Source organism: Streptomyces sp. NPDC048506, from assembly GCF_040651315.1.
Classification (GTDB): Bacteria; Actinomycetota; Actinomycetes; order Streptomycetales; family Streptomycetaceae; genus Streptomyces.
Genome location: NZ_JBEZIX010000035.1, coordinates 57,397 through 107,395, shown reverse-complemented (window position 1 = coordinate 107,395; position 49,999 = coordinate 57,397). Strand labels below are relative to the sequence as shown.

General features: G+C 67.1%; 43 protein-coding genes and 1 tRNA gene (1 of these 44 cut by a window edge). 23 read left to right on the top strand and 21 right to left on the bottom strand.

Going from position 1 to position 49,999, the window contains the following annotated elements; all coding sequences use genetic code 11:
• The first annotated feature begins 386 nt into the window (after nucleotides 1-386).
• The gene (locus AB0C96_RS27020; protein WP_362920673.1) at nucleotides 387-887 is read left to right on the top strand and encodes a MarR family transcriptional regulator; all 501 of its coding nucleotides are present in this window, start codon (nucleotides 387-389) and stop codon (nucleotides 885-887) included.
• Nucleotides 888-1,075: 188 nt separating this feature from the next.
• On the opposite strand, the gene AB0C96_RS27015 is transcribed toward AB0C96_RS27020, so the two are convergent.
• Nucleotides 1,076-2,599: an MFS transporter gene (locus AB0C96_RS27015; RefSeq protein ID WP_362920671.1), complete on the bottom strand. Its 1,524-nt coding sequence runs from the start codon at nucleotides 2,597-2,599 to the stop codon at nucleotides 1,076-1,078.
• 275 nt (nucleotides 2,600-2,874) lie between these two features.
• Nucleotides 2,875-3,564, bottom strand: a complete 690-nt coding sequence (locus AB0C96_RS27010) for a TetR/AcrR family transcriptional regulator (RefSeq protein WP_362920669.1) — start codon at nucleotides 3,562-3,564, stop codon at nucleotides 2,875-2,877.
• 226 nt (nucleotides 3,565-3,790) lie between these two features.
• Here AB0C96_RS27010 and AB0C96_RS27005 point away from each other — a divergent pair, with 226 nt between their 5' ends.
• Complete coding sequence (locus AB0C96_RS27005) at nucleotides 3,791-5,035, top strand: M6 family metalloprotease domain-containing protein (RefSeq protein WP_362920667.1); 1,245 nt, start codon at nucleotides 3,791-3,793, stop codon at nucleotides 5,033-5,035.
• 31 nt (nucleotides 5,036-5,066) lie between these two features.
• Here the strand turns inward: AB0C96_RS27005 and AB0C96_RS27000 are convergent, their stop codons facing one another.
• Nucleotides 5,067-5,708 carry a TetR family transcriptional regulator gene (locus tag AB0C96_RS27000; protein WP_362920665.1) on the bottom strand — a complete coding sequence of 214 codons (642 nt, stop codon included), beginning with the start codon at nucleotides 5,706-5,708 and terminating at the stop codon, nucleotides 5,067-5,069.
• 121 nt (nucleotides 5,709-5,829) lie between these two features.
• Here AB0C96_RS27000 and AB0C96_RS26995 point away from each other — a divergent pair, with 121 nt between their 5' ends.
• The 3 genes from AB0C96_RS26995 (at nucleotide 5,830) to AB0C96_RS26985 (ending at nucleotide 6,463) form a co-directional block, all read left to right on the top strand.
• Nucleotides 5,830-5,994, top strand: a complete 165-nt coding sequence (locus AB0C96_RS26995) for a hypothetical protein (RefSeq protein WP_362920663.1) — start codon at nucleotides 5,830-5,832, stop codon at nucleotides 5,992-5,994.
• A complete protein-coding gene (locus tag AB0C96_RS26990; protein WP_362920661.1) occupies nucleotides 5,991-6,293 on the top strand; it encodes a hypothetical protein in 303 nt (100 codons plus the stop codon). The genes AB0C96_RS26995 and AB0C96_RS26990 overlap by 4 nt, the downstream gene beginning before the upstream one ends.
• Nucleotides 6,294-6,387: 94 nt before the next feature.
• Nucleotides 6,388-6,463, top strand: a tRNA-Arg gene (locus AB0C96_RS26985).
• 244 nt (nucleotides 6,464-6,707) lie between these two features.
• Here the strand turns inward: AB0C96_RS26985 and AB0C96_RS26980 are convergent.
• The 3 genes from AB0C96_RS26980 to AB0C96_RS26970 all read right to left on the bottom strand — a co-directional run bounded on the left by AB0C96_RS26980 (nucleotide 6,708) and on the right by AB0C96_RS26970 (nucleotide 9,703).
• Nucleotides 6,708-7,343 (bottom strand): hypothetical protein, encoded by a 636-nt coding sequence (locus AB0C96_RS26980; RefSeq protein WP_362920659.1) that lies wholly within the window; start codon nucleotides 7,341-7,343, stop codon nucleotides 6,708-6,710.
• 161 nt (nucleotides 7,344-7,504) lie between these two features.
• Nucleotides 7,505-8,788, bottom strand: a complete 1,284-nt coding sequence (locus AB0C96_RS26975) for a DNA sulfur modification protein DndB (protein WP_362920657.1) — start codon at nucleotides 8,786-8,788, stop codon at nucleotides 7,505-7,507.
• A gap of 333 nt (nucleotides 8,789-9,121) precedes the next feature.
• Entirely contained in the window at nucleotides 9,122-9,703 is a 582-nt protein-coding gene (locus tag AB0C96_RS26970) for a hypothetical protein (protein ID WP_362920655.1), read from the bottom strand.
• A 261-nt stretch (nucleotides 9,704-9,964) separates the two neighbouring features.
• Between AB0C96_RS26970 and AB0C96_RS26965 the strand changes: the two genes are divergently transcribed.
• The 11 genes from AB0C96_RS26965 to AB0C96_RS26915 all read left to right on the top strand — a co-directional run bounded on the left by AB0C96_RS26965 (nucleotide 9,965) and on the right by AB0C96_RS26915 (nucleotide 27,872).
• Entirely contained in the window at nucleotides 9,965-12,172 is a 2,208-nt protein-coding gene (locus tag AB0C96_RS26965; protein WP_362920653.1) for an N-6 DNA methylase, read from the top strand.
• Nucleotides 12,173-12,262: 90 nt separating this feature from the next.
• Complete coding sequence (locus AB0C96_RS26960) at nucleotides 12,263-14,272, top strand: class I SAM-dependent DNA methyltransferase (protein ID WP_362920651.1); 2,010 nt, start codon at nucleotides 12,263-12,265, stop codon at nucleotides 14,270-14,272.
• A complete protein-coding gene (locus tag AB0C96_RS26955) occupies nucleotides 14,269-15,573 on the top strand; it encodes a restriction endonuclease subunit S (RefSeq protein WP_362920649.1) in 1,305 nt (434 codons plus the stop codon). Before AB0C96_RS26960 ends, AB0C96_RS26955 begins: the two co-directional genes overlap by 4 nt.
• 2 nt (nucleotides 15,574-15,575) lie before the next feature.
• Nucleotides 15,576-18,776 carry a type I restriction endonuclease gene (locus tag AB0C96_RS26950; RefSeq protein ID WP_362920647.1) on the top strand — a complete coding sequence of 1,067 codons (3,201 nt, stop codon included), beginning with the start codon at nucleotides 15,576-15,578 and terminating at the stop codon, nucleotides 18,774-18,776.
• A gap of 51 nt (nucleotides 18,777-18,827) precedes the next feature.
• On the top strand, nucleotides 18,828-19,184 hold the full coding sequence (locus tag AB0C96_RS26945; protein ID WP_362920645.1) for a hypothetical protein: 357 nt from the start codon (nucleotides 18,828-18,830) through the stop codon (nucleotides 19,182-19,184).
• Nucleotides 19,181-19,432 carry a hypothetical protein gene (locus AB0C96_RS26940; protein ID WP_361290088.1) on the top strand — a complete coding sequence of 84 codons (252 nt, stop codon included), beginning with the start codon at nucleotides 19,181-19,183 and terminating at the stop codon, nucleotides 19,430-19,432. The genes AB0C96_RS26945 and AB0C96_RS26940 overlap by 4 nt, the downstream gene beginning before the upstream one ends.
• Before the next feature lie 360 nt (nucleotides 19,433-19,792).
• The gene (locus tag AB0C96_RS26935; protein WP_362920643.1) at nucleotides 19,793-21,379 is read left to right on the top strand and encodes a serine/threonine-protein kinase; all 1,587 of its coding nucleotides are present in this window, start codon (nucleotides 19,793-19,795) and stop codon (nucleotides 21,377-21,379) included.
• 521 nt (nucleotides 21,380-21,900) lie between these two features.
• Entirely contained in the window at nucleotides 21,901-23,313 is a 1,413-nt protein-coding gene (locus AB0C96_RS26930) for a CBS domain-containing protein (protein WP_362920689.1), read from the top strand.
• A 116-nt stretch (nucleotides 23,314-23,429) separates the two neighbouring features.
• Complete coding sequence (locus tag AB0C96_RS26925) at nucleotides 23,430-25,121, top strand: hypothetical protein (protein WP_362920687.1); 1,692 nt, start codon at nucleotides 23,430-23,432, stop codon at nucleotides 25,119-25,121.
• Nucleotides 25,122-25,335: 214 nt separating this feature from the next.
• Nucleotides 25,336-25,809, top strand: a complete 474-nt coding sequence (locus AB0C96_RS26920) for a hypothetical protein (protein WP_362920641.1) — start codon at nucleotides 25,336-25,338, stop codon at nucleotides 25,807-25,809.
• Entirely contained in the window at nucleotides 25,806-27,872 is a 2,067-nt protein-coding gene (locus tag AB0C96_RS26915) for an Hsp70 family protein (protein ID WP_362920639.1), read from the top strand. Before AB0C96_RS26920 ends, AB0C96_RS26915 begins: the two co-directional genes overlap by 4 nt.
• 952 nt (nucleotides 27,873-28,824) lie before the next feature.
• Here the strand turns inward: AB0C96_RS26915 and AB0C96_RS26910 are convergent.
• From AB0C96_RS26910 to AB0C96_RS26875, 8 genes are all read right to left on the bottom strand, one after another.
• Complete coding sequence (locus AB0C96_RS26910; protein WP_362920636.1) at nucleotides 28,825-29,256, bottom strand: hypothetical protein; 432 nt, start codon at nucleotides 29,254-29,256, stop codon at nucleotides 28,825-28,827.
• On the bottom strand, nucleotides 29,240-29,437 hold the full coding sequence (locus tag AB0C96_RS26905) for a helix-turn-helix transcriptional regulator (RefSeq protein ID WP_362920634.1): 198 nt from the start codon (nucleotides 29,435-29,437) through the stop codon (nucleotides 29,240-29,242). The genes AB0C96_RS26910 and AB0C96_RS26905 overlap by 17 nt, the downstream gene beginning before the upstream one ends.
• Before the next feature lie 722 nt (nucleotides 29,438-30,159).
• Nucleotides 30,160-31,662 carry a serine hydrolase domain-containing protein gene (locus tag AB0C96_RS26900; protein WP_362920632.1) on the bottom strand — a complete coding sequence of 501 codons (1,503 nt, stop codon included), beginning with the start codon at nucleotides 31,660-31,662 and terminating at the stop codon, nucleotides 30,160-30,162.
• A 37-nt stretch (nucleotides 31,663-31,699) separates the two neighbouring features.
• Nucleotides 31,700-32,716, bottom strand: coding sequence for an HTTM domain-containing protein (locus AB0C96_RS26895; RefSeq protein ID WP_362920630.1), 1,017 nt, complete (start codon nucleotides 32,714-32,716; stop codon nucleotides 31,700-31,702).
• Nucleotides 32,713-33,447: a DUF5819 family protein gene (locus AB0C96_RS26890; RefSeq protein WP_362920628.1), complete on the bottom strand. Its 735-nt coding sequence runs from the start codon at nucleotides 33,445-33,447 to the stop codon at nucleotides 32,713-32,715. Before AB0C96_RS26890 ends, AB0C96_RS26895 begins: the two co-directional genes overlap by 4 nt.
• Before the next feature lie 87 nt (nucleotides 33,448-33,534).
• Nucleotides 33,535-33,894: a hypothetical protein gene (locus tag AB0C96_RS26885; RefSeq protein WP_362920626.1), complete on the bottom strand. Its 360-nt coding sequence runs from the start codon at nucleotides 33,892-33,894 to the stop codon at nucleotides 33,535-33,537.
• Nucleotides 33,895-34,080: 186 nt separating this feature from the next.
• On the bottom strand, nucleotides 34,081-34,542 hold the full coding sequence (locus tag AB0C96_RS26880) for an Lrp/AsnC ligand binding domain-containing protein (protein WP_362920624.1): 462 nt from the start codon (nucleotides 34,540-34,542) through the stop codon (nucleotides 34,081-34,083).
• Nucleotides 34,543-34,552: 10 nt separating this feature from the next.
• Nucleotides 34,553-35,983 carry an amino acid permease gene (locus AB0C96_RS26875; protein ID WP_362920685.1) on the bottom strand — a complete coding sequence of 477 codons (1,431 nt, stop codon included), beginning with the start codon at nucleotides 35,981-35,983 and terminating at the stop codon, nucleotides 34,553-34,555.
• Nucleotides 35,984-36,705: 722 nt separating this feature from the next.
• Here AB0C96_RS26875 and AB0C96_RS26870 point away from each other — a divergent pair.
• Complete coding sequence (locus tag AB0C96_RS26870) at nucleotides 36,706-37,026, top strand: hypothetical protein (RefSeq protein ID WP_362920622.1); 321 nt, start codon at nucleotides 36,706-36,708, stop codon at nucleotides 37,024-37,026.
• A gap of 375 nt (nucleotides 37,027-37,401) precedes the next feature.
• On the opposite strand, the gene AB0C96_RS26865 is transcribed toward AB0C96_RS26870, so the two are convergent.
• Nucleotides 37,402-37,866, bottom strand: a complete 465-nt coding sequence (locus tag AB0C96_RS26865; protein ID WP_362920620.1) for a hypothetical protein — start codon at nucleotides 37,864-37,866, stop codon at nucleotides 37,402-37,404.
• Between the two features lie 129 nt (nucleotides 37,867-37,995).
• Here AB0C96_RS26865 and AB0C96_RS26860 point away from each other — a divergent pair, with 129 nt between their 5' ends.
• Complete coding sequence (locus tag AB0C96_RS26860; RefSeq protein WP_362920619.1) at nucleotides 37,996-38,217, top strand: hypothetical protein; 222 nt, start codon at nucleotides 37,996-37,998, stop codon at nucleotides 38,215-38,217.
• Nucleotides 38,218-38,706: 489 nt separating this feature from the next.
• Here AB0C96_RS26860 and AB0C96_RS26855 read toward each other — a convergent pair whose 3' ends face one another.
• Together AB0C96_RS26855 and AB0C96_RS26850 are read right to left on the bottom strand one after the other, a co-directional pair.
• Nucleotides 38,707-39,393 carry a response regulator transcription factor gene (locus AB0C96_RS26855; RefSeq protein ID WP_362920616.1) on the bottom strand — a complete coding sequence of 229 codons (687 nt, stop codon included), beginning with the start codon at nucleotides 39,391-39,393 and terminating at the stop codon, nucleotides 38,707-38,709.
• Between the two features lie 5 nt (nucleotides 39,394-39,398).
• Nucleotides 39,399-40,010: a histidine kinase gene (locus tag AB0C96_RS26850; RefSeq protein ID WP_362920614.1), complete on the bottom strand. Its 612-nt coding sequence runs from the start codon at nucleotides 40,008-40,010 to the stop codon at nucleotides 39,399-39,401.
• 110 nt (nucleotides 40,011-40,120) lie between these two features.
• On the opposite strand from AB0C96_RS26850, the gene AB0C96_RS26845 reads away from it, so the two are divergent.
• Nucleotides 40,121-40,720: a hypothetical protein gene (locus AB0C96_RS26845; protein WP_362920612.1), complete on the top strand. Its 600-nt coding sequence runs from the start codon at nucleotides 40,121-40,123 to the stop codon at nucleotides 40,718-40,720.
• A gap of 35 nt (nucleotides 40,721-40,755) precedes the next feature.
• Here AB0C96_RS26845 and AB0C96_RS26840 read toward each other — a convergent pair whose 3' ends face one another.
• The gene (locus AB0C96_RS26840; RefSeq protein WP_362920683.1) at nucleotides 40,756-41,013 is read right to left on the bottom strand and encodes a tyrosine-type recombinase/integrase; all 258 of its coding nucleotides are present in this window, start codon (nucleotides 41,011-41,013) and stop codon (nucleotides 40,756-40,758) included.
• 93 nt (nucleotides 41,014-41,106) lie between these two features.
• A complete protein-coding gene (locus AB0C96_RS26835) occupies nucleotides 41,107-41,922 on the bottom strand; it encodes a serine protease (RefSeq protein ID WP_362920610.1) in 816 nt (271 codons plus the stop codon).
• Nucleotides 41,923-42,251: 329 nt separating this feature from the next.
• On the opposite strand from AB0C96_RS26835, the gene AB0C96_RS26830 reads away from it, so the two are divergent.
• Genes AB0C96_RS26830 through AB0C96_RS26820 form a run of 3 tightly spaced genes read left to right on the top strand, consistent with a single transcriptional unit; the run spans nucleotide 42,252 to nucleotide 45,972 of the window.
• Nucleotides 42,252-43,604, top strand: coding sequence for an erythromycin esterase family protein (locus AB0C96_RS26830; RefSeq protein ID WP_362920609.1), 1,353 nt, complete (start codon nucleotides 42,252-42,254; stop codon nucleotides 43,602-43,604).
• Nucleotides 43,601-44,320: a hypothetical protein gene (locus AB0C96_RS26825; RefSeq protein WP_362920607.1), complete on the top strand. Its 720-nt coding sequence runs from the start codon at nucleotides 43,601-43,603 to the stop codon at nucleotides 44,318-44,320. Before AB0C96_RS26830 ends, AB0C96_RS26825 begins: the two co-directional genes overlap by 4 nt.
• The gene (locus tag AB0C96_RS26820; protein WP_362920605.1) at nucleotides 44,317-45,972 is read left to right on the top strand and encodes a YDG/SRA domain-containing protein; all 1,656 of its coding nucleotides are present in this window, start codon (nucleotides 44,317-44,319) and stop codon (nucleotides 45,970-45,972) included. The genes AB0C96_RS26825 and AB0C96_RS26820 overlap by 4 nt, the downstream gene beginning before the upstream one ends.
• A 299-nt stretch (nucleotides 45,973-46,271) precedes the next feature.
• Here the strand turns inward: AB0C96_RS26820 and AB0C96_RS26815 are convergent, their stop codons facing one another.
• Nucleotides 46,272-47,576, bottom strand: coding sequence for an MFS transporter (locus tag AB0C96_RS26815; RefSeq protein WP_362920604.1), 1,305 nt, complete (start codon nucleotides 47,574-47,576; stop codon nucleotides 46,272-46,274).
• On the bottom strand, nucleotides 47,576-48,832 hold the full coding sequence (locus AB0C96_RS26810) for an aminotransferase class V-fold PLP-dependent enzyme (RefSeq protein WP_362920602.1): 1,257 nt from the start codon (nucleotides 48,830-48,832) through the stop codon (nucleotides 47,576-47,578). Before AB0C96_RS26810 ends, AB0C96_RS26815 begins: the two co-directional genes overlap by 1 nt.
• Between AB0C96_RS26810 and AB0C96_RS26805 the strand changes: the two genes are divergently transcribed.
• Nucleotides 48,831-49,999, top strand: partial view of a PLP-dependent aminotransferase family protein gene (locus AB0C96_RS26805; RefSeq protein WP_362920601.1) — the 5' portion only. The gene runs 244 nt beyond the window's last position; only the first 1,169 of its 1,413 coding nucleotides appear in the window; it begins with the start codon at nucleotides 48,831-48,833; its stop codon lies beyond the right edge, outside the window. The genes AB0C96_RS26810 and AB0C96_RS26805 overlap by 2 nt on opposite strands.

The window sequence follows — 49,999 nt, the reverse complement described above, 5'->3', positions numbered from 1 at the left end:
CACGGGAGGGGACGGGCCGGAGGGGCAGGGGTGTGGGACGTAAAGCGAAGCAGTCCCACACCCCTGCCCCGCAGGACCGTCACCGCACCCAACAAACCACGCCCGCCGCAGGCGCAACGGCGAGCAACACCCACGGCGGGAAAGCCGACAACGTGGGGAGGGCCCGCCGCAGGCGCAACGGCGACAAGCCACCACGGCGAGACAGCCAACAACGTGGGGCGAACGCCGGCCGCCAGGCCACCGCGTCACACTTGAGGTGAGTGGGTGCGACCGGAAGATCCAGCCACCGCATGAGCATGTGCTTGAATATTCAAGCGTTAGGAATCCAGCCCAATCCTGCGTTGTTAAAACTTAAATAACTCTCCGAGCGGTGAGAGAGTGATGGTATGAGCAACGAAGCCGCAGCAGCCGAGCCGCGCTGGCTCACCGACGAGGAGCAGTACGCCTGGCAGTGCTACCTCCACGCCACCACGCTCCTGGAGGATCACCTCGACCGTCAGCTGCAGCGCGACGCCGGGATGCCGCACGTCTACTACGGGCTGCTCGTCCAGTTGTCCCGTGCGCCGCGGCGTCGGTTGCGGATGACCGAGCTGGCCCAGAACGCCAAGATCACCCGTTCCCGGCTCTCGCACGCGATCGCCCGCCTGGAGAAGAACGGCTGGGTGCGCCGCGAGAACTGCCCCTCCGACAAGCGGGGCCAGAACGCCCACCTCACGGACGAGGGCATGCGGGTACTGGAGAAGGCCGCCCCCGGACACGTCGCCGCGGTCCGCGCCGCGATCTTCGACCGCCTCTCCACGCAGCAGGTCGGCCAACTCGCCGAGATCTGCCGCGTGATGACCGAAGGACTGCAACCGCAAGGCGCCGACCTCCCCTGGCTCCGCTGATCGTTCGGCGGAGCCGGAAGGGGCCGGCGCCCGTGTGGGTGAGCGGGGCCGAAGGGCCCGAACACGCAGGAGTGAGGTAGGAAAGCGGTAAGAATCCGGGACGGGTCGTCCCGGGGGGTGTCAGCCCCCGCGGAGCCGGTACGCCGCCACCGACGGCACCGCCCGGGCGCCCACCGCGCCGCCTCCGGTCAGTGCGCCATGACCGGGACGCGCACCTCGTCCTCCCGGGCCTCGCCCGCGCCGTCCTCCGAGGAGGCGACCGGCGAACCGCCGCCCGGGCGCCCGGTGTTGATGAGGGTGAAGGCGATCGCACCGGCCAGCAGCAGGATGCCGACCGCCCACCAGATGGCGGTGGTGTAGCCGTGCACCATCGACTGGAGCTTGAGCAGGTCCGCCGAGCGGGCGCCGGCCGCGTGCGAGGTGGCGTACGCGGTGGTGGCGCTGGCCGCGATGGTGTTCAGCAGCGCGGTACCGATCGCGCCGCCCACCTGCTGCGAGGTGTTGACCATCGCGGAGGCGACACCGGCGTCCCGCGGCTGGACCCCGTGCGTGGCCAGCGACATGGCCGGCATGAACGCCGTACCCATGCCGAGGCCCATCAGCAGGAAGCCGGGCAGGATCAGCGCCGGGTAGGACGTGTCCAGGTCGATCTGGGTCAGCACCAGCATGCCGAGCGCGGCGACCGTGAAGCCGGGCGCCATCAGCAGCCGCGGCCGGACCCGGGTCATCAGCCGGGCGCCGATCTGCGTCGAGCCGGTGATCATGCCGACGATCATCGGGAGGAACGCCAGACCGGTCACGACCGGCGTGTAGCCCTTCACGATCTGGAGGTAGTACGTCAGGAAGAGGAAGAGGCCGAACATGCCGATCACGGCCAGGCCCAGTGAGGCGTAGACGCCGGCGCGGTTGCGCTCGGCGACCACCCTCAGCGGCAGCAGCGGGGCCCGCACCTTCGACTCGACCAGCACGAACGACAGCAGCAGCACGATGGCCGCGGCGAACAGGCCGAGCGTCGGGCCGGCCAGCCAGCCGTCGGACTCGGCGCGGGTGAACCCGTAGACCAGCGAGACCAGGCCGAGCGTGGCCAGGACGACGCCGGGAACGTCCAGCCGGGAGGTGTTGCGGCTCCCCGAGGGCTCGCGGATGACCAGGAGGGCACCGGTCGCGGCGACCACGGCGAACGGGATGTTGACGAAGAAGGTCCAGCGCCAGTTCATGTACTCGGTCAGCAGACCGCCGAGGATGAGGCCCACGGCACCGCCACCACCGGCGATCGCACCGAAGATGCCGAACGCCTTGGCGCGCTCCTTGGCCTCGGTGAACGTCACCGCCAGCAGGGACAGCGCGGACGGCGCCAGCAGCGCACCGAAGACGCCCTGTAGCGCACGGGCGCCCAGCAGCACTCCCTCGTTGGCCGCCGCCCCACCGAGCGCGGAGGCGACCGCGAACCCGATCAGGCCGATGACGAAGGTCCGCTTGCGCCCCCACATGTCGGCGACGCGACCGCCGAAGAGCAGCAGACCGCCGAAGGCCAGTGCGTAGGCGGTGATCACCCACTGCCGGTTGGCGTCGGTGATGCCGAGGTCCGCCTGGGCGGAGGGCAGCGCGATGTTCACGATGGTCGCGTCGAGGACGACCATCAGCTGGGCGAGAGCGATGAATATCAGCGCTTTCCAGCGCCGGGGGTCGACGTGCGGAGCGGTTTCAGGCATGGGGGGATCCACCTACGTGATGCGAAGGGAGCGAAGAAGCGAAGAACGGGACGGATGGGCGAGTCAGCGAGCCAGCGAGCCAGCGGATGAGCGGGTCAGCGGGTCAGCGGGTCAGCGGGTGACGCAAGGAGAGTGAGGAACTGGACGGGCAGGACGAGTCGGGTGTTACGGGTGGGGGCGGACCGGACGTGCGGCACCGTTGCCGCACGCTGCCGGGACCGGACCCGGTGACCGGACCCGGTGACCGGTCACGGTGACCGGTCACCGACGACGGATCACGAGCGGCGCCTGAGGTCTTCCAAGGTCACCGCGGAACCGGGCAGTTGGGAGCGGGCGGGCGCCTGCAAGCCGTCCAGGAACAGCTGTAGATGCCGGTGCACGAACTTGTCGAAGTCCAGACAGCCTCCCCCGGACTCCGTCCGGGGGGACCCCCATCCCGGCAACGGCCGGGTGAGCTGGGTGATCGCGACCATCAGGTCACCGACGGCGATGTCGGTGCGCAGCTGACCGCTGTCGTGCGCGGCGCCCATCACGGCCTCGATGGCCGCCTCCAAGCGCTCGCGCGCCGCGTACAGATCGGGATGGTCACGGTCGATGCAGTCGGAGAGCAGGGAGCAGAGCGCCCCGATCCGCTCCTCCACCGCGTCGTGGACGAAGCGCCTCAGCGCTCGGAAGGCATCGGACTCCTCCGCAAGGGCACTCTCCGCGCGGTCCGCGGTACGGGACATGACGGAGAGCGTGACGTGGTGGATCAACTCCTGGCGATCCGCGAAGTGACGATAGAGCGTCGCATTGCCGACCCCCGCACGCCGAGCGATTTCATCGAGCGGGACCTCGGCCCCGAACTCGACCATCGTCTCGCGGGCAGCCGCGATGATCCGCTCCCGGTTGCGCAGGGCATCGGCCCTCAAACGGTGCGGCTTCCCCTGCGTCGCGGTCTTCGCACGGGCGGCGACGGCGGTCATACGACTCCCTCCTCACGATGGTCGATGCGGACACCTCTGGTGACCTGGTCCCGGCCCGCGAACCGGGGAGACGCTCCCCGGTTCAGCCGGACGTCTGGTTAAACGGGGAACCCCTCCCCGGATATTTCCCGGCCCGCCTGTGACCTGAGGCACACCCCGGGCGCGGTGACTCCAGTTGTCGTAACCCCGCGCGCGAGCGGCCGTCCGGCGGCCCAAGGTGAGCGGTATGAAGCACAAGGTATCCGCGGTGCTGGCTGCCGGCGCGGCCACCGCGACCGCCGCCATAGCGCTGGGCTCGCCGCCCAACGCGGCGGCCATACCTCCGGGGCCCGGGGTTCCCCCGAGTGGCCCCTGTGCCCTGCACGGCATCACCGACGACGTCGCCGAATCCGCCGACACCCCGACCGGCTTCGCCCGCTCCTCCGGCGTCGTACGGGCGCTGACGCTCTTCATCGACTTCCCGGACGCCCGCGCCACGATGTCGCCCAGCGCCCGCTTCGCCGAGTTCTTCCCCGCCGTGACGGACTTCTTCCGCACCAGCTCGTACGGCAGGCTGAGCTATCTGCCGATGCCGCTGTTCCGGTGGATCCGCATGTCACGGCCGCTCGCGGCGTACGGCATCCAGCGCGGCACCGACTTCGACGCGGCCTCGGGCAGCGGCTACCACGCGCTCGCCGAGGAGGTCGTCCGCGTCGTCGACCCGATCGTCAACTTCCGTGACTACGACGTCATCAACATCATCGCCGCCCCCAACGCGGGCCCGCCCGCCACCCGCACGGTCCTGTCGGTCACGTTCAGCGGCGGTGACATGGGGATGCGGACCGCCGACGGGGTGCCGTTCCGGAACACCTCGTTCATCTGGAGCCGGCAGGCCGGGCTGAGCGCCTTCCGCGTCCTCAACCACGAGAACGCGCACAGCTTCGGCCTGCCCGACCTCTACTACGCCGACGAGCGCCGCGCCCCGCCCCCCGTGGGCCACTGGGACCCGATGGACGAGGACTGGGGCCCGAGCAACGACTTCGTCGGCTGGCACAAGTGGAAGCTCGGCTGGTTCTCCGCCGACCAGGTGCACTGCGCTCCGCGCCACGGGACGCCCGGCGAACACACCCTGACCCCGATCTCCACGCCCGGCGGCACCAAGATCGTCGTCATGCCGACCTCGCCGCACACCGCCCTGGTGGTCGAGGCCCGCGCCCGGGGCCTGCTCGACCCCGCCGTCTGCCGGCCCGGCGTCCTGGTCTACCGCGTCGCCACCGACGTCCCCTCCGGCCGCGGCCCGCTCCGCATCGTGGACGCCACCCCGCACAGCGGCGGCTGCTACCCGAACGACGAATACGTCGACTCGGAGCTGACCGACGCCGCCTTCCGCCCCGGCCAGTCCTACACCGACCCCAGCGGCGCCTCGGTCACCGTCCTCACCGAGAACCAGGACGGCACCTACCGCGTACGGGTCACACCGGCCCGCGCCTGACGCACCGGCCGGGGAGCCGCCGCCGGGACGCTCACCCCTGCCCCTCCGCCCGCCAGTGCCGCCGCCCGATGCTGATCAGCCGCAGCTGCCGGCGCGCCGTCCGCACCACCTGTTCCGCCGCACCCGGCGCCCCGTCCTCCTCGGCGTCGAGCAGCGCCGCCGCCGTGGTCACCAGCCGGTCCACGTACAACTCGGCCAGCATCCGCACATCGTCGTCGCGCCACCCCTCCGACACCGGCTGGGACTTGAGCGCCGCCGCGACCTCCTCCGCGAACCGGTCCAGCTCACCGGCGATGGCCTGCCGCACGGCCCGTACGCCGCCGTGCCGCTCGCGCGCCACGAAGCGGATGTGCAGGGGGTGTTGCCGGACGTGCCGCTCGACGACCGCGACCGTACCGTCGATCCGCTCCTCGGCCCCGTCCTGCTCGGCGAGGATCGCGCGCACCATCACATGCAGGCTCCCCAGCGCCTCCTCGACGAGCGCGACGCCCAGCTCACCCATGTCCCGGAAGTGCCGGTAGAACGCGGTCGGGGCGATGCCCACCACCCGCGTCACCTCCCGCAGCCCCAGGCTGCTCAGGCTCTGCTCCCCCAACAGGCCGAGCGCGCCATCGAGCAGCGCCTGACGGGTCTTCTGTTTCTGGGCCTGACGGACTCCGAGAGTGTGACTCATGTCATCCAGTAAACAACCGTTCTCCGAACTTCTCCACTCATGGGGAGTCGTATGCTGGAGGCACTGAGTGAACAACTGTCCTCTGAAACTTCGGGCCTCCTCCGAACCGGAAAGGCGGATCATGCTCATCCTCGTCGCAGCCCTCCTCCTGATGGGGATCGCGCTGGGCACCGCGGCACACCTCCCCCTCCCCGTCACCCTCATCGCGGCGGCCGTCATCGCCGGCTGGCTGCTCGTCTTCTTCCTCCGCGAACGCCGCCACCAGGTCGAGGTGACCTCCCGATGACCGCACTCAGCGAAGCCACGCCGACCGCCACCGCAGCCACCGCAGCCACCTCCACCACTGCGCGCTCCCACGCCGACGGCATGGCCGTGGCCTCCTTCGTCCTCGGCCTGCTGGGCACCCTGGTCCTCAACCTCGTCCTCGGCCCCTGCGCCCTGATCCTCGGCGGACTGGCCCTGGCCCGCGGCACCACCCGCCGCGGCCGCGCACTCCTGGGCCTCGCCCTCGGCGCCGTCGACCTGCTCCTGCTCGCCTTCCTGGTGACCACGGACGGCACCGTCAGCTGGCACATCACCGGCTGACCCCACCACCCGCCACCCATCTCCCCCGGCACACCCCCCACACGATCAAAGCCCGAGGAACACATCCGCTACGCTGTCAGGGGCCCAGGCCCTTGCCTCCGTAGCTCAGGGGATAGAGCACCGCTCTCCTAAAGCGGGTGTCGCAGGTTCGAATCCTGCCGGGGGCACCATGCCTGACCAGGCACGATGCATGAGAAAGGCCCCTCGGAGTCGTCTCCGAGGGGCCTTTTGATCTTGTATGGGAACGAACATGGGAACGCGCCGTCAGGCAGCATCCTGCGTAAGCCGTGGGTGACTTCTCACGTTTCGTCCTCATCTAGCACGGCCGCCGCTGGCATGCCCCTGTCCACATCGGGGCTCTCAAGCCCGACAAACGACTTAGCGATCTCTGGCGGCGTTGATGCTCGCTGCGCGTCAGGTAACCCGGGAGCGCCGGTAGTCGGCGAGGCCGCCAGCGGCCCACAACGGGACCAGCCGCGGGAGTTCGGTGCGCGGGACAGCCCCGGGCACACACCGCAGGCCGAGCTTGGCGAGGGAGTCGGCGGCCTCATTAAGCGGGTGACCGGCGTGAGCCTTCTCATGGACGAACATCAGGTGCGGGGTGTACTCGGCGAGCAACTGCAGCTTGACCAGGCTGGGTCGGCGGCCCTGGGAGCGCAGGTGGGTGTCGTAGCCCTCGGGCATGTCCGTCCCGCCCTGCTGCCAGCTGTGCAGGTGCCTCAGCGCCTGCAGGTTGTCCACGCGGACCTCGATGGGCCGACCGGGGTGCGCGTGGAGGACCGCCTTGAGGCCCAAGTACACGGCGCGCAGTTCGGTGACGACCACGCGGGATCGGGGGCGCACGAGGTACTTCGGGTAGAGGTGGGCGCGCAGACCGGTGTGGCCAGTGGTGGCGAGATAGCCGGAGGCCACCCGGTCCGGGCCTACCGAGGCGTCCGTGGCCAGGACGATCGGCCCGGCGACGGCCTTGACCTTGTCGTTCACGCACACCTGGCGGCAAGTGGAGGTGGCGGGGCGGGGTGCGTGGGCGAGGGGAGAACGACGACCCATGACAGTTGTTGCCTCCTTGTCTTCGCAACAGAGCAGCTAGAGAGAGGGCGGGCGCGCGTGACGCCCGCCCAGCTTGGCCGTGTGGGTCGGGGTGCCATCAATGTGTTGCGATGGCCCTTGGAATCCGCCGGATGTGGAAGCTCTCCGGCGTTGTTGGTGGGTCAGATGCTGGCCGGGGCCTTCTTGTACCAGTCAGTGATCACCTTGGTGAGGTGCACGACGTTCTGCTGACGCATGATCGGGGCGGAAGCGTTCGGCTCGAAGTCCTCGTTCGCGGCCGTAGTACGCCAGATGCTGTCCTCGGTGACCGGGGCGGTCATGTGCCGGTCGAGTCGCTTGAAGAACTCCTGGATGTCACCGTCCTCGGCTCCGTCCTCCCGCAGGTTGCGGTAGACGCCGCCCAGGACACGGAGCATGCCCACCGAGCCCAGGAGCGAGGACTCGCGCAGCCTCATGGCCTTGGTGGGGGGCGCCGGCGGCTCGTTCTTCTTCTTTTCGGAGAGCGAGGGGTCGTAGTTGTCCACGTCCTCCTCGGTGATCTCCGCGAGCGCGGTGAAAGCGATGGAGATGACGTCCAGGAAGCCGCGGACGCTCTCGATGACCTCGTTGTCGGTCAGCGACTCGACCTTCTTGCTGACGCGGCCACCGGGGCCGGCGATGACGGCCCGCGTGATGTCGGCGACGTGCTTGGCGCCCATCAGGTTGCGGTTGGTCAGGGTCATCCGGTCCCGCTCGATGTCGATCTTGCCCAGGAAGAGGGGGTGGGTGACGATGTCGCTGAGCGTGCGGTTGGCGATGCGCGAGGTGTCGAAGCGGGCCCGGACGGCGCCGGAGATGCCCTTGGCGTTGTCCGCGACGTCGACGAACATCTGCTGCCCCTTGACGCCGTCGGGCTCCACGTAGATGTCGATGCCGACGAACTCGTCCTTGAGCCGCTGCATTCGGCCGATCAGGCCCTCGCGGTCCTGCTCCAGCTTCGCCTTCTTGGCCTCGTTGGCGCGGTGGATCTCCCGGTCGATGCGGGAGACCTCGTCCGTGATTCGCTTCTTCTCCAGGTGAACGCCGAGGATGCGGTGCTGGCCGTCGATCGTGATCAGACGTCCGATGCCGCCGATGGACCACGGGACGGTGAGGTAGCCGACCGAGCCGTCTTCGCTGATCGGCTCGAAGCGGCAGCCACCGGTGTCCCGGATGAGGAGGGCCGGAGCAACCCAACCGGGATTGTCGGCGAGGTACTGGCCGAAGCCCTTGGCGTGGGCGATGTCCACCTTGCGGTTGTCCGGGTCCGGCTTGGCCGGGTCGGGGATGGTGAGGATGACCGAGAGGTCGGCGAGCGGGATGCGCGTCGTGTAGACGGTCCGGCCGCCCTGGCTGGTGCGGATCGCCAGGTAAGTGGACTCCTCACGCACCAGGGAGAGGCGGGACGAGTCGACGGTGATGGTCATGGATGACTTCCTTTCCGAGCAGGTAGACCCTGGGGGCAGCAAGGGAGAGGGCAGGCAGCGCGTGAGCCCACCGGGTGGGGCGTGTGGGGCAGGCGTCGGCAGCGGTCGGCGGGTGGACCTGGCTGTGGACGGTGAGGAACCGCTCCGGGTCGGCGCGCGCGTCGGGTGCGGCGCGACCGGAGGCGAGGCGGTTATGCCCAGCCGGAACGACCCTCCGTATGGCCTTCTGTCGTCATGGCCGCGTTCGGCGGGCCGCAGGCGGCGGTGCCGAGACGGGAGGAACTGCCGGGTTCTACAGTCAGGTTCGGTACGGCGCGGGCTCCGGCTACGACATCAGTAGTTGCCGTTGCTCAGGATGTCGCCGTCAGCGTTGTAGACGGTCACAAGGCCGTTCTTGCTGGCCTTTCCACGGCTGGACTGGAAGTCCGCGAAGGCCGAGGCGAGCAGCTTGGCGTTGCCGGCGTCCGCGCTGACCAGGTCCCCGGTGTAGTCCGTGTAGATGTCGGCCGTGTCCAGGATGTCGTTCTTCTTGTCGGCGCCCTGGACCTTGGTGACGTGCGCCGCGGCCTCCCGCGTCTTCGCGGACTCGTGCTTCTTCACGTACGCCTTGAAGGCGTCGACGGTGGACTGCTGGGGCGTGACGTCCTTGGAGGAGCCGGCGCCCTTGGAGGACCCACTGCTCTTCGAGGAGCCGGTAGACGCGGCGGAGGTCTCGGCGCCCGCCGAGGAGTCGTCCGAGCCGGCCCCCGCCACGGACGCGATACCACCGATCACGATCACGGCCAGCACGGCGAGGCAACCCAGCTTGGCCTTGGACCGCTTCTTCGGCGGCACGGGAGGCTGCGGATAGCCCGGCTGCTGCGGGAACCCGGTCTGCTGCGCGTAGCCCGGCTGCTGCGGGGGCTGGGTGGTCATCTGGGTTCCTCCTGTTGCGATGCGCGATGGCCGTGGGTGGAGCGATCCGATGCGCGGCGCGGACTTAACAGAGCACCGGGCCGCCGCTTCCACTCGGAAGCAAGACTAGATAAGCATGAAACTGAAAGCACCGTCAAACAGGTTCACAGACTTGACGGCCGCTATAATGTGTTAACCGTCCACTGTCCGACTGGCCCGAGAGGTGCGGAACCCCACGCCATGCCCCAGCAGCCACCAGCCCAACCGGCGCCGTCAGCACACGTGACAGCCGCCGAGATCTCGCGCATCGCAGGGGTCACTCGCGCCACTGTCAGCAACTGGCGCCGCCGCCACGACGACTTCCCCGCCCCCAGCGCAGGCACGGAGACCAGCCCCCTCTACGACCTGCCGGCCGTCCAGGCATGGCTGCGTGGACGCGGGCACACCTCCACCGCCTCGCCGACCGAGGAGCTGCGTACGGCGCTACGGCTACTGGGCCCCGGCTCCGAGGTGGCCGCGCGACTGTTCCCGCTGGTGGCTGCCGCGTCCCGCCGCACGCCGCAGGAGCTGGCCGAACTCGCCACCCTGTCCGACGACCAGCTGGTCGCCCGAGCGGAGAAGTCCGCGAGCGAGCTCCCGGTTGCCATGCCCGAGGCCGAGCCGTTCCACTACGGTCCGGACGGCGTGGGCGTGCTCCGCGCACTGCTGGGCTGCGTCCGTGAGGCGGGGGCACAGGCCGCCGTCGACGTCCTCGCCGAACGCGAACTGGACGAAGGCGCCGCCAGCGGCGTCTACCAGACCCCGGAGGGCCTGGCCCTGCTCATGGCACGGCTCCTGCCCGCTGGCGCGTCCCGCGTCCTCGACCCCGCCTGCGGCAGCGGCACGCTCCTCGCTGCCGCCGCCCGGCAGGGCGCGCGGGGGCTGTACGGGCAGGACTCGATTGCCGTCCAGGGCCGGCGCACCGCGATCCGGCTGCTGCTCACCGCACCCGAGGCCGAGACGACGATCCGCGTCGGCGACAGCCTGCGCGCCGACGCCTTCCCCGACGTCACCGTGGACGCCGTCCTGTGCAACCCTCCGTTCGCCGACCGCGACTGGGGTCACGACGAGCTGGCCTACGACCCGAGGTGGGCGTACGGGGTCCCGCCGCGTTTCGAATCCGAACTGGCCTGGGTGCAGCACGCCCTCGCACACCTAGAGCCCGGCGGCCACGCGGTCATGCTGCTGCCGCCCGCGCTCGCCTTCCGCTCCTCCGGCCGCCGCATCCGCGCGGAACTCATCCGCAGCGGGGCCCTGCGCGCCGTCGTCTCACTTCCCGCACGTGCCGCGTATCCGCTCCACATCGGCTTGCAGGTCTGGGTGTTCCAACGCCCCGAGCCGGGCGCCACTGACCGTACGACGGTGCTGTTCGTCGACGGGGAGGGCGAGCAGCGGGACGGCGCCGCGGGCACGCCGTCCGCCACCGATACGGCCACGCCCGGCGCCGGCACCCGCGGCGGCGCACGCCCCCGCCGATCCGGCTCTTCCTCTTCCGCCGCATCCTCTGCCTCCGCCTCCTCCTTCGACTGGGCGGGGCTGACCGACCGGGTCCTCGGCCAGTGGGCCGCGTTCACCACCGCCCCCGACACCTACGCCGACGAGCCCGGCGTCGCCCGCGCGGTGCCGCTCGTCGACCTCCTCGACGACGTCGTCGACGTCACCCCGGCCCGCCACGTGCGGGCGACCGCGGCCGACATCGACCCCGCCGCCCTGTCCCGCCGCGTCCACGACCTGCACGAGCAACTGGCCGAGCAGGTCGCCGCTCTGGCGGCCGCCTCCGCTTCCGGCGGGTGGCAGCCGTCCGGGGCCTCGGCCCGCGAGTGGCGTACGGCGACCGTCTCCGACCTGGCGCGCGGTGGGGCCCTGACCGTGCTGCGGGCGGCCCCGTCCGGCACACGGGGCTCCAAGGGCTCCGCCGCCCCCACCATGGACCGGCCGGTCCTCACCGCCTCGGACATCTCCGCCGGTAGGCCCCCGTCCACCAGGGCCGTCGACCTCCACGCGGACGCCGCGCAAGCCGTCGCCGCCGGAGACGTCCTCGTACGCTCCATCGCGAGCGGCGGCGACGCGGCCGCGATGACCCGAGTCGCAGACGAACAGGACGCCAGAGCCCTGCTCGGTCCGCACATCCACCTCCTGCGCCCCGACCCGGCCCGCCTCGACCCGTGGTTCCTGGCCGGGTTCCTCGGCGCCGAGGACAACATCGCCTCCGCGTCCACCGGCAGCACCCACGTGCACGTCACACCGGGCCGCCTGCGCGTACCGCTGCTGCCCCTGGAGGAACAGCGGCGGTACGGGGAGGCCTTCCGCCGCGTCTACGAACTGCGCGCGGCCGTCCGCCGCACCGCCGCCCTCGCCGCCGACACCGCGGCCACCCTGACCACTGGCCTCACCGCCGGCGTACTCCTGCCACCGGACAGCCCGGACACCCCGGACACCCATTCCGCCTGAAACGCCCAACACGTCCGACCGCACACGACCACACTGGATCCCTGCCGTCCCACGCCCGGACGGTGCTCTTCGGAAGGAAGCCGGGACCTCTTGAACAGCAGCAAGCACACGGAGTTGGCGAACCACGCCTGGTCCGTCGCCGATCTCCTGCGCGGCGACTACAAGCAGTCCGACTACGGCAAGGTCATCCTGCCGTTCACCGTGCTGCGCCGCCTGGAGTGCGTCCTGGAACCGACGCGCGAGAAGGTCGTGGAGACCGTCGCCAGGTTCGCGGGCCAGGAGATCGACACCGACCACTTCCTGCGCAAGGCCTCGGGTCACTCCTTCTACAACAAGAGCGACCTCACGCTGCGGAAGATCGCGGCCGACCCGCAGAACGCGGCGAAGAACCTGCAGATCTACGTCGGCGCCTTCTCCGACAACGCCCGCGAGGTCCTCGACAAGTACGAGTTCAACCAGCAGGTCAGGAAGCTCGACGGCGCGAACCTGCTCTACCGGGTCATCGGCAGGTTCACCGGCCTCGACCTGCACCCCGATGTCGTGCCCAACCACAACATGGGCTACATCTTCGAGGAGTTGATCCGCCGCTTCGCCGAGCAGTCGAACGAGACCGCGGGTGAGCACTTCACCCCGCGTGAGGTCATCAAGCTGATGGTCAACCTGCTGGTCGCGCCCGACGCGGACGCCCTCACCGTGCCGGGTGTCGTCCGTACGGTCATGGACCCGGCCTGCGGCACGGGCGGCATGCTCAGCGCCGCCGACGACCGCATCAAGGCCCTCAACCCGGACGCGACGGTCGAGGTGTACGGGCAGGAGCTCAACCCCGAGTCCTGGGCGATCTGCCGGTCCGACCTCATGATCAAGGGCCAGGACCCCGAGAACATCCGCTTCGGCAACTCCTTCTCCGACGACGGCCACGCCCGCCGCTCGTTCGACTACATCCTCGCCAACCCGCCGTTCGGCGTGGAGTGGAAGAAGGTCAAGGAGGAGGTCGAGTACGAGCACAAGTCGCTCGGCGACGCCGGCCGCTTCGGCGCGGGCCTGCCGCGCATCAACGACGGCTCGCTGCTCTTCCTCCAGCACATGATCTCGAAGATGAAGCCGGTGGACGTCAACGGCGGGGGCGGCTCCCGCATCGCCATCGTCTTCAACGGCTCCCCGCTGTTCACGGGCGCTGCCGAGTCCGGCGAGTCCAACATCCGCCGCTGGATCCTGGAGAACGACTGGCTGGAGGCGATCGTCGCCCTCCCCGACCAGCTCTTCTACAACACCGGTATCTCCACGTACTTCTGGATCCTCACCAACCGCAAGGACGCCGACCACAAGGGCAAGGTCGTTCTGCTGGACGCGCGCGACCAGTGGCAGAAGATGCGCAAGTCGCTCGGCGACAAGCGCAAGGAGCTCGGCGACGGGACGAACGGCCGCCCCGACCACATCGGTGACATCACCCGTCTGTACGCGGAGGCCCTCCAGGTCGCGGGCGACCCGGAGCACGCTCTGCACGGCAAGGTCAAGGTCTTCTGGAACGAGGACTTCGGCTACCAGCGCATCACTGTCGAACGCCCCCTGAAGCTGCGCTTCGAGGTCACGGAGGAGACGTTGGCGGCGCTGGCGGAGGCCAAGCCGGTGGCGAGGCTGGAGCGGAGCGAGGAGTTCGTCGCGGCGGTGCGTACGTTGCTCGGCTCGTCCTGGATGACGAAGTCCGAGGCATTCATCGCGCTCAAGGACGCGGTGGTCGCGGCCGGGCTGACGTGGCTGTCGGGGGCGCCGTTCGCGAAGGCGGTACGGGAGACGGTCGGGGTCCGGGACCCGGAGGGTGAGGTGCAGAAGGTCAAGGGCGCGCCGGAGGCGGACTCGGACCTGCGGGACTACGAGAACGTTCCGCTCGGTGAGGACGTCGAGGACTACCTGAAGCGCGAGGTACTGCCGCACGTCCCGGACGCGTGGATCGACCACACGAAGACGAAGATCGGGTACGAGATTCCGTTCACGCGGCACTTCTACGTGTACAAGCCGCCGAGGCCGTTGGCGGAGATCGACGCGGAGTTGAAGTCGCTGGAGGCGGAGATTCAGGCGCTGCTGGGTGAGGTGACGGAATGACCTACGCCGAAACTCGGCTTTCCCAAGGATCACCGGTGCCGTGGCCTTCGCGCTGGCGCACTGTACCTCTTTGGTCAATGTTTGATCGAGTCAAAGACGTCGATCATCCAGATGAAGACCTGCTGAGCGTCTATCGCGAGCATGGCGTGGTCAAGCGCGAAGGGCGTGACGACAACTTCAACAAAGCAGCCCTGGACCGCGGCATCTACCAGCTTGTGCACCCTGGTTGGTTTGTCGTGAATCGGATGAAGGCTTGGCAAGGGTCCGTTGGGATCTCCGCGTTTCGCGGGATCGTCTCAGGGCACTACATCTGCTTCAGTCCGACCCATGGCGAAGATGACCGTTTTTTGAACTGGCTCCTACGCTCCGCACCGTACACCGCGGAGTACGCGTCGCTCTCACGTGGAGTCCGTCCGAATCAGGTCGAAATCGACAATGAGTGGCTCAGATCCCTGCGAATCATGTTGCCACCGCTGGAGGAGCAGCGCCGCATCGCCGACTTCCTCGACGCCGAGACCACGCGCATCGACCGGCTGGTTGCGGCCTCGCAGAAGCAGTCTGACCTGATCACCGAGCGGTTTACGGAATCCCTTCGGGTGCTGACCACGACCGCCGGGCGTGGTGAGGTTACATCGACCGGGATTTCGTGGATGCCCGAGATGGCTTCGGACTGGCAATTGATGAAGGTTGGCCGCTCATTTACGACAAGTAGCGGAACCACGCCGCGATCTAGCGAAGCTACTTACTTTGATGGTCCTCACTTCTGGGTTAACACCGGGGATCTCCGTGACGGCGCCATCGAGCAGCCGAAGAGGACCGTTACGGACACAGCGTTGGCGGATTACCCGACACTGAGGATTTACGCTCCGGGGTCGCTGGTCGTGGCCATGTACGGAGCGACCACTGGACGCGTAGGTATCCTCAAGGTTCCTGCATGCGTAAACCAAGCTTGCTGCGTCCTCTCTGAGCTTGGTCCAGTGAGTTCGCGATACGCATTCCTTTGGTTCCGGGCTCACAGGGAGGAAATTCTGAAACTGGCATCCGGCGGGGGCCAACCAAACATTAGCCAGGACCTGGTTCGCGGCTTGCGGATCCCAACTCCCTCGCGACATGAGCAGGAGGAGATCGTCGGCCAGGCCAACAACCTGGAGAGCATGAGCTCTCGCCAACAGCAACTTCAGCTACGCCGGGCAGAGCTCCTGACAGAACGCCGCCAAGCCCTCATCACCGCCGCCGTAACCGGCCAGTTCGACATCTCCACCGCCAGCGGGCGCAACGTAACGGACGGAGTCACCGCGTAGCCATGAGCCCCATCCACACGGAGTCCGCCTTCGGTGATGCCATAGTCGCCGCCATGGTCGAGCGCGGCTGGCGCGAGGCAAGCCCGCAGGACTACCGGGCCGATCTCGGCCTGGACACCAACGAGTTGTTCACCTTCATCGGGGCGACACAGCCCGACGAGTGGCACGAGCTGCTCACCGTCTACGGCGGCGACCCGAACGAGGCGCAGCGCGGGTTCGCCGGCCGCCTGGACCAGGCCATCGCCACCAACGGCCTCCTCGACGTGCTCCGCAACGGCGTCAAGGACCGAGGCGTCCTGCTCCGCGTCGCGTACTTCAAGCCGAACCTCGTCGCCCACGACTCCGTGCTGGACGGCTACCGGGCCAACCGCCTAACCGTCGTCCGGGAACTCGAGTACGCGACGAAGCAGGCCGACTGGGGCAACCGGCTCGACCTCGCCCTCTTCCTCAACGGAATTCCGGTCGCCACGGCCGAGTTGAAGAACCCGCTGACCAAGCAAGGGGTGGAGCAGGCCAAGGAGCAGTACCGCACCGACCGTGACCCCACCGAGCTGATCTTCATACGCCGGGTCGTCGCGAACTTCGCTGTGGACCCGGACCTGGTCGTCGTCGCCACCCAGCTCAAGGGCAAGAACACCCGCTTCCTCCCGTTCAACACCGGCTCCAATGGTCCCGGTCAGCCGGGCGGAGCAGGCAACCCGGCTCCGACTGCCTACGGCACCTACGCGACCTCCTACCTCTGGGAGCAGGTCTGGCAGCCGGACAACTGGCTGGACCTGCTCCAGCGGTTCGTGCACCTGCACAAGAGCAAGACGCCCGGCGGCGGCACCACCAAGACGATGGTCTTCCCCCGGTTCCAGCAGTGGGACGCGGTCAAGAAGCTCACCGCGCACGCCGCAACCCACGGCGCTGGCCACGATTACCTGATCATGGCCTCGGCCGGCTCGGGCAAGTCGAACACCATCGGCTGGCTCGCCCACCGCCTCAGCGACCTGCACACCCCCACCGACCCCCGCGATCTCGACGCCGAGGCCGTGGCCAAGGGTCTCAAGCCGGGCGTGCCGGTCTTCGACAAGGTCATCGTCATCACCGACCGCCGCAACCTGGACGCCCAACTCCGGGAAACCATCGGCAACTTCGAGCAGACCGCGGGCCTCGTCGTGAAGATCGACGAGAAACACGGGGCGAAGGGCGAGCAGCTCGCGAAGGCCCTCTCCCGTGACACCGGGAAGATCGTCACCGTCACCCTGCACTCCTTCCCGGCGCTGCTGGACTACCTCCAGCGCAACCCCACCGAGATCCGGGGCAGCCGCTTCGCGATCATCGTGGACGAGGCGCACTCCTCGCAGTCCGGCGACGCCGCCACCGCCGTACGGTCCGCCCTGCGCGACCTCGGCCTGGACTCCGACTCCGACGACGCCGGCGCGACCACGGTCAAGGCCCCCTCCGCCGCCACCCTCGACGAGCAGCTCAAGAAGAGGGCCGAGCAGCGTTCCCGCGCCGCGAACCTCTCCTACTTCGCGTTCACCGCCACGCCGAAGGCCAAAACCCTCGAACTCTTCGGCACCCTCCAGGACATCGACGGCAAGGCGACCTACCGGCCATTCCACACGTACTCCATGCGGCAGGCGATCGAGGAGGGCTTCATCCTCGACCCGCTGCGCAACTACGTCACGTACAACACGTACTGGAAGCTGGTGAACAAGAACCCCGACGAGAAGGAGGTCGACCCGTCGAAGGCGAACAGTCTGCTCGCCCGGTACGCGCTGACCCATGACTCGACGGTCGCCCAGCACGCCCAGGTGATCGTGGAGCACTTCGTCACCCACAGCCGCGGCCGTCTCGGCGGGCGGGCCAAGTCGATGGTCGTGACCGCCTCCCGGCAGAACGCCGTGCAGATGGCACGTGCGATCAAGAGCTACATCAAGGACCGGGACTACGACACCAAGTACCCCGACCTCGGTGTCCTCGTCGCCTTCTCCGGCTCACTCACCCTCGACGGCGAGGAGACCACCGAGCCCAAGGAGAACGGCGGGCTCTCCGAGAGCGCGCTGCCGAAGGCGTTCGCGTACACACGCGCCGACGACAAGGCCGCCCGCGCCGGCGGAGCGGGCCAGCGCGAGTACAAGATCCTGGTCGTCGCGGAGAAGTACCAGACCGGGTTCGACCAGCCGCTGCTGACGACGATGTACGTCAACAAGACGCTGACCGGCATCTCCGCCGTGCAGACGCTGTCCCGGCTGAACCGGACCGCCGACCGCAAGACGCAGGCCGACATGGCGGTGCTGGACTTCGTCAACGACGCCGAGGACATCCAGGAGTCCTTCCGCCCGTACTTCGAGGAGGCGAACACCCTCCCCTCCGACCCCAACCTGCTCTACACCGCACAGAGCCGCGTCATGCAGGCGGCGATCCTGTCCGGGCAGGAGATGGACGAGTTCGCCGCCGCGTACTTCGCCGCCAAGGAGAAGGCGGCAGGCTCGCAGTCCAAGTGGGAGAAGCTGCACGCCGAGCTGTACCGGCTGCTCTCCCCCGCCGTCGCCCGCTTCACGCCCCTGCTCGAAAGCGACGACGAGGACGACCAGGAGACCGCGGAGGGCTTCCGCGCCGACCTCAACGACTACGTCAGGAAGTACGGCTTCCTCGCACAGATCGTCCCCTACCGGGACGCCGAACTGGAGCGGCTGCACCTCTACGGCCGCTACCTCCTCAACCGGCTGCCGCGCCGCGCGGACGGCGGCGTGGACATAGGCGAGATCGACCTCAGCCACATGCGGGTGGAGAAGACCGGCGAGTACGACGTCTCCCTCACCGCAGAGGGTCCGACGACGATGACGGGCTTCGGCGACGGCTCGGGCGGCGCGAAGGAAGCGGAGAAGTCGCTGCTCTCCCAGTTGATCGACAAGTTCAACGAACGCTTCGGCACCGAGTTCACCGAGCAGGACGTCATCCGCCCGTTCGAGGAGGCCAAGGCCGACCCGAAGGTGCGGGCGGCGGCCGTCGTCAACGACGAGGACAACTTCGGCCTCGTCTTCGACAACGTCTTCGCGGACAAGATGGCCGACCACATCGACACCATCGCGGGCATGGGCCGCCAGTACTTCGGCCCCGACAAGGGCTTCAAGTCCAGCCTGGACCGCAGCGCCCGCAAGGCCGCCTGGCGGATGATCCGCCGCGAGGAGGGCCTGGACGACGACGTCTGATTCGTATGCCCCGGCTGGATATGCTGGCCGGGGCACCCTTTGGAGGACATCGTGAGCACACAGCCGGACCACGGCACGGAGCTGGTCCCGCGCCCCGAACGTACCCCCGACGCCGTCCGCGTGGCGCTCGCCCGGATCGCCCCTCACCGCCTGGACGAGATGGAAAGGCACAAGGAAGAAGCACTCGCCGCCGCCATTCGGACCAGCAAGATCGGGCACCTACAGCACTGGCTGACCCACTGGGCCGCTCAGGTGGAGATCGAGCGTCGGCCCGATCTCTCCGCACGCCGTAGCCGTGCTCTCGCGACGATCCACGGCACGACCAGCAAGGACGACCCCGCATTCCGATCCGCCATGGACGAGCTGCGTGCCGTCGAAGATGTGGCGACGCAGGCGGTGTCCGAGTGACGTGGAGGTGGGAGTACGACCCCAGCGAGGCGTACGTCATCGGCGGAGCACCGCCGGCGTTCGTCGCCGAGGTCGAGAAAAAAGCTGACGAGCTGGTGCGGGCTGCTGCGGCCTTCTACCTCGACGGAACACAGTACGAAGGGCTGGGGCCGAAGGGAGATACCGCGCATATCGACAGCGGATTCTTCGTCTACCTCATCGTTCCCCGGCATGAATGCGTATACGTTCGCCAAGTGACCTGGATCTGATCCTGGTGGTCGGCCCTCGGCTCCTCAGAGCGGGGGCGTTTTCTGTCTCAGCCAACCGTGCACGACGTGGGGGCTCAGCCGCCTGCGCGACTGGGCCCTCCGGGGTTACGAATGTACGGCTCAGATGGTCTGGTCTGCGGCCAGCTCGACGAATCCGGCCCACGCCTGGGGGTGACCGTCAGACGGTCTGGGCGGAGTACGTCCTGCCGGCGTGAGGCCGACCGGCCGCCGCACCCTCCTGCCCGTCGTCCACCGCCGCGCGCGTGCCCATGTAGCACTGCGAGCCCTGGACGGCAGATCGACGCAGCGGTCACACTTGACCCCTGACCGTGACTGTTCATCACGCACACCGGGGGCAAGGTGCCGCAGGAGGCGATCTCCGACCGTTACGAACTCTTGGAGGAGCTCAGCCACGGCGGCATGGGTGACGTGTGGCGCGGCTACGATGCCGTGCTCGACCGGCCCGTCGCCGTGAAGCTCATCCGGCAGGCGTCGGTCACCTCACCGCAGCTGGCTGAGGAGTTCGCCAAGCGGTTCCGCCGTGAGGCCCGCATCACCGCGCGCATCCAGCACCCCGGCGTTCCGCAGGTGTACGACGCGGTGCTCGACGCGTCGTACGAGCGGCTGTTCCTGGTGATGGAGCTCGTCGACGGCGTACCGCTGTCCGCCTACCTCGACCCCGGCCGGCCACTGCCGGTCAGCTGGGCCGCCGCCGTCGCCGCGCAGGTCGCTACCGTGCTGTCGTACGCGCACGACGTGCCGGTCATCCACCGGGACCTCAAGCCGGGCAACATCCTCGTCGCACGCGACGGCACCGTGAAGGTCCTCGACTTCGGCATCGCGGCGATCCTGCGCACCGACGTCACCAAACTGACCGCCACCGGCAGCCCCATCGGCACCCACCAGTACATGTCGCCCGAGCAGGTCCGCGGCGGACGCATCACCCCGCAGACCGACCTGTACGCGCTGGGCTGCGTGCTGCACGAACTCCTCAGCGGGCGCCTCGCATTCGAGGCGGAGAGCGAGTACCTGCTGATGTACCAGCACGTCAACGCCGCCCCCACCCCGCTGCGACAGCTGCGGCCCGACGTCCCCGAGGCGCTGGAGGAGCTGGTCCTGCACCTGCTGCGCAAGGCGCCCGAGGCGCGGCCCGCCGACACGCAGGAGGTGTACGCCCGGCTGCTGCCATTCCTCCCGCCGCCAGGCGGCGAACCCGGCACAGCCGATACCGGGCCGGCCGGCGCACCCGACCCGACAGGCGTGTTCCGTCACCCGTTCGCGCCCCGCGCCCGCGCCCAGGCCCCCGCACCCGGTGGTTCGAAGCCGACAGCCGTCCTCCCGGGGGCCCAGCCGGTGCCCGTCCCCGCCCAGCTGCGCGAGGACATCAAGGAGGCGTACGCCCACTCTGACGCCCTGCTGGAGGAGGAGCGGTTCGCGCAGGCCGCCGAGGTGCTCGGCGAGGTCATCGAACCCGCGGCCCTCGCCCTCGGCTCCGAGAGCAAGCCGGTCCTGGCGCTGCGCCGCCAGCGCGCGGCGATCCGTCTCCTCGGCGGCGACTACCGGGCCGCCCTGCCCGAGTTCGACGCCCTCGCCGACGCGTACGCCCGCATCGCCGGATCCACCGGCGAGCAGGCCCGCGCCTGCCGCGCCCAGGCGGCCCGGTGCCGTGCCGAACTCGGCCAGGTCACCGACGCGCTCGCCGCGCTCCAGGGCGTGCTGAACGTCGTACGGACCATCGACAGCGACGTGAGCGAGGAAGCCGTGGAGCTGCGGCACAACATCGGGATGCTGCTGCTCGCCCAGGGCCGGGCCGTCGAAGCCCGGCAGGTCCTCGAACCGCTCCACCAGGACATGTGCATGGTGTTCGGCCCCGACGACGAGATGACCGTCGAGATCGCCGAGGCACTCGCCGTGATCCGCCTCGGCCTCGACGGTTCGGCTTCCTGACCCATCCTCCAGAAGTGCATTGTGCTCCGCCGGCATCGGAGGCCCCGCGAGGACATCAGGCAGGCGGCCGCACACCGACGTCCTGCTTGTGAATGAGCGGTTCGCCCCGACTGCCAGGGCTCTCAGTGATGTTGTCGGTCCGGCCGCCGCGGCGCTCGGCCGCTCGACCTGTGCATGGCGCAGGCTACGGTCTGCTTCCTTGGCGGAGACTGACGCCGGACCCTGCCCGAGTTCGACGCCCTCACGTGCGCTTTCTCCCGCACCGCCGAACCCACCAGCGAAAGGGCGTGCTCCTGTCGCCCCAGGCCCCGCGCGTCGAACCGAGGCATCGTGGACGACGCGGTCTGGAAACCGATTCTCGCCGCGCGCCGTCTAGCGCCCGGACAGGGCGCCTTAGCAGCGGAGATACAGGACCAACGAGCCAGTGCAAAAAGCCGTCCGTATCGGCCACATCTAGTGGCATCTCTGAGACCATCAGCTTCATCTCCCCCTTTCCCTTCCAGCGGCAAGGCATAGGTGACATGACTGAGTCCACCGGTCCCGCAGAGGTGCAGTCCCGCGCCCGCTACCTTCTCGACGGTCGGCGGGTGACCATTGCCGACCTGCTCGGCAGCGGGCTACTCAAGGAAGGGGAGCGGCTGCGGTTCGTCCGGCCCCGCGTCGGCGAGTCGCACGAGGCCACAGTCACACCTCGGGGGTGGATTCGGCTTTCGGACGGGGAGGAGTTCCGCTCGCCTTCCAAGGCTGCCATGGTCGCCGTCGGGAACGGAACGTTCGACGGCTGGGAGGCGTGGCAGGTCGACGACGGCAGATACCTGACACAGTTGCGTCAAGAACTGCTCGACCGGGCAGCCGAGGAAGCCGATCCCACGGCACCGGAGAAGGAGCACCAGCAGACATCCGTGTCGCCCAGTGAGCGGCATTCGCGGCTGAAGGAAGCACGTGAATCGGCAGAGACAGGGCGTCCGTTGTCCCTCTCGGTGCAGGAGCTGCTGGCTTGGTGGGGCGCGACGGGCCGAGGCGCCGTCAACGACCAGATCCAGGCCGAACTCGCCAACCACAGCCTGATCACCTCTCCCGAATTCGACAAGGTGTCCCTGACGGCGACAGTCCGACTGGTCAAGGCTGCGGAAGAGCAGACCGAAGACATTCCACTCGCCGGATCGCCACTGACGGCCGCGTCACCGGCCGGAGTGTCGGAAGAGCTGGATTCACGCGAGACGGGATTGACCGTCGGCACCCTGCCGTCCGCCCTCGCCGGCATCGTCGGTGTCAAGCCGACGGCCACGTTCGAGGAGGTCATCACGCTGATGGTCCTCCACGACTTCTCCCAGTTGCCCGTCCTCGCCGGTCCACACAACTTGCGGGGATCCGTCTCGTGGAAGTCCATAGCGCGCGCCCGCCATGCCGACCCCAGCGCCCACCTCTCCCAGGCGATCGTGGATGCACGCGACGTCCGCTACGACCACGACCTGATCGACATCCTGCCCACGCTGGTCGAGCACGACTTCGTACTCGTCAGGGACCAGCACAACGCGATCGCCGGGATCGTCACCGCCGCCGACGTCGCCCAGGCCTACGGCGAACTGGCCGGGCACTTCCTCCTGATCGGCGAAATGGACCGTCGTCTGCGGCAGGTCATCGCGGGGGCCTTCACCCTGTCCGAGGTCACCGGCCTGTGCGACCCGGCGGGTGAACGCATCGCCTCTTTCGGGGACATGACCGTTGGCGACTACCAGCGAGTGCTGGAGAACCCAGGACTGTGGGAACAGCTCGGATGGCCGCTCGACCGCAAGGTGTTCATTGCGCGGCTGGAGGAGATTCGCCGGATCCGCAACAACGTCATGCACTTCAACAGCAGTGATCCGCTGCCGAAGACGGACGTCGACAAGATCCGGCATCTGAACAAGCTGCTGAGGGAGTACGGAGAATAACCCTGCCCCACGCCACTCGGCCGGTGGTCCCGAACTACTCGCCGTCCAAAGTCACGATACGTACGAGGCCATTTGGATTGTCAGACCGCGCGGATAACCTGTCGGGCGTGCACGACATGACGGATCCGGTCGCCGCCCGGCAAGCGGCGAAAGCCGCCGAACGAGAGCGCCTGACACGGGCGCGTGAACGCCGGGCGGGCCAGGGACCCTCGGGCGTGAGCGGCTTCGTCCAGCGCAAGTGGCGTTGGCTCGGTGTCGGGGGCAGCGAGGCCGTCGAAGCCGTGCTGGCCATGCTCACGGAAACGGTGGCCGTCACCGAGATTCCCGAGGCGGAAAGGGTGGTGCTCACCCGGGCACTCGAAGGTGATCCTGACCGCGAGGGCTTGTTGCCCGCGGTGCGCGCCGGGCTGAGCCACCTACCGTCGGCGTCGGTCCTCGGCCACATGCGCAACCTCTGGGGCAACGGAGTGCGATGGCTCAACGAGGCGGGCCTGGAACGGTGCCGTCTTCTGTGTTCGACGGCGCCCGGCCTTGACCTCGTCGGCAAGCGTTCCCAAGCGGTCGCGGGCGGCCCCGCCTTCTCCCTCTTCACGACCGCCGCCACCCGTGGCGCAATCCCTATACCCAACCGCTTCTTGGACGGACTTCTCGCCTGGGCTCCTCTGACTGTCATCGACGATCTGGTCGACCATGGTGGTCTGCTGGCCGAGGACGCGCCCTGGAAAGTGCGCGACGAGCAGGAAAGTCTCTACCTACGTGCGCGTCTCGCGCCGGAGCAGATCACCGACGAGGAAGCGAGACGGCTCGGCTGGCAGGCCTACCTGCGCCGACAGTCCTTCCTGTGTGGTGAGACGCTCACCCGGCAGGAACCGGATGATGTGTGGGACCTTCTATACGACGTCGTCCTGGACGGCGACGTGGCAGCCCTTGACGCACTCGACGCGCTTCTGCCGCGAGCCCAGCAGATCGAATTGCGCGATCTCAAATCGGGCGCTGTGTCCGGGCAGTGGCCGCCGAGCATGGGCGAGGACCGTGGACTCTGGCGTCTGATGGCCACTCTGTGGAGACCACGGGAGCTCGTCGACGCAGGGCGCAGTCCCTTTTACGCGCTCGTCGCCGTGAACCGGGCCTACGACCTGGTCAGAGCGGGCGAGATGGAGGCGGCGGCACTTCAGGCGCACTCCCTAACCCGTGGCGGCAGCGGCCGGAAGGTCCCCGCGGAGCTGGTGCAGGAGGGACATGCCATCGCGGCGTACGCGGCCGTGGAACAGAGTGAGAGGCTCGAGTCGGCCACAGGACGGGACAGACTGCTCGACTCCGCCGAGGAGTACGTCGAGAAGGCCGCCGCCCAGGGTGGTGCAGTCGCCGAACGCAACCTCCAGCTCCTGCGCGCATGGAGGGAGACCAGGCGGAACTACCGGGGCCCGTTCAGCAATCCCTTCCTCGAAATCGGCCTGGATCACGGTGCCGATGGGTGGGAGGAACGCTGCCGGGAAATATTCCGCCAGTGCGAGGGAGATGCCAAGGCCCAGTCCGCCCTGAACTTGGCCGAAGAACGCATCCGGGGCGCGCTGCGCTGCGAGGCGGGCTGGGACGTCTTCTACCGGCTGCCACTCAACCCGTCGCGGTACGTCATGCCCTCTCAGGTACCGCGGCATCTCGTGCCGCCGGTGGACGCTCTGCCGCGCCGGACCTCAGTAACGAGTGGCGGCGAATTGGAGGCCATCCGTGCCCGTGCCGCCGTCGAGCTCCTCGACGACTTCCGGACCACCGTCCCGCGCCTCGACCGCCACACTTCCACGCGATGACCACTTCGACGTCCGTTTCCTGATTCACCACCCGTACCGAACGAAGCAGAGCCTGATGCCTCCCAAGAAGAAAATTCCCAAGAGAGAGCGCCCCCACCGTCCATGCCCTGCCTGCGGCCAGACGCAACCCGGTGCGAGGGGCTCGGAGGCACCGCACAAACCCGGGGGATGGAAGCGTCGTAGAGAACGCGGCTCCGAGGCTCCAGCCGAGTCGATGAAGACCGGCATCGCTGATCCTCCCGCCCGTCCCGACCCAATCGACGCGATGACGATGATCAAGGGGGTGGTGGAACGCATACCGAAGGCGCTGGAGGCTGCCGGGGCCAACGAGGTGCCCCCGTCCGGGGCGCTTGCCACGGCCGTGCGTAGGGCGGTCCTGGACGAATTCCGTACACGCGCCCAGTTCGCCGGACGCCTCGCCGAGATCGACGCGCTGCTTTGGTCCCGGGCCGGGGGCAGTCGCGAGGCCATCGAGGGCGCGATGACAGCGCATCTGCGGGAGCTGCGGCTGCTGCGAGTGACGGAGCCGGAAGAGAGCGACCGGTTCGTGGTGACCGAAGGCGAGGGAGACGCTTTCCAGCTGCTGAGTCCGGCATACGTCGACGAGTTGACAGGGAAGGTCATTCTTGCGGGACAACTGCGGCGCGTTGCCGACCCCGCAGGTATGACGTGGGGGGAAGAGGCATGACGGCAGCCGGAATCGACTTCGGGACCACCAACTCCGTCGCCGCCCAGTGGAACGGCGAGTACGTCGAAGTGCTGGAGATCGGCGGGCAGGGCCTGGACGCCAACTGGGGGCGCAGAGGGTTCGAGCTGCTCTACCCGTCGGTCGTCGGCACGAGTTCCCTGCGGCCGGGCACACTGTTCGGCTGGGAGGCGAAACTCCGTTCCGAGCAGGCCGTCGAGGCGTGCAAGCGCATGCTGCGGGAGGAACCGTTTGTCAAGCTGGGCGGTGAACGGTTCGCCGCGACCACCGCCGCGGCCGGCGTCTTCCACGCCATCGCCAGGGCCGCGGAGGAGGAATCCGCCACCGAGATCCGCGAGGCCGTCGTCACAGTGCCCGCCAACGCGACCGGCGCGGCCCGATTCCGTACGCGTGAGGCAGCCCGTGCCGCCGGGATCACGGTCCGCACACTACTGAACGAACCGACGGCAGCGGCGATCGCCTACGCCCACGAGATGGAGGTCGACGGCGAGTTCCTGGTCTTCGACTGGGGCGGCGGCACGATGGACGCCACCCTGCTGCTGCACGACGACGGCTTCTTCGACGAGAAGGCGAGCCGAGGCGTCAACCGCCTCGGCGGCCTGGAAATCGACGCCCGGCTGCGCCGCATGGTCCTCGACCGGGCGCCCGCCCGCGGGCGCTGGAGCGACTCGGAGAAGCGGATGTTCGCCCTCGACATCGAGCGGGCCAAGATCCTGCTCTCCCATCAGGAGTCGGTCGGGATTCAGACGCCTGACGGGGTCCTCGTCGAGATCGGACAGGACGAGTTCTCCGAGGCCATCCAGGACCTCATCAGCCGTGCGCTCGACCCCGTGGAGGAATGCCTGGAGCATGCCCGGATCGATCCACAGGATCTCACTGCCGTACTGATGATCGGTGGCAGCAGCCAGATCCCAGCAGTGCGCGCCGCGGTCTCAGAGGCACTCGACTGCGAACTCGTCGACATCTCACTGTGCGACCCCATGACCGCGGTGGCCGAAGGAGCGGCGATCAGCGCGGCGGCCATGGACGGCGAACTGAAAAGCATCATCCGCGTGGTCAACACGCACGCCCTCGGAACGATCACCACGGACCGCGAGGGCAGGCGAGGATTCAGCGCCCTCATCGACCGAAACCAGCGGCTGCCCCAGCAGCGGGTGAAGTCGTACGAACCGACCAGGGACAACATCTCCCAGCTGACCGTGGAAGTCTGGGAGGGAGACCCGGACCGCGCTGTGAACCACCCGGACAACGTCAAGCTAACCGACCTCGTCCTGACGTACCCGCGGCGCTACACGGCCGAGGACGGAGTCTTCGATCTGGAGTACACCTACAGCAAGGAAGGGCTACTGACCGTCAAGGCGACTCTTCAGAAGACCGGAGAGGTCGTCCTCGACGGAGAGGTGAAGGTGTTCGGCGACGGGACCGTCCTGCCGGAAGTGAAGAAGGAACTCGATCGCCTACTCACCCTTGCCCCGGCCGCCCGGCCCGCCGCCACTCCGACCCATCCGCAGCAAGCCCCGCCCATCGGCCAAGAGGATGGAGTTCCCAAGCCCGCCCCGCCGCGTCCCTCACCCCGTACGGCCCACACGAGTGCGGCGGCGCCGCTCATCGTGGACGGCTCCAACCTCGCCTGGAACGGCCGGCCCCCGCGCGCAGCGGGTGGCAAACCAAGCTTCGCGGCACTGGAGGCGGCTGTCCGATCACTGCGGTTCAAGCATCCCGACCGCGACATCCACGTGGTGGTTGACGCCACGCTGCGCCACGACGTTTCCGCCGAAGAGCGCCCCCGGGTGGAAGCTGCCATCGCCGACGGTAAGGTCGTGCAGCCCCCCGCCGGGACCGAGGGCCGGGGCGACGCGCTGGTGATCAGCATCGCCGAGGAGGTCGGCGGAGTCATCATCTCCAACGACAACTTCGCACCGTTCCAAAAGGCGAACCCTTGGCTCCGGGATACGGGGCGGGTCCTCGGAGCCACTCACTCCCAGGGGGTGTGGGTCTTCAACCGACGCGTACCGAATGCGGCGGCGCCCACACGGCCGAGGTGACGCGCTCGGGATGACGAGGCGCAGACAGCCGCAATCACTACGAGGTTCCGCAGTCCGCAGCCAGAGACCCGTCCGAGCATCTTGTATGGACTGGTCCCACAGATGCCCCGCGCCGCTAGCCTGTGCTCAGCGGACTCTATAGAGCCCGCGTAGACGGCCGAGGGCCCCGACCCTTGATGGGCGCTGGGCCTTCGTCGCCCCCAAGGGGTCTGCGGTGCTCACCTCTTCGGTGACCCCAGCTGGCCTCAGCCGACTCCCCCACCCCCGTTCCCAGGGGCCTCTGGCGGCCCTCATGGGAACGTCATGGGAACGGAAGGCTGAGTAAAGACAGTGAAAGACCGGACGGCGACGGAAGGTCTCATCTGACTGACCAGCAGGAACGGTGAAGCCCGGGGAAGATCACCACAGAGAGGGACAGGTATAGACCCTCTCCTAAAGCGGGTGTCGCAGGTTCGAATCCTGCCGGGGGCACCATGCAACAACGCGCTGACCTGGGGTTTCTCCCCCAGAGAGGCGTTCTATTCGGCCTCGGACTCCTCGTCCGGGGCCGTCTGCGTGAGCGGTTCGTGAGCGGACGGGTCGCCAGGCCCCGAGACTTCTCGCGATAGATCAGCATCATCTGGCACAGATATTTGTCCACGCTGGCAAGGATCTTGTCCGAACCTCATTCGGGACGAAGAGGTCGAGGGTTCAAATTCAGCCACCTCGGCTGAAGCTTCAGAGGTGCCTGCCAGTGCCCCGGTCCAGCGGGCCCCAACTGCACGCCAGACGAGGGATCGACAAGCTGAGACCAGCCGGCACAAGTGAATGACGAGCGGAGCTCTCACAGTCCGCTCAAGAGGAAGAGAACGCTTCTGACCCGGGAGCCTGGTGCATCGAAGTTCTGCGCCGCCATCCTGCGACACCATCGTCCGGCCAACATGCGACTACAGCCCACCAGTTGGGAAGGCCGTCATTCGGCCGGATCGACCGACTGCTTTCCCTTCGCCCGGGTGTAGTTCGCTGAGGCAGCGGCGTAGGTAATGCCGCCAAGCGCGCTCAACCGCGAAAATGTGCCACCGAATTCACCGCGAATCAGCTCATAGAAGGTGCCACACACGAGCACGAGCATCAGTACGTTCGCGGTTGTCGCTCCGGCCCTCCAGTTGATCAGACGGCGACGTTCGTCCTCCTCGCGCCCGCTGAGCTGCGCGGCGACGTCGCTGCGCGCCGCAGAAAAGGTGACGGTCAATCCGTACCCGATGATGATCACCGGCAACACGATGGCCAGGGTGATCTCACCACGCACCGCCATGATTACCGCCATCGCTGCTCCCCCGACCAAGGTCACTGCGAGAACGGCCCACCGGTTCGCCGCGCGGCCGATGCTATGCGTCGTCAACATGGAAGATCTCCTCAACGGTGAGCCCGAAGTGTCGGGCGATTCGTATGGCCAGCGGTAGCGACGGGTCGTAGCGGTCCTGCTCGATCGCATTCACTGTCTGCCGGGAAACTCCCAGCGCCGCGCCCAGTGCTTGCTGGGAGAGCCCCAGGGCAGTGCGCAGGCGGCGAACCTCATTCCGCATGGATGGAAAGTAAGCTTTACATCTCAACCTGTCAACGGCGACTTGCGCGCTCAGGTCATGTCGTACGCCTGAGGGCTGGCAGGTCACTCCCAGGGCAGCGGCTCAGGCCGGCCGTATGGCCTTGACGGAACCACGACGACCGAGTGGGCGACCGAGCCGTTAGCAACGACCGTGCCCGCTCAGTACGGAACAGTCCGCGAACGAGGGGGCCTCCATGGGCGAGAACTCTGGGCGCCCGCAAGAGGGGAGCAAGAAGCTCGCGGGGAACTCCACGCCAGCCGGAGAGGATCCGGTCTACGACACCGGCGCTGCGACCGGGCAGAGGCTCCATCGTCGCTCGCCAGCAAGCCCCGTCGTGGCCAAGATGCTCGCAGGTGGCATCCAGATCTTGCGAAACGCGAGGCCGGCGCGGGCTCTGTCCAGAGGATGGGCGTAGGTGATCCCGGGGTGCAGGAGTTCCACTTCGTGGGCGGCCAGGTCGAACTCGCGGAAGAACCGTGAAGCCGCAGCCATCGGGTGTACAGCCGTACAGACGTCATGGACTGCATCACCGTCGAAGAGCGGTTGCCACGCAGTCGTCCGCCGAGATCTCCTGCGGCCTCATATAGCTCGACGCGCAGCCCCGTACGGCGCGGGCCAAGGTCACTGCAGCCGCGAGGCCATTGGGCCCTGCGCCCACAACCACTGCGTCGGTGCAACTCATGGATGCCTCGTACCTTCCCTCAGAGCTCGGCAGAGATGACGAGCAGAAGCAACGACAGAAGAGCAACTCCGTACCGGGCTGCCGGTATAGCTGTTCTGATATCTAGCCGTTGATCGCGGCCCGGTGGGGGACATCGACGGACGCCCACAAAGAAGCCGACGGACAGGAGTGCGCCGCCCAATGCCCACACTGTCGGCGGAACGGAAAGCCAGTCGCCGATGCGCCGCAAGAGGATAAGAAGAATGGCTCCGAAAGCGATACTGAAGCCGAAATATACGTGGTAGATCTCTCTCGAAAATCTACGCCAGGCTACGTAGAAAACAGGGCCTGCTGCTCCTAGGCTGCACAGTACGGTCAGCACTATTTGAGATAGTTCATGCGCAGGATACTCCGCTTCGAGAGTGAGGCCCAGCAAACGTTTCCCGATAGCGTCGACAGGCTGATCTGTATTGGAGAGAACAACTACACCCCGACGGGTAGACCGGTCGAAACCCATATAGGAAGTGAATCCCCCGGTTGAGCCGTCGTGCCAGGTGATTTCCCGGCCCTGAGTGCGGGTGGTGTACCAACCCAGCCCGATCTTCCCAGCGCCAGCGGCATCGAACCGTGGCACAGCCGCTTCGGTGCCTGGTGCCGTGCCGCGTAGCTCGGCCAGCAAGAGGCGTGCAAGGTCTTCGCTTGTTGACCAGATGTCGCCGGCCGGTGTGTAGCCTGATGCCAGCCAGTGTTGCATGACAGCACCGGTGGCTTTATATCCCGTCGCACTGTTACGCGGTACAGCCGTGTCAGAGTGCACCATTCGGCTACTTCTCATCTTCAACGGCGAAAGCACGTACTGCCGTAGGAGCTTTTCATATGGCTTGCCCTCGAAACGGGCGGCTGCCTGGCCAGCAAGTGCCATACCAAGATTTGAGTACCGAAATCTTCCCGTTCCACTGGAAGCGGCATTCTGCCCGGCCGTAAAGACATCCTCTTGAGTCATCCCCCGATAGGGGTCCTTGCCCAGAATTCTCAGCTCCACACCGCGCATGAATGTATGGAGATTCGCAGGCATCAGGTCGAGTCCAGCCCGGTGGCTTGCCAGATCCCGGATAGTGGCTGATCCCAGTGCCGGGTCTCGGAAGCGTATATCGGGGAGGAGTTTCTGCACGGATACGTCCAGAGGCAGTTTTTTTCGAGATGCGAGTTCAGCGAGAAGCATGCCAGTCAGCGGCTTACCGAGCGAACCGGCCTCAAAAACTGTGGTCTCGTCGACACCGGGCTGCTCGGGATTGCCTGATTCGCCCAGTCCTGCAAAACGAATCCGGTCACGGTTGATGACGGCTACGGCGAGCCCTCTATATCCGCTTGCGGTGCCCGCCGCCGTGCGTACCTGAGCGGCGAGCGTGCGGTCTCCCGTCGTCGCGCTGCTGAGGGTTGCCGGACGCGGCATAAAGGATATCCAGGAGGCCAGCACAAGCAGGACTGCGATGCACAACAGAAGGGCGCCGCGGCGCTGGTACCGCCATATGTGCTTCAACATTATGCCAGCCTGCTTGGATCCTGGTGCCATGCCCACCTCAGTTTGTATTAGCCGCCGGTTCGACGCTACCGCGCTTAGCGACTAGATTTTGCGCCTTGTCGGCAAGACGGCGGTAGTGCTCATCTCCCATGATGAGCAACTCCAGTGCAATCATGGTCGAGGAGAATGTAAGAAGTCCGCTCATATAAACGGCTATTCCCAGGTGCAGGAGAACTCCGCAGGTGACAGCGAAGGGCCGCAAGGAACGCTTCAGCAGGAGGAATGAGAACGCAATCTGGAAAAATACAGTCGCGTATGTCATTGCTACCACCAGGGTGGCATGCTCGTAGACAAGGTGATTAATGCCTGGCCACCCGAACTCGCCTACCCGGAGGATGTAATAGAGTGCGGTTCCGTTCTGCCAGCGTTCGCCCTGAACCTTGTACATTCCCGAAACAAGGTAGATCGTGCACACCTGAAGGATGACGGCCAGTAGACCGGCGTGGTGCAGGAGCGATCCGATCCGGTACCTCATTGATCCAGCATCAGGCTTTACTTGCTTCCGACGGCGCAGCCAAGCGTCGAGCGAGAAGTGGGAACCGGAGTCGATAAATATAAAGAAGATGAGGGCGATGGCGGTTGCGTTGTCGCCACCATCCAGAAGCAGTGGATTCCTTTGCTGAAGGGACCACAGAAAGACGTAGTGCAGCACTGTCATTGCCCGGGTCTTCCATCCCAGCATGAACAGCAGGGCGATCACTGCACCGGCGTGAAACGCCAGCTGGAACCATGTTTCGGACTTGCTGAGCGAGTACACGGAGAACGTGTCATTGTCCGGTCCGGTGAAGTTCTGCCAGGGCCACACTCCTTCCGGGCCCCAGAGAAAGCTTCGGTCGAAATAGTCTCGAAGATAGTAGTAGAAACCGATAGCCCCCAAGATAACTCTAGTGAGAGCCGATCCGATCAGCGCATTCCGCCTGCCACTGAATCTCTCAAGCAGGGAGTACACCATCGCCGTCATGTTTGCCAACGCGGCATTGTTCTCGGTGCCGGTTCGGAGTTCTTTTTCCGTCATCGTTCAACCTTAACCGGCTTCATCCATGCCAGATCGTAGTAAGAAACCTTGCCCTTGGCGTCTCGTGCGTAGCGTTGCGAGAATCTGGGAAATTCGTTGACCACGATCCGCACCTGCACGTATTCGAGATCAGAGCCCCACAGCTCGGTGGCTTGAGCGCTCGCGAGCGACTGGGCGAATCGGATTGCCGCGTCTCGGGAATCTTTTTCACCCTGAGTGAGGGGAGGATTTTCATTCCCCTTCTTTCCTTTTCGCACCCCCTTGCCCGGAGTATCGGCGATCTGGTTCTTCTTTCTCATCTTTTCGAGTTCAGGGTCTCGCCAGGTTTCGAGCAGCTGTGGCAATCCGGAGGTAACGCGGAACGCTCTCGAAGGCCAGAACCGCTCGCCATAGAGCTGCCGTAGGGACGGCGACGTCACATCAGTCCACTTCGTAGTGACTATCGAACCATCCGACTGGCGCTTTTTAGCCCGCACGAGTACGCCATTATCCCTGTCTATAGGGTCGGGCGCGAACAGGTGCCAATCCTGAACGAAGTACGGCAACATATAGGAAGTGATTTCTTCGCCGTACTTCTCCTTTACCGGGTTGAACGGCATTTCATAAAGAGCCGTCATGCCGAAGTGAAAGGACAATGCGAGGGGAATGGCAGCGCCAACTGCCAATAGAGTACGCCTCCTGGCTCTGCTCCACTGCGCGAGCGGCGCACTTTCCTGACTCGTATCTTCCACCGTTCAAGATACCTTTCGGGCGAGGCTGTGCGGCGGGCCCGGCATACGGGCCCGCCGCACAGAACTAATTAAGGTGACCTTCTACCGTTAGTCGAAGGCGCGAGACATTCCGGACGCGCCGACCTCCGAGGGAGCAGGAATTCCGCCCCGCCGGAACATCTTCTCCTGAGCCTTTACAGGGTGATTCGCCGCATACTTCAGGCCTTCATAGGCGGCATTGCCCACGACGCCCTGGGCAATGCCCTTGGCGAAACTGGCCCAGCCGCAACGCGGTTCCACGCGGCCGTCTCCGCCGACAACCTTCTCCGGCTTGGTGGATGCCTCCTGGAAGGCGACTGCAGTGGTTTCGGACTTGACGGAGGATTCCGCAGATGCGCTGGTCGCCGTAACGGCGGTGGCGCAAACGGCCACAGCGGCTCCCGCGATAACGAGCTTGACTCTGTTCATTTTTGTTCCCCTCTTTGAATGATGCACTTACGGTCAGGGGTTGATAATGCAGCCCCTGACCGCAAGTGGCGCTCATGACTTTATAAGAGGGAGCGATCTTGGCAAGTGTTCGAAATCACAAATCATTCGAAGTTCACGGCAAAAGCTCGTTAAAATGCCGTGCTCATCCGCGATTTTATTTGAGCATTAATCCATCAATGAGTCAGCATTGATTCTCCGGATAAGTGCTGACTGAATCAGGGATGATTTCGTGCGCTCAACGAAAGATTCGTCGGCGATGCGCTGTAGCACCTGCTCGAAATGCCTGGTCCCTGACACAGAGACATGCACCAGGGCGTCGGCATCCCCGGTAACGGTGGACGCAGACACCACTTCGGGATAGTTCGACAAGCCGCGCCGGATCATCTCGGGTGTCGTATTGCGGTGGCAGTAGAGCTCGATGATTCCCTCGGTCTGCCGACAGGCCAAGTGCGGGTTGATCCGGATGGTGAAGCCTAGGATCGCGCCTTCCTCGCACAGCTTGTCTACACGGCGCTTGACGGCTGGGGCGGAGCGGCCGACCTCGACGCCGATATCCGCATAGGAGCGGCGGGCATCTCCGGACAACGCCCACACTATGGACTCGTCAATGTCGTTGGGCTTGCGCACAGCTGGCGGATTACTCTCCTGCCGCAGCCAGCCTGGAGCGACGTCTGCCGTACGCGAAATAGAAGGCGAGCCCCACTGCCATCCAAATCCCGAAGACCTTCCAGGTCACGGCGTCAAGGTCGAACATCCTCCAGATGCACAGGCCGAAGCCAACGGCCGGGACGAGGGGGAACAGAGGGGCACGAAAGGCACGCGGCATGTCAGGGCGCGCCCGCCGTAGCACGATCACAGCGACGTTGACGAGGGCGAAGGCAAACAGGGTGCCGATGCTCGTAGCCTCGGCGAGCTGCCCCAGAGGGACTGCAGCGGCGAGGAGGCCGCAGAAGAGCGACACGATCACAGTGTTCGCGCGCAGGGCACCCGTGCGTGGGTGAACCCGGGCGAACACCCTGGGGACCAAGCCGTCCCTCGACATCGCGAAGAGAATGCGAGTCTGGCCGTACAACACTGTCAGGACCACGCTTGCGATGGCTACGACAGCTCCGGCTGCCAGCAGTACAGCCCAGAAGCTCTGGCCGGTGACGCTTTTCATGATCTCGGCAAGTGCGGCTTCCGACCCCTTGAAGCCTTGCCAGGGCATGGCGCCCACAGCGGCCGCGGCCACGAGGCAGTACAGCAACGTGACGATCGCAAGGGAGAGCATGATGGCGCGCGGAAGGTCCCGTTGCGCGTTGCGCGCTTCTTCGCCGGCCGTGGAAGCAGCGTCGAACCCGACGTACGAGAAGAAGAGTGTCGTGCTGGCAGCGCTGACGCCGGCCATGCCGAGCGGCATGAACGGCGCATAGTTCCCGGCCCTGATGCCCAGAAATGCCACAGCGCAGAAGAGCACCAGCGTCGCGATCTTCACGGCAACCATGACGGTGTTCGCGCGGGCGCTTTCCTTCGCTCCGCCCAGCAGGAAGACCATCGCGAGCAGTACAACGAGCAGGGCGGTGAGGTTGAAGTAGCCGCCTTCGCCGGGTGGTGAGGCCAGTGCGGCAGGGATCGTCACCCCAAGGGTTCCGTCCAGCAGCTCGTTCAAGTACTGGCCCCAGCCCACAGCTACGGCCGCGACGGACACCCCGTATTCAAGGATCAGACACCACCCGCAGATCCAGGCGACGAGCTCACCAAGAGTGACGTACGCATAGGAGTAAGAGGACCCGGACACCGGCACCGCGCCGGCCAGCTCCGCGTATGAGAGCGCCGAGAACAGGGCAGTCAGGCCCGCGATGACGAAAGAGACAACGACCGCGGGGCCCGCCTCGGGTACGGCTTGCCCCAATACGACGAAGATTCCGGTGCCTAGCGTCGCGCCGACGCTGAGCATCGTCAGTTGCCACACGCCCAACGAGCGGTGCAGCGAGCCCCCTTGGCCTTGGCCACCTTCCGAGATGAGTTGTTCGACTTGCTTGCGCCGAAAGAGCGCAGAGCTTCTTGACGTAGTGGCCAGAGTGGTCAGCTCTGAACCTGGTTCCGACACGGAAGTGCCCCCGTTAACGCCGTGACCAGCAAAGATCAACGGCGCTCAGCCTAAGAGCCGCCCGAGGGCGACGTAACGCGTCTTCGTTGCAAACATGTGGCTGATCGTTGCGCGTCCAGGGACTTGAAGCAGAATTGGTGCAGATTTCAACATGTCTCGACGTGTGTATTTAGGTCAAACTGGGGCGCGTGTGTGCGCCTCGGACTCAGCAACGCTGCTTTACCTTCGGGCGATGGCGGCGAACAGGGCTTTCCTCTCGGTGTGGCGGGTTGCGGCGGCGCCAAAGTTGGTTCGGCGCCAGCGAAGAAGCGCCGTGCAGGTCAGACCGGTGCGGCATCTTCGAGAGCAGAAGCAGGGACGGGGCTCGGGAGCTTCACTCCGCCGCCCTGACGACGCGCTGGGGGGGGGCGCCCTCCCGTTGCCGTACACCGCCGCATGCCAAGGCGCGTCGGCTATGGAGGTCAGACGCGGAGTACCCCTTCGACGGGGGCTCGGTCAGCCGCACTGAGCGCCAACCCCTGTGACGGCCACCCTCCGCGCTATTCAGAATGTTGAAATCCGGATAACTCTTTGACCGGTGGCCGGAATGATCTCTTGTGGTCCTGGCTGGGGGTGTGATGACGTTCGCCTCGTTCGACCGGGGTGAAGCTCGTCAAGGGCGGTGATACATCCCAGCCAGGTTCTTGTTCGCAAAGGGACTTATGAAGATCAAAAAGATTGTCGTGGCTGCGGGCGTCGCCACAGCGGGTGTTGCTTTCGCCGTCTCCACTCAGGGCAGCGCGCAGGCAGTGTCGGCTGAGCCGATCTTGCCTATGGATGCACCCAGCCGGGCCCAGGCTGCCTGGACGCCCCCAGCCGGCTATTCCCTTGAGCGTTCGTTCGGAAGCGACGATGCCGCCTGCCGAAAGGAAGGCGACCGAGGAGTAGCCAGAGGGAAGTGGCGTCAGTACGTCTGCCACGGGGAAATGGTGCAGGTCGCTGACGCTTGGGTCCTTGAGCAGCACCTGTACGTCAAGAAGTGATGTGTGACCGGGTCTGCAAGCGGCCACAGCCTGGAGGCTCGTCCCGGTGATCTCTGTGATTCTGCGGGACATTGCAGGCCGACTCAACTGGTGACCGGCAGAACGCCGGTTGGTGTTGCGTGAGCAATGCATAGCGGATGGGCAAACACCCACTGGATCGGCCATCACGGACCATGGTTTGCGGCAGCAATGATGTGTTTCGCCCCGCCCCGTGAACACCTGCCGAGGGGCTCCCAGGCACGCGCGAGCCCGGCTGACGATCAAGGCCGCCTGCCGTGCCACTCGCGCGTCAGGCACGACGGACAACGAGGGTTCGCAAAGGTCACGCCCTTGAGTCCTGCCTGCACTGCAGGCGCCGACTGCGGCCGGACACGCTCAGGAATCGTCGCGCCACCACCAAGTCGGCACCCGTCGCCGTTGGCTCCAGACACGTGCGTGCTGTTCCGCGCCCATCAGAATTTGGTCGGCTGAGACGCTCGCTGCGGCCTGCAAGTATCGAACCCTGCTGCGCACGTCCGCCTCGTGCAGGCCGACGTACTTCTGTGCGTACTCGATGTAAGTGTCCACGTCTTTGGATAAACGACGATGCACAGACTGCTTCGAGACGCCGTAGAAGCTGGCAAGGGCGTCCCACGACACACCCCCTTGCCTGTGTACCGCACAGTTCAGCCGTTCCAAGGCCGCAATCTCACTCCTGATCGAGGGCCAGAGACGGGGACTGTTGGCGGCCCGAGTTGTCGGGTCAGCGAGGTTTCCGACGCTGGAGGCCAGGGACAACGCGGTTGCGGAACGGGCGACAAGCAGGTTTCGCATGCGCTCTTCGAAGGGTGTGGCATTCATAGCAGCACTGTGCCTCAGCGACGTCAGCTTTTTGTTGACTTCGCGGAAGCCGCGTTGGCCCCAGGCTGATGTCACGAAGAAACCCCCTGCTGCAACAGGGGGCCATGATCCATCACGTCTGGAGACAAGATGAACTACCACCACGTTACCCCCGGCGGGTCCGCTCCGCAGGACCGCATGCGCACGGCAGTCGCTCACCTCCTGGATCGGGAGGTGTCAGCGCTGGGACCTGTGTCCGCGACGCTCACCCTGTGCGTCATCGGCAACGCGCAGGAACTTGCACTGGCTACTGTGCGCCTGATCCTCATCGCGATCCTCGTGGCGATCGTCCTTGGAGTTCAGTGCACCTGAGCCCTGGCACCTTGCGTTCGGGCTGAGTGTCTAATGCGCTACAACCACGGCGTACGACGACGAACCACCACGGACGCTCAAGGACAGGAACTCCAGCTCAACGGGCTAATGACCGCAGGTCGGACTGACGGTCAAGTTGCTTCGGGACGAAGAGGTCGTGGGTTCAAATCCCGCAGCGCCGAAGGCTTTCCCTGCGTGAGCGATGCGTGAGCGAACGGTGGAGCACAGGGCATCAGAAGCAGGACCGACGATCACGCCAGGCGGCGCTGACCTGTAAGGACAGCGCCGCCCAGCATGATCCAACACCCCCGATCACGGATTCGATCCCACTCCTAAAGCGGGTGTCGCAGGTTCGAATCCTGCCGGGGGCACAGAGAAACACCAGGTCAGAGGCCCTGTCATCCGAGTGGGTGGCAGGGCCTTTCCAGTCGCAGCACACATGAGGTGCACGCCTCGGGGCTCTGGCCAGGGGCGTCCTTCCTGTGAACGTCACACTCCACGCCGACGGTCGCCTACGAGCCCGGTCTCGTAGGCGACGATGACGAGTTGGGCGCGGTCGCGTGCGTGCAGTTTGGCGAGTAGGCGCCTGATGTGGGTTTTGACCGTGGCCAGGCTCAGGTGGAGGTGTTGCGTGATCTCTGTGTTGGACAGGCCGCGGGCGATCAGGCCCAGCACCTCCAGCTCACGGTTGGTGAGTGCGTCCAGCGAGCGGATCGGCGGTCGTGTCGGCTCTGGGCGACGGGCGAACTCCGCGATCAAGCGGCGGGTCACCGAGGGGGCGAGCAGTGCCTCGCCCGCAGCGACCACGTCGATGGCAGTGAGGACCTCGTTCGGCAGGGTGTCCTTCAGCAGAAAGCCCGCAGCGCCGGCGCGCAAGGCAGCGTAGACGTACTCGTCCAGGTCGAAGGTGGTGAGGATGAGGACGCGGACGCTGGACAGGGCCAGGTCCGAGCAGATCTGCCGAGTCGCCTCCAGCCCGTCCATTGTGGGCATGCGTACGTCCATCAGCACGACGTCCGGCCGTTCGCGGCGGGCCAGTTCCACGGCCTCCGCTCCATCCGCGGCCTCGCCCACAGCGGTCATGCCGGGCGTGGGGTCGACAAGGACACGGAAGCTGCCGCGCACCATCGCCTGGTCGTCGGCGATCAGCACCCGGACACAGGGCTCGTCCGTCATGCTTGTTACCTCCCTTCGGCGGGCAGCCGGACGGACACCGTGAAGCCGCCCTCCTGCCGGGGCCCCGCCTCGAAACTGCCGCCGTACATCATCGCCCGCTCCCGCATCCCCAGGAGCCCATGCTCGCCTGGCAGTTGACGGTTTACCGGTGGGCCCCCGGGCGGTGGTCCCGCATCCTCGATGTCGATACGGATCTCGCGCGTATCCGCCTCGACGGTGATCTGACAGTGAGTCGGGGCGGCGTGCCGGACAACATTCGTGAGGGCCTCCTGGACGATCCGGTAGATGGTCAGCTGTGTCCCCTCGGCCAGGCCCTCCGTACCGTGCACCGTCAGGTCGACCTCCACCCCTGCCCGGTTCGCCTCCGCGGCGAGCGAGCCGAGGCGGTCCAGGTCCGGTACGGGTCCCAAGGGTGCGCCTTCGGTACGCAGCACGCCGAGGGTGCGCCGCATCTCTGCCAGGGCGGAGCGGCTTGTCTCCTCGATGACCTTGAGCGCGGCTTGCGCCTCCTGTGGGGCGGCCTGGGCCACATGCCCGGCGACACCCGCCTTGACGGCGATCAGGCTGAGGTTGTGCGAGACGATGTCGTGCAGCTCGCGGGCGATCCGCAGGCGCAACCCTCTTCCGCCCCAGCTGCGCGAGCAGATGCCGGAGGCCCGGGAAGTCGCCGCCGCACGAGATGTGTTCGGCTGACCAGGAGCTTGTGATGACAGAGGTGATGTCCCCAATGCACCACAAGACGGCCTGGGAGGACCCGGCCACACGCCACGCGTGGCGACGTACCGCGTTGTTCCGGTGCGCGGCCCTGCTGGGCTGGATCCTGGGCTTCTTCGCATGGCTGTTCGCTGTTGTCATGACGCCCGCCTGGCTGCTGGTGCTGTGGTTGCCCGTGCTGCTCGTCGGCATCTGGTACGCCCTGCTCGCGCTGATGGCGGCCGCTGCTCTGCTGGGAATCCGCCGGGTGCTGCGCATTTACCCATGGCAGGTGGACATCGCCGAGGTCAGGTCGAAGAAGAACGGCAGCACGCAGTTCGTCGTCCCGAACCCGGATCGACCGGAGAAGACCGTGGGCCTCGGGTACGGCGGCGTGATCGGGACCGGGCGACACTTCTGGGTGCGCGCGGTGAAGTCCGGCCAGCTCACAGCGGCTTGGTTCGCCGGCGACCCCCGGTATGTGGGCGTCGTGGCGACTCCCGGGCCGCGGAACCTCCTTCGGGTCGCCCAACGGGAGGCCACGGACTCACGCATGTCCCCTCGCAAACGGGGCGTCAGCCCCGAAGCGCGGGCGCTGGCACGCGCCGCCGGAGCGCGGACCGGGGAGGATTGACTCGGCGCACCGGTGCGTCTGGACTCGTGCCGGCATCATCTGGCACGGACTCCGAGCCGGACTTCTCCGCATCGTCGGACTCGGGGGCCCGCTTCCGGAAGGGTGTTCTCAAAGGTGGCGCGCGCACGCGGTACGAGCCGGGCTGCGGCTTCGGCAAAGGCCATGTCCGCCTCCGGCAGCAGACTCGTGTACGTGTCGGCCGTGATGGTGATCGAGGAGTGGCCGAGCATCTTTTGGATGTCCTTCAGGTCGGCGCCGGCCGCATGGGCGTGCGTTGCGGCGCCGTGCCGCAGGTCGTGAAGCCGGATCGGTGGAAGGTCGATCTCCTCGTACGGCTCGACGAACCGCGGGGGGGCTCCCCCGGCACGGTCGGCGGCTGTCGGGGATCAGGCGTGGCGCTTGATGGTCTTTCGGATCCAGTCCGCGTAGGCGGGCACGTTGGTGTAGAGGCCCGGCCCGGCCGAGCACGCGACCCCCGGGGCGCCGGGGCCCGAGGTGGCTCCGATGAGCTCCCACTGCCCGTTCCTGCCCATGTGGAGCTGGGGTCCACCGGAGTCCCCGAAGCAGGCCATGGCCTCGGGTACGCGGCTGATCGTGCACAACCGGGTCCGGTCCGCGTAGCCGGGGGCGCACTCGGCTTCGGCGCCCCTGCGCGTGTTGAGCTCCTGCAACCGGTCCGCGAACTTCAATTCGGTGTCGACGGTGGTGCCGAATCCCAGGATCCGGGTCGGGGTGCCCGGACGCCCGGCCCGCTCGGCGATACGGACGGGCTTCTCGGCGACCGGGCGGTTGAGGCGGACCAGCGCGATGTCATTGATGTTTCTGGTCTTCCCGCCGCCGTTCACATAGCCGGGGTGGACGACGGTCCGCTCGATGGCCCGGACGGTTCCCCCGGACTTCCGCTGCTCGATGCCGATCCGGACGATGCCGTCCAGCTCAAGGCCGTCGCCCCGCACACAATGGGCCGCCGTCAGCACCCACTGCGGATCGATCAGCGACGCCCCGCAGTTACCGTCGTACAGCCCGTACTTCGGGGCCGACTCCGGGATCGTCGCCATGAACGGGTAGCGCTCCGTGGAATCGGTCCCGTTGACGATCGCTCCGGCGCTGCCGGACATCAGGGTGGCGCACGTCGCGACGGCGAGCGCGCCGACGGCACTGGTGCGCGCCGCGCGGCGGCGAACCGACTTCAAGCTGAACATAGGGGGCCCTTCCCTCGTGAGTCCGGATGTGTCCACCGTGCTCGTTCAAGATCCACCGGACCATCCGGGTAGCGGGCCCGAGCGCGGTAGGGGTAGCCCCCATCCCTTTCCAGGGGCCGATCACAACCTGGTGCCGGTCGGCAGTGCCTGGCCGTGCCGCGGCGACGGTCCACCCGGGCCACGGCTCCCGCCCTTGTCCCCTCCCCCGCTGTCCTCGGGACGGGGGTATCCCCCCGGAAGAGTTCGGTGGCTGCCCCCAGCGCGCGGCAAGGGAATCGCGGGCGACGATCCGTCTCACGTTGCAGTAGGCAAGTTGAGGGGTGGAGAGCATGGTCAGGCGTCGGAAGCGGATCAGTCGGCGGGGGCTGCTGGGCACGGCGGCGGTCGCGATGGGAGCGGTCCTCGTTCCTGTGGTGGTCCAGGCGGCCTCGGCCGACACGGCCGGCGGGAAGCAGAACCCGGTCCGCGCACTGGAGCAGGCTGCCCACCCGCTGCGCTCGACCGAGCCCGGGGGGAACACGGCCGACCTGCGAGCCCTGGGCTCGATGATCGGCGACGCCAAGGTGGTCGGCCTCGGCGAGGCCACCCACGGCTCCCACGAGTTCTTCACCATGAAAGAGCGGCTCTTCCGCTACCTCGTCGAGGAGAAGGGCTTCACCACCTTCGCCCTCGAAATGAGCTGGTCCGCCGGGCTCCAGATCGACGACTACCTCCAGACCGGCAAGGGCGACGCCCGCACGTTGGCCAAGCAGGCGCTGGCCAACAGCCCTTGGGACCGTGAGGAGTTCGTGAGCCTCATCGAGTGGATGCGCGCCTACAACAGCCACCACCCCGGCCGCACCGTCCACTTCATGGGCGACGACATCGGCGCCCCCGCGTTGAACGACGAGTTCTTCGGCCGGGTGACCGGCTACGTGCAGCAGCACCACCCGGAGGCGCTGCCGAGGCTCAACGAGCTCTATACCGGCCTGCGGCCGATCGACGACGTCTTCGGCTACCTGGGCAAGCCGATCGCGGAACGGCAGCAGCTCGCCGCCAAGGCGCAGCAGGCGCTGGAACTGGTCGGCAGTCTGAAGGGCTCCGGCGGAGACGCGTTCGACTGGGCCGAGCAGAACGCCCGCTCCATCGCCCAGACCGCCAAGTTCCTCACCATGAACCCCAACGACCCCAAGACGCTGCCCTCCTTCGAGCGCTTCCGCGACGAGGTGATGGCCCAGAACGTCAGCTGGTGGCAGCAGCACACCGGCCGCAAGATCCTGCTGTCGGCGCACAACGACCACGTCGGCTACGTCGCCAGCGACCCCGAGACGTATGCCACGACGCAAGGGGCGTTCCTGCGCGACACGATGGGCACGAACTACCTCCCCATCGGCTTCACCTTCGACCAGGGCTCCTTCCTGTCGAAGGACGCCGCCCTCGGCGGCGGCTGGAAGAGGTTCACCGTGGGCGCCGCCGGGCCCGGCCGGAACGAGTACACCCTCGACCAGGTCCGCTACCGGAACTTCTACCTCGACGTCCGCAACGCCTCGGCCCCCGCGCGCGCCTGGCTGAGCGTCGCCCGGCCCACGCTCAACGTCGGCACGCAGTTCCCCGAGAAGCCGCGCGACGTCGCGATTGCCACGTCCTTCGACGTCCTCGTCCACCTCCACGAAGTCCGGGAGGCCGACAAGCCGAAGCCGTGACGGCCCGGCCCCGACGCGAGCCGCCCGAACCCTTGGGGGTGCCGTCGGCCGGGGCCTGTCCGACACCTGGGCGGATCGGTGGACCGCGACGCGGAAGCACACCGGGGACGAGGGGACGGGCCCGGGGCCGTTCGCTCGACGACCGGGGGCGTCGCCCATCGACGGCCGCCGCATCACGGTACGCCAGCTGCTACAGCACGCCAGCGGACTGCCCAACTGCGCCGACTCCATCAGACGGAATTACCGCTCGCGCACCCTTGGTGACTTTGAGTAATCCGCCTTGGGTTTTTCGTACCGTCCAGGTGGAAGCTGATGCACACTCAATTGGCACCCGGCAAGATAGGCCCGTGGTGAATCGAGACTCTCAACTGCTGCGGATCCGTACTGACAACGGAGCTGACGAACTGCGTTCCCTGCTTGCTTGGTTGCAGGGGGACGATGCACTGCGCGGGCGGGTCCGGCTGGAGCACGCCCCCATTGGCTCAGACGAGATGGGTGGGCTGGTCGATGCACTCACCGTAGCTCTCGGCTCCGGAGGCATCGGGGCAGCGTTGGCGAGCTCGTTGACGACATGGATCTCGCAGCGTCGTTCGGATGTCAAGTTCACGGTAACTACACGCAATGGACAGAGCATTGAAGTCGACGCCAAGCGGGTCGACGCCCAAGCGCTAACGAGAGAAATAGAGCGCATAGTGCGCACGGAGGAAGGAGCGTGACTCGCTACCTCGATCCGGTCCAGTCGCGAGCAGTGCTGATCGGCGCCAGCAACTTCGCTGAGACGGATGGCTTGCCATCCATACCAGCCGTTTCAGACAACCTAGAGGGCCTTCGGGCGGCGCTCACCAGCTCAACGACCGGCTCTCTCACTGCCGAACACTGCACGCTTCTTCGCGATCCCCTAGCGGCTTCTGAGGTCGGCCAAGCCCTCGCGCGTAGCGCGGAAGCTACAGACGTGTTGTTCGTGTACTACAGCGGGCATGGACTGGTCGATGAACGCGGCCGACTCTACCTGTCCTTGTCCTCGACAAGGCCGGATCAGTTGCGGTGGACAGCGCTCCCTTTCGATGCTCTCCGCGAGGAGCTCGCAGCCAGCCCCGCGGCCATTCGTATACTCGTGTTGGACTGCTGCTTCTCAGGTCGTGCGATCGAGGCGATGTCGGACAGTCACGGTGCGATCACCGGGCAAATCGACGTCGCTGGCACCTACACCATGACCTCGACGACGGCGAACGCAACGTCATACGCGCCGGCAGGCGCAAAATACACAGCCTTCACCCATGCCCTGTTAGAGGCACTGCACGGTGAAGAAACGCTCACCTTGGATGAGATCTTCCGAGAGGTGGAGCTGACCCTCATGTCACGTGGGCTTCCTCGACCTCAGCGCCGCGCGATCAATGCCGCAGGAAACCTCATACTTACCAAACGCCGCCCAACCGTCGCGCCTCGCTCCATTGGCGAAGTATCCAACATTCAGCCCGGCCACCGATTCAGCACGCGGCGTCAGGCGCACGATGCGGGGGTGCACCGCCCTCTTCAAGCCGGCATCTGTGGAACCAGGAAGACTGGCGCAGAGTCCATTGTCATCTCCGGCGGCTACAAAGACGACGAGGACAATGGCGACGTCATCATCTATACCGGCCATGGCGGACAAGATCAGGCCGGCAATCAGATCAGCGACCAATCCCTGGACGACTCCGGCAACGCAGCTCTAGTGACCAGTTGCCTCGAAGGACTCCCTGTTCGGGTTATCCGTGGCTGGCAGAGTGGGTCACTCTACGCTCCCAGCAAGGGCTACCGGTACGACGGCCTCTACCGCGTGAGTAGCTACGGCAGCAAGACCAGCCTCGATGGCTTCTTAATATGGCAGTTTCGACTAGAAGCGTGCGAGGGTACTCCGCTACCGAAAATGCAACATCAGGACAAGCTTGGGGATTCAGCGGAGCCCAAAGTTAAGCGCGCGAATGCGCGGACAAAATCAGCGGGCAATAAGTCCGAACAAGCGCCCACTACTGTGCAGCGGATCGTTCGGAGCAGTTCCGTGCATCGCCGGGTACGAGAATGGCATGACAACCACTGCCAGCTCTGCGGCGTGCGTATCGAAGTGCCCGGCGGAAGCTACAGCGAAGGTGCATACATTCGGGCGCTGGAAAGTCCGCACAACGGCCCGGACACCACTGGAAATGCGCTATGCCTCTGCCCGAACTGTCACGTGATGCTGGACGCCGGCGCGATCGTCCTGGGCGACGACCTCAGCGTCATCCGGGCCGGCGAAGAGGTGGGCACGTTGAATACTCACCCTCAGCACGTCATCGACCTGGAGTGTGTGAAGCAGCATCGCAACCGGTGGAGTGACGCAGCGATGCCGTAACCCACACCAACCCACACCCGACATCAACGAGGCGGGCCGCCAGCGCATCTCGATGGGCTCCAGCACACACACGCTCCAGAGGATCACCGCACGGACCGCTTTCCTTGAAGGCGGGCCGCCCTTGGGAGCGGTGAACAGCAGCTCGTCGAGCAGGAACGCGTCGTGCTGCATCCGGCCGAGGCGCCGCCCAGTGGTCGCTCACCGAGCGGCGCCGTGCCACCGGTCCCCCCGGGGGGGCGAAGCCGCAATCACGAAAAGCGCACCACGACGGCCTCGGCGCGTCGGCGTCGCATCGGCGTTCACTGCATCCGTAGCTCCGCCGGTGGCGGCAGGGCTGCCAGTCTGGTGACCGGGGACGCGAGGAGTCCGATCGCCACGGCGGCGGAGCCGATCGCTGCGACGGTCAGGGCGCCTTGGCCGCCGAGCGCGCCGGTCAGGAGACCGGCGGACAGGCCGCCGAGTGCGCCGCCGCCGAACAGCAGCGTCCGGAAAGCCGCGGTCATCCGCCCCATCATCGACGCGGGAGTGCTCGTCTGCCGGAGGCTGACGATGATGACGTTGGCGATGCCCAGACCGAGGTAGGTGAGGAAGAAGGACGCCACGCACATCGCGATCACCAGCCAGCTCGGTCCGGCGGCGGTGGCGAGGAGGCTCGGGCCGAGCAGCAGGGCCGACTGGGCCAGCAGGTAGACGCGTCCGAGGCGGAACCGTTTGATCACCCGTCCGGAGACCAACGCGCCGATCAGGCCGCCCACCGAGGCCGTGGCGAAGATGCCGCCGAGCACCGCCGGGGCGAGGTGGAGGTCGCGGGTGCCGTGGAGCAGGAACATCGTCCATACGGTGATCATGGAGAAGTTGCAGCAGAACCCGACGAGCGCAAGGGCTCGCAGGATCCTGTCCGTCATGACCCAGCGGAGGCCGTCCCGCAGTTCGGACCAGATGTGGCGGCGAGCGCCCTGCTCCGGACGCGGCTCGGGGGTGCGGATGAGCAGCAGGGAGACCACGGAGACCAGGTACGAGAAGGCGTCCACGATCAGTGCCACCGGTGCGGTCAGCGCCGACACCAGGACGCCCGCCAGACCGGGCCCCGCCACATCCGCCGTGGAGGAGCTGACGCCCATCTTCGCGCTCGCCTCGACATAGTGACCGGGGTCGCGGACCAGGGTGGGGACGTACGACATCCAGCTCACGTCGAACAGCACCGACGCAACGCCGACGGCGCACGCGATGACCGTCAGGGTGACCATGCTGAGGGCGTCCGCCCAGTACAGGGCGGGGACCAGCGCCAGCAGGACCATCCGGACCAGGTTCGCCGCGAGCATGACCCTGCGCCTGCGGACCCGGTCCACCCACACCCCGAAGATCAGGGCGAGGCCGAGGTAGGGGGCGAGCTGGAGGAACCGCAGCAGTCCCACCTGCTCGTCGCTCGCCCCGAACGCGCGGATGGCGGTGAGGGGCAGCGCGAGGGTCGTCACCTGGGTGCCGAGCAGCGACACGGTCTCGCCCAGCCAGAACCTGAGGAAGTCGCCGTTGCGCCAGAGGCTCCTGGGCGGTTTCCCGGCAGCCGCCTCCGCGCCGGCCGCCGCCACATCCGCCGACGTCATCAGCGGGTCCACTGCCCGTGCTCGGCGAGTTCGGCGACGGCTGCGGCGACCGTGTCGACCTCGTCCTCGGTGTTGTAGTAGTGCGGTGACAGGCGGAGGCACCACTCGACTTCCTTGTCGCCGAAGTCGTACTGCGCGAACTCCCGGAAACTCAGGGCCGAGTTGATGCCCTGCGCGTCCAGGGCCGTCTTGAACGGCTGCGGCTGCCAGCCCTCGACCTCGAAGGTGACGAGCGCCGCCGGGGCCGGGCCGCCGTCGAGGAGCCTTATGCCGGAGATGTCCGCCAGGCGGTCGCGCAGCCGGGCGGCCAGCGCGGGCGTCCGGCGGGAGATCCGCTCCAGGCCGACCCGAAGGGCGTAGCGCACCGCCGCCGCGCAGCCGAGCAGGGTGGCGTACGGGAACTCCCACTCCTCGAACCGTGCCGCACTGTCCACCGGCCGGTACGTCTCGGGCCCGACCCAGCGGGCGCCGTACATGTCGATGAACAGGGGCTCGTAGCCCTCCCGCAGCACGCGGTCGGAGACGTAGAGGAAGCCCGAACCGCGCGGGCCGCGCAGGAACTTGCGGCAGGTCGCGGTGAGCAGGTCGCAGCCGATCTCGTCCACGTCGATCGGGTACTGCCCCACCGACTGGCAGGCGTCCACGAGGTAGAGCAGGCCCGACTCCCGGCAGTGGCGGCCGATCTCGGCCACCGGCTGTACGAGGCCGGAGTTGGTCGGCACATGCGTCGCGGCGACGAGGCGGGGACGGCGGGAGCGCATGAGCGCCGCCATGGCGTCGACGTCGACGCCGCTGCCGTCGGGGTGGTCGGGGGCGTGGACGATCTCGACGCCGAACCGTTTGCGCAGGGCGAGGAAGGCGATCTGGTTGGAGATGAAGTCGTTGCGCGTGGTGAGGATGGTGTCGCCGGCCCGGAAGTCGATCGCCGACAGGGCCTTGGTGTACGCATGGGTCGCGCTGCCGGCGAAGGCGATGTTGCCGGGGCCGGTGCCCAGGAGGTCGGCGATCGACGCATAGAAGTCGCGGACCTGGACTTCCTGTGCGGCGGAGGCCTCGTATCCGCCGATTTCCGCCTCCAGTTGGAGGTGGTCGGTCATCGCCGCGAGGACCGGGCGGGCCACCAGACCGCAGCCCGCGTTGTTGAAGTGGACGACCGACTCGCAGCCCGGGGTGTCGGCGCGCAGCGCCGCGATCTCCGCCGCCGTGTCGAGGAGCGATTCTCCAGCGGAGAGGAAAGCGTTACTCTGTTGTCTCATGTATGAGAGTAGCAGTACTGAGGCGCTGGTAGGGATACTCCGTACGGAGATCGGTCGTCTCGCGCCCGGCGACCGACTGCCCAGCAGCCGGGAGTTGACGGCACGTCACGGAGTCAGCCCGGTGACGGTGTCGAGGGCGTTCGCCCAACTGGCCGCCGAGGGCGAGGTGGTCACCCGCCCGGGCAGCGGCACCTACGTCGCCCCGCGCCGCGCTCGCTCGGCCACCGATGCGCCGGACACCTCCTGGCAGGCGGTGGCACTCGCCGGACGTGACGTCGATCCGGCCGCCGCGGACGGCCTTTCGGATGCGCCGCCCCCGGGCGCGATCGCCATGGCGGGCGGCTATTTGCACCCGTCCCTCCGCCCGGAACGGGCGTTGAGCGCGGCGCTGGCCCGCGCGGCCCGCCGCCCCGGCGCCTGGGACCGGGCACCCGCCGCGGGCCTGGCGCCGCTGCGCGCGATCTTCGCCCAAGCGGCGGGAAGCGCCGTCGGCCCGGAGGACGTGCTGGTCACCGGCGGCGGCCAGGGCGCACTGTCGATGCTGTTCCGGGCGCTGGCCGCGCCGGGCAGCCCGGTGCTGGTGGAGTCGCCGACGTACCCGGGCGCGCTGGCCGCCGCCCGCGCGGCGGGGCTGCGCCCGGTGGCCGTACCGATGGACGGCGACGGCATCCGCCCCGACCTGCTGGCCGACGCCTTCGCCGTGACCGGGGCCCGGCTGCTGTACTGCCAGCCCACCTTCCACAATCCGACCGGCACCGTGCTCGCGCCGGCGCGACGCCGCCAGGTCGTGGACGTGGCCCGCGCCGCCGGGGCGTTCCTCGTCGAGGACGACTTCGCCCGCCACCTCGGCCACGGCGGCCCGGTGCCTCTCCCTCTCGTCGCGGACGACCGCGACGGCACGGTGGTCCAGCTGACCTCGCTGACCAAGCCGGCCTCGCCGAGCCTGCGCATCGGGGCGGTGATCGCCCGTGGACCGGTGATGCGGAGACTTCAGGGGATGCGCCGGGTGGACGACTTCTTCGTCGCCAGGCCGCTACAGGAGGCGGCCGTTGAGTTGGTGAGCACCCCCGCGTGGGACCGGCATCTGCGCGCCCTTTCCACGCACCTGAGGGAGCGCTGTGCGGTACTGGCCGGGACCATGGCGCGCGAACTGCCCGACTGGGCGCC

Coding starts and splice junctions, on each gene's coding strand:
- AB0C96_RS26980 (WP_362920659.1), bottom strand. CDS start 7,343: ATGGGTCGTCGTTCTCCCCTCGCCCACGCACCCCGCCCCGCCACCTCC.
- AB0C96_RS26860 (WP_362920619.1), top strand. CDS start 37,996: ATGAACTACCACCACGTTACCCCCGGCGGGTCCGCTCCGCAGGACCGC.
- AB0C96_RS26930 (WP_362920689.1), top strand. CDS start 21,901: ATGACTGAGTCCACCGGTCCCGCAGAGGTGCAGTCCCGCGCCCGCTAC.
- AB0C96_RS26845 (WP_362920612.1), top strand. CDS start 40,121: ATGCACCACAAGACGGCCTGGGAGGACCCGGCCACACGCCACGCGTGG.
- AB0C96_RS26865 (WP_362920620.1), bottom strand. CDS start 37,866: ATGAATGCCACACCCTTCGAAGAGCGCATGCGAAACCTGCTTGTCGCC.
- AB0C96_RS26900 (WP_362920632.1), bottom strand. CDS start 31,662: ATGTTGAAGCACATATGGCGGTACCAGCGCCGCGGCGCCCTTCTGTTG.
- AB0C96_RS27005 (WP_362920667.1), top strand. CDS start 3,791: ATGAAGCACAAGGTATCCGCGGTGCTGGCTGCCGGCGCGGCCACCGCG.
- AB0C96_RS27000 (WP_362920665.1), bottom strand. CDS start 5,708: ATGAGTCACACTCTCGGAGTCCGTCAGGCCCAGAAACAGAAGACCCGT.
- AB0C96_RS26970 (WP_362920655.1), bottom strand. CDS start 9,703: ATGACCACCCAGCCCCCGCAGCAGCCGGGCTACGCGCAGCAGACCGGG.
- AB0C96_RS26905 (WP_362920634.1), bottom strand. CDS start 29,437: ATGCGGAATGAGGTTCGCCGCCTGCGCACTGCCCTGGGGCTCTCCCAG.
- AB0C96_RS26855 (WP_362920616.1), bottom strand. CDS start 39,393: ATGACGGACGAGCCCTGTGTCCGGGTGCTGATCGCCGACGACCAGGCG.
- AB0C96_RS26975 (WP_362920657.1), bottom strand. CDS start 8,788: ATGACCATCACCGTCGACTCGTCCCGCCTCTCCCTGGTGCGTGAGGAG.
- AB0C96_RS26955 (WP_362920649.1), top strand. CDS start 14,269: ATGACCTACGCCGAAACTCGGCTTTCCCAAGGATCACCGGTGCCGTGG.
- AB0C96_RS27010 (WP_362920669.1), bottom strand. CDS start 3,564: ATGACCGCCGTCGCCGCCCGTGCGAAGACCGCGACGCAGGGGAAGCCG.
- AB0C96_RS26920 (WP_362920641.1), top strand. CDS start 25,336: ATGAAGACCGGCATCGCTGATCCTCCCGCCCGTCCCGACCCAATCGAC.
- AB0C96_RS26810 (WP_362920602.1), bottom strand. CDS start 48,832: ATGAGACAACAGAGTAACGCTTTCCTCTCCGCTGGAGAATCGCTCCTC.
- AB0C96_RS26950 (WP_362920647.1), top strand. CDS start 15,576: ATGAGCCCCATCCACACGGAGTCCGCCTTCGGTGATGCCATAGTCGCC.
- AB0C96_RS26885 (WP_362920626.1), bottom strand. CDS start 33,894: ATGAACAGAGTCAAGCTCGTTATCGCGGGAGCCGCTGTGGCCGTTTGC.
- AB0C96_RS26830 (WP_362920609.1), top strand. CDS start 42,252: ATGGTCAGGCGTCGGAAGCGGATCAGTCGGCGGGGGCTGCTGGGCACG.
- AB0C96_RS26910 (WP_362920636.1), bottom strand. CDS start 29,256: ATGTTGACGACGCATAGCATCGGCCGCGCGGCGAACCGGTGGGCCGTT.
- AB0C96_RS26895 (WP_362920630.1), bottom strand. CDS start 32,716: ATGACGGAAAAAGAACTCCGAACCGGCACCGAGAACAATGCCGCGTTG.
- AB0C96_RS26835 (WP_362920610.1), bottom strand. CDS start 41,922: ATGTTCAGCTTGAAGTCGGTTCGCCGCCGCGCGGCGCGCACCAGTGCC.
- AB0C96_RS27020 (WP_362920673.1), top strand. CDS start 387: ATGAGCAACGAAGCCGCAGCAGCCGAGCCGCGCTGGCTCACCGACGAG.
- AB0C96_RS26915 (WP_362920639.1), top strand. CDS start 25,806: ATGACGGCAGCCGGAATCGACTTCGGGACCACCAACTCCGTCGCCGCC.
- AB0C96_RS26995 (WP_362920663.1), top strand. CDS start 5,830: ATGCTCATCCTCGTCGCAGCCCTCCTCCTGATGGGGATCGCGCTGGGC.
- AB0C96_RS26990 (WP_362920661.1), top strand. CDS start 5,991: ATGACCGCACTCAGCGAAGCCACGCCGACCGCCACCGCAGCCACCGCA.
- AB0C96_RS26925 (WP_362920687.1), top strand. CDS start 23,430: ATGACGGATCCGGTCGCCGCCCGGCAAGCGGCGAAAGCCGCCGAACGA.
- AB0C96_RS26870 (WP_362920622.1), top strand. CDS start 36,706: ATGAAGATCAAAAAGATTGTCGTGGCTGCGGGCGTCGCCACAGCGGGT.
- AB0C96_RS27015 (WP_362920671.1), bottom strand. CDS start 2,599: ATGCCTGAAACCGCTCCGCACGTCGACCCCCGGCGCTGGAAAGCGCTG.
- AB0C96_RS26815 (WP_362920604.1), bottom strand. CDS start 47,576: ATGACGTCGGCGGATGTGGCGGCGGCCGGCGCGGAGGCGGCTGCCGGG.